54 protein-coding genes (1 of these 54 running past the window's edge) are annotated in these 57,671 nt (G+C 68.3%); 46 read left to right on the forward strand and 8 right to left on the reverse strand.

What is annotated here, in order from left to right; all coding sequences use genetic code 11:
* From VFP86_12145 to pyrR, 28 genes are all read left to right on the forward strand, one after another.
* The coding region (locus VFP86_12145; GenBank protein HET9000388.1) for a glycosyltransferase at positions 1 to 874 on the forward strand (874 nt) is incomplete at its 5' end.
* Positions 871 to 2,280 carry a UDP-N-acetylmuramate--L-alanine ligase gene (gene murC / locus VFP86_12150; protein ID HET9000389.1) on the forward strand — a complete coding sequence of 470 codons (1,410 nt, stop codon included), beginning with the start codon at positions 871 to 873 and terminating at the stop codon, positions 2,278 to 2,280. The genes VFP86_12145 and murC, both read left to right, overlap by 4 nt.
* Positions 2,273 to 3,202, forward strand: coding sequence for a UDP-N-acetylmuramate dehydrogenase (gene murB, locus VFP86_12155; protein HET9000390.1), 930 nt, complete (start codon positions 2,273 to 2,275; stop codon positions 3,200 to 3,202). The genes murC and murB overlap by 8 nt, the downstream gene beginning before the upstream one ends.
* Entirely contained in the window at positions 3,202 to 4,062 is an 861-nt protein-coding gene (locus tag VFP86_12160) for an FtsQ-type POTRA domain-containing protein (protein HET9000391.1), read from the forward strand. The genes murB and VFP86_12160 overlap by 1 nt, the downstream gene beginning before the upstream one ends.
* Before the next feature lie 22 nt (positions 4,063 to 4,084).
* Positions 4,085 to 5,326: a cell division protein FtsA gene (gene ftsA / locus VFP86_12165; GenBank protein HET9000392.1), complete on the forward strand. Its 1,242-nt coding sequence runs from the start codon at positions 4,085 to 4,087 to the stop codon at positions 5,324 to 5,326.
* Between the two features lie 167 nt (positions 5,327 to 5,493).
* On the forward strand, positions 5,494 to 6,573 hold the full coding sequence (gene ftsZ, locus VFP86_12170) for a cell division protein FtsZ (GenBank protein HET9000393.1): 1,080 nt from the start codon (positions 5,494 to 5,496) through the stop codon (positions 6,571 to 6,573).
* A 101-nt stretch (positions 6,574 to 6,674) separates the two neighbouring features.
* Positions 6,675 to 7,733 (forward strand): site-2 protease family protein, encoded by a 1,059-nt coding sequence (locus tag VFP86_12175; protein ID HET9000394.1) that lies wholly within the window; start codon positions 6,675 to 6,677, stop codon positions 7,731 to 7,733.
* Positions 7,730 to 8,488: an ABC transporter ATP-binding protein gene (locus VFP86_12180; protein ID HET9000395.1), complete on the forward strand. Its 759-nt coding sequence runs from the start codon at positions 7,730 to 7,732 to the stop codon at positions 8,486 to 8,488. Before VFP86_12175 ends, VFP86_12180 begins: the two co-directional genes overlap by 4 nt.
* Positions 8,485 to 9,747, forward strand: a complete 1,263-nt coding sequence (locus tag VFP86_12185; GenBank protein HET9000396.1) for an ABC transporter permease subunit — start codon at positions 8,485 to 8,487, stop codon at positions 9,745 to 9,747. Before VFP86_12180 ends, VFP86_12185 begins: the two co-directional genes overlap by 4 nt.
* Positions 9,748 to 9,882: 135 nt before the next feature.
* The gene (locus tag VFP86_12190) at positions 9,883 to 10,665 is read left to right on the forward strand and encodes a ZIP family metal transporter (GenBank protein ID HET9000397.1); all 783 of its coding nucleotides are present in this window, start codon (positions 9,883 to 9,885) and stop codon (positions 10,663 to 10,665) included.
* Between the two features lies 1 nt (position 10,666).
* The gene (locus VFP86_12195; GenBank protein ID HET9000398.1) at positions 10,667 to 11,719 is read left to right on the forward strand and encodes a hypothetical protein; all 1,053 of its coding nucleotides are present in this window, start codon (positions 10,667 to 10,669) and stop codon (positions 11,717 to 11,719) included.
* Between the two features lie 217 nt (positions 11,720 to 11,936).
* Entirely contained in the window at positions 11,937 to 12,461 is a 525-nt protein-coding gene (gene nrdR / locus VFP86_12200; GenBank protein HET9000399.1) for a transcriptional regulator NrdR, read from the forward strand.
* 51 nt (positions 12,462 to 12,512) lie between these two features.
* The gene (locus VFP86_12205) at positions 12,513 to 16,175 is read left to right on the forward strand and encodes an adenosylcobalamin-dependent ribonucleoside-diphosphate reductase (GenBank protein ID HET9000400.1); all 3,663 of its coding nucleotides are present in this window, start codon (positions 12,513 to 12,515) and stop codon (positions 16,173 to 16,175) included.
* A gap of 11 nt (positions 16,176 to 16,186) precedes the next feature.
* The gene (locus tag VFP86_12210) at positions 16,187 to 16,483 is read left to right on the forward strand and encodes a hypothetical protein (GenBank protein HET9000401.1); all 297 of its coding nucleotides are present in this window, start codon (positions 16,187 to 16,189) and stop codon (positions 16,481 to 16,483) included.
* Between the two features lie 71 nt (positions 16,484 to 16,554).
* Positions 16,555 to 17,493, forward strand: coding sequence for a phosphate/phosphite/phosphonate ABC transporter substrate-binding protein (locus tag VFP86_12215; protein ID HET9000402.1), 939 nt, complete (start codon positions 16,555 to 16,557; stop codon positions 17,491 to 17,493).
* A 63-nt stretch (positions 17,494 to 17,556) separates the two neighbouring features.
* Complete coding sequence (phnC, locus tag VFP86_12220) at positions 17,557 to 18,348, forward strand: phosphonate ABC transporter ATP-binding protein (GenBank protein ID HET9000403.1); 792 nt, start codon at positions 17,557 to 17,559, stop codon at positions 18,346 to 18,348.
* Positions 18,348 to 19,514 carry a phosphonate ABC transporter, permease protein PhnE gene (gene phnE / locus VFP86_12225; protein ID HET9000404.1) on the forward strand — a complete coding sequence of 389 codons (1,167 nt, stop codon included), beginning with the start codon at positions 18,348 to 18,350 and terminating at the stop codon, positions 19,512 to 19,514. The genes phnC and phnE overlap by 1 nt, the downstream gene beginning before the upstream one ends.
* The gene (pgeF, locus tag VFP86_12230; GenBank protein ID HET9000405.1) at positions 19,445 to 20,272 is read left to right on the forward strand and encodes a peptidoglycan editing factor PgeF; all 828 of its coding nucleotides are present in this window, start codon (positions 19,445 to 19,447) and stop codon (positions 20,270 to 20,272) included. Before phnE ends, pgeF begins: the two co-directional genes overlap by 70 nt.
* 67 nt (positions 20,273 to 20,339) lie before the next feature.
* Positions 20,340 to 21,026 carry a YggS family pyridoxal phosphate-dependent enzyme gene (locus VFP86_12235; protein HET9000406.1) on the forward strand — a complete coding sequence of 229 codons (687 nt, stop codon included), beginning with the start codon at positions 20,340 to 20,342 and terminating at the stop codon, positions 21,024 to 21,026.
* Positions 21,027 to 21,094: 68 nt separating this feature from the next.
* Positions 21,095 to 21,499 (forward strand): cell division protein SepF, encoded by a 405-nt coding sequence (locus VFP86_12240; protein HET9000407.1) that lies wholly within the window; start codon positions 21,095 to 21,097, stop codon positions 21,497 to 21,499.
* Positions 21,500 to 21,554: 55 nt separating this feature from the next.
* Positions 21,555 to 22,631, forward strand: coding sequence for an S-methyl-5-thioribose-1-phosphate isomerase (gene mtnA, locus VFP86_12245; protein HET9000408.1), 1,077 nt, complete (start codon positions 21,555 to 21,557; stop codon positions 22,629 to 22,631).
* A 97-nt stretch (positions 22,632 to 22,728) separates the two neighbouring features.
* Positions 22,729 to 25,926: an isoleucine--tRNA ligase gene (gene ileS, locus VFP86_12250; GenBank protein ID HET9000409.1), complete on the forward strand. Its 3,198-nt coding sequence runs from the start codon at positions 22,729 to 22,731 to the stop codon at positions 25,924 to 25,926.
* The gene (locus tag VFP86_12255) at positions 25,923 to 26,795 is read left to right on the forward strand and encodes an amino acid racemase (GenBank protein ID HET9000410.1); all 873 of its coding nucleotides are present in this window, start codon (positions 25,923 to 25,925) and stop codon (positions 26,793 to 26,795) included. The genes ileS and VFP86_12255 overlap by 4 nt, the downstream gene beginning before the upstream one ends.
* Positions 26,796 to 26,930: 135 nt before the next feature.
* Positions 26,931 to 27,305 (forward strand): TraR/DksA C4-type zinc finger protein, encoded by a 375-nt coding sequence (locus VFP86_12260; GenBank protein ID HET9000411.1) that lies wholly within the window; start codon positions 26,931 to 26,933, stop codon positions 27,303 to 27,305.
* Entirely contained in the window at positions 27,302 to 27,775 is a 474-nt protein-coding gene (lspA, locus tag VFP86_12265) for a signal peptidase II (GenBank protein HET9000412.1), read from the forward strand. Before VFP86_12260 ends, lspA begins: the two co-directional genes overlap by 4 nt.
* Positions 27,776 to 27,780: 5 nt before the next feature.
* The gene (locus VFP86_12270) at positions 27,781 to 28,590 is read left to right on the forward strand and encodes a prolipoprotein diacylglyceryl transferase (protein HET9000413.1); all 810 of its coding nucleotides are present in this window, start codon (positions 27,781 to 27,783) and stop codon (positions 28,588 to 28,590) included.
* Entirely contained in the window at positions 28,574 to 29,557 is a 984-nt protein-coding gene (locus VFP86_12275; protein ID HET9000414.1) for an RluA family pseudouridine synthase, read from the forward strand. The genes VFP86_12270 and VFP86_12275 overlap by 17 nt, the downstream gene beginning before the upstream one ends.
* Positions 29,558 to 29,584: 27 nt before the next feature.
* Positions 29,585 to 30,145: a bifunctional pyr operon transcriptional regulator/uracil phosphoribosyltransferase PyrR gene (gene pyrR / locus VFP86_12280; GenBank protein HET9000415.1), complete on the forward strand. Its 561-nt coding sequence runs from the start codon at positions 29,585 to 29,587 to the stop codon at positions 30,143 to 30,145.
* A gap of 2 nt (positions 30,146 to 30,147) precedes the next feature.
* Here the strand turns inward: pyrR and VFP86_12285 are convergent, their stop codons facing one another.
* On the reverse strand, positions 30,148 to 31,881 hold the full coding sequence (locus VFP86_12285) for an NFACT RNA binding domain-containing protein (GenBank protein ID HET9000416.1): 1,734 nt from the start codon (positions 31,879 to 31,881) through the stop codon (positions 30,148 to 30,150).
* Positions 31,882 to 32,045: 164 nt separating this feature from the next.
* Between VFP86_12285 and VFP86_12290 the strand changes: the two genes are divergently transcribed.
* Positions 32,046 to 32,531 (forward strand): hypothetical protein, encoded by a 486-nt coding sequence (locus VFP86_12290; protein HET9000417.1) that lies wholly within the window; start codon positions 32,046 to 32,048, stop codon positions 32,529 to 32,531.
* 232 nt (positions 32,532 to 32,763) lie between these two features.
* Here VFP86_12290 and VFP86_12295 read toward each other — a convergent pair whose 3' ends face one another.
* Positions 32,764 to 32,919 (reverse strand): hypothetical protein, encoded by a 156-nt coding sequence (locus VFP86_12295; GenBank protein ID HET9000418.1) that lies wholly within the window; start codon positions 32,917 to 32,919, stop codon positions 32,764 to 32,766.
* 492 nt (positions 32,920 to 33,411) lie between these two features.
* Here VFP86_12295 and VFP86_12300 point away from each other — a divergent pair, with 492 nt between their 5' ends.
* The 17 genes from VFP86_12300 (at position 33,412) to VFP86_12380 (ending at position 51,483) form a co-directional block, all read left to right on the forward strand.
* On the forward strand, positions 33,412 to 36,111 hold the full coding sequence (locus VFP86_12300) for a cation-translocating P-type ATPase (GenBank protein HET9000419.1): 2,700 nt from the start codon (positions 33,412 to 33,414) through the stop codon (positions 36,109 to 36,111).
* Positions 36,112 to 36,116: 5 nt separating this feature from the next.
* Positions 36,117 to 36,983 (forward strand): YicC/YloC family endoribonuclease, encoded by an 867-nt coding sequence (locus tag VFP86_12305; GenBank protein ID HET9000420.1) that lies wholly within the window; start codon positions 36,117 to 36,119, stop codon positions 36,981 to 36,983.
* A 14-nt stretch (positions 36,984 to 36,997) separates the two neighbouring features.
* Positions 36,998 to 37,297 carry a DUF370 domain-containing protein gene (locus VFP86_12310; protein ID HET9000421.1) on the forward strand — a complete coding sequence of 100 codons (300 nt, stop codon included), beginning with the start codon at positions 36,998 to 37,000 and terminating at the stop codon, positions 37,295 to 37,297.
* A complete protein-coding gene (locus VFP86_12315) occupies positions 37,294 to 37,836 on the forward strand; it encodes a cytidylate kinase family protein (protein HET9000422.1) in 543 nt (180 codons plus the stop codon). The genes VFP86_12310 and VFP86_12315 overlap by 4 nt, the downstream gene beginning before the upstream one ends.
* A gap of 4 nt (positions 37,837 to 37,840) precedes the next feature.
* A complete protein-coding gene (locus VFP86_12320; GenBank protein HET9000423.1) occupies positions 37,841 to 38,410 on the forward strand; it encodes a flavoprotein in 570 nt (189 codons plus the stop codon).
* Positions 38,407 to 40,512: a primosomal protein N' gene (gene priA, locus VFP86_12325; GenBank protein ID HET9000424.1), complete on the forward strand. Its 2,106-nt coding sequence runs from the start codon at positions 38,407 to 38,409 to the stop codon at positions 40,510 to 40,512. The genes VFP86_12320 and priA overlap by 4 nt, the downstream gene beginning before the upstream one ends.
* Before the next feature lie 4 nt (positions 40,513 to 40,516).
* Positions 40,517 to 41,017, forward strand: coding sequence for a peptide deformylase (gene def, locus VFP86_12330; protein ID HET9000425.1), 501 nt, complete (start codon positions 40,517 to 40,519; stop codon positions 41,015 to 41,017).
* Positions 41,014 to 41,946, forward strand: a complete 933-nt coding sequence (fmt, locus tag VFP86_12335) for a methionyl-tRNA formyltransferase (GenBank protein HET9000426.1) — start codon at positions 41,014 to 41,016, stop codon at positions 41,944 to 41,946. Before def ends, fmt begins: the two co-directional genes overlap by 4 nt.
* A gap of 216 nt (positions 41,947 to 42,162) precedes the next feature.
* Positions 42,163 to 43,122: a TIGR03621 family F420-dependent LLM class oxidoreductase gene (locus VFP86_12340; GenBank protein HET9000427.1), complete on the forward strand. Its 960-nt coding sequence runs from the start codon at positions 42,163 to 42,165 to the stop codon at positions 43,120 to 43,122.
* A gap of 96 nt (positions 43,123 to 43,218) precedes the next feature.
* Positions 43,219 to 43,902, forward strand: coding sequence for a zinc metallopeptidase (locus tag VFP86_12345; protein HET9000428.1), 684 nt, complete (start codon positions 43,219 to 43,221; stop codon positions 43,900 to 43,902).
* A 28-nt stretch (positions 43,903 to 43,930) separates the two neighbouring features.
* Complete coding sequence (gene rsmB / locus VFP86_12350; GenBank protein HET9000429.1) at positions 43,931 to 45,289, forward strand: 16S rRNA (cytosine(967)-C(5))-methyltransferase RsmB; 1,359 nt, start codon at positions 43,931 to 43,933, stop codon at positions 45,287 to 45,289.
* Positions 45,289 to 46,407, forward strand: coding sequence for a 23S rRNA (adenine(2503)-C(2))-methyltransferase RlmN (gene rlmN / locus VFP86_12355; GenBank protein HET9000430.1), 1,119 nt, complete (start codon positions 45,289 to 45,291; stop codon positions 46,405 to 46,407). Before rsmB ends, rlmN begins: the two co-directional genes overlap by 1 nt.
* Positions 46,404 to 46,754, forward strand: a complete 351-nt coding sequence (locus tag VFP86_12360) for an FHA domain-containing protein (protein ID HET9000431.1) — start codon at positions 46,404 to 46,406, stop codon at positions 46,752 to 46,754. The genes rlmN and VFP86_12360 overlap by 4 nt, the downstream gene beginning before the upstream one ends.
* A 16-nt stretch (positions 46,755 to 46,770) precedes the next feature.
* Positions 46,771 to 47,823, forward strand: a complete 1,053-nt coding sequence (locus VFP86_12365; protein HET9000432.1) for a PP2C family serine/threonine-protein phosphatase — start codon at positions 46,771 to 46,773, stop codon at positions 47,821 to 47,823.
* Positions 47,820 to 49,730 (forward strand): PASTA domain-containing protein, encoded by a 1,911-nt coding sequence (locus VFP86_12370; protein HET9000433.1) that lies wholly within the window; start codon positions 47,820 to 47,822, stop codon positions 49,728 to 49,730. The genes VFP86_12365 and VFP86_12370 overlap by 4 nt, the downstream gene beginning before the upstream one ends.
* Before the next feature lie 38 nt (positions 49,731 to 49,768).
* Positions 49,769 to 50,440: a ribulose-phosphate 3-epimerase gene (gene rpe / locus VFP86_12375; protein HET9000434.1), complete on the forward strand. Its 672-nt coding sequence runs from the start codon at positions 49,769 to 49,771 to the stop codon at positions 50,438 to 50,440.
* The gene (locus VFP86_12380; protein ID HET9000435.1) at positions 50,437 to 51,483 is read left to right on the forward strand and encodes a histone deacetylase; all 1,047 of its coding nucleotides are present in this window, start codon (positions 50,437 to 50,439) and stop codon (positions 51,481 to 51,483) included. The genes rpe and VFP86_12380 overlap by 4 nt, the downstream gene beginning before the upstream one ends.
* Before the next feature lie 12 nt (positions 51,484 to 51,495).
* Here the strand turns inward: VFP86_12380 and VFP86_12385 are convergent, their stop codons facing one another.
* The 6 genes in view from VFP86_12385 to VFP86_12410 are tightly spaced (at most 36 nt apart) and all read right to left on the reverse strand, a layout consistent with a single transcriptional unit that may run on beyond the window.
* Positions 51,496 to 52,389 (reverse strand): MBL fold metallo-hydrolase, encoded by an 894-nt coding sequence (locus tag VFP86_12385; protein HET9000436.1) that lies wholly within the window; start codon positions 52,387 to 52,389, stop codon positions 51,496 to 51,498.
* Positions 52,390 to 52,425: 36 nt separating this feature from the next.
* Positions 52,426 to 53,406, reverse strand: a complete 981-nt coding sequence (gene meaB, locus VFP86_12390; GenBank protein ID HET9000437.1) for a methylmalonyl Co-A mutase-associated GTPase MeaB — start codon at positions 53,404 to 53,406, stop codon at positions 52,426 to 52,428.
* Positions 53,397 to 54,836 carry a phenylacetate--CoA ligase family protein gene (locus tag VFP86_12395; protein HET9000438.1) on the reverse strand — a complete coding sequence of 480 codons (1,440 nt, stop codon included), beginning with the start codon at positions 54,834 to 54,836 and terminating at the stop codon, positions 53,397 to 53,399. Before VFP86_12395 ends, meaB begins: the two co-directional genes overlap by 10 nt.
* Positions 54,823 to 55,251: a cobalamin B12-binding domain-containing protein gene (locus VFP86_12400; GenBank protein ID HET9000439.1), complete on the reverse strand. Its 429-nt coding sequence runs from the start codon at positions 55,249 to 55,251 to the stop codon at positions 54,823 to 54,825. The genes VFP86_12395 and VFP86_12400 overlap by 14 nt, the downstream gene beginning before the upstream one ends.
* Positions 55,252 to 55,267: 16 nt before the next feature.
* Positions 55,268 to 56,926 (reverse strand): methylmalonyl-CoA mutase family protein, encoded by a 1,659-nt coding sequence (locus VFP86_12405; GenBank protein HET9000440.1) that lies wholly within the window; start codon positions 56,924 to 56,926, stop codon positions 55,268 to 55,270.
* Between the two features lie 36 nt (positions 56,927 to 56,962).
* On the reverse strand, positions 56,963 to 57,671 hold the 3' portion of the coding sequence (locus tag VFP86_12410) for an NAD(P)-dependent oxidoreductase (protein HET9000441.1). Its footprint extends 179 nt past the window's final position; only the last 709 of its 888 coding nucleotides appear in the window; the start codon falls outside the window, past its right edge — the gene reads right to left on this strand; its stop codon occupies positions 56,963 to 56,965.

Here is a 57,671-nt window from a genome sequence, read left to right on the forward strand (position 1 = left end):
CGGTGGAGTCGCCGCCGTGCCCTCCGTGATCGCCGCCGCCGTCACGAACGTGCCGGTCGTCGTCCTTGAGGGAAACGCCCTCCCCGGACGGACGAACCGCACGCTGGCGCGGTACAGCCGCGTCATCGCCGTCTCCTCCGAGGAGGCTGCGGGCCGGCTGCCGGCAGGTCGGACCGTGATGACCGGGCTGCCGATCCGCCGGGAGGCGTATACGGCGACACGGGAAGACGGCCTCGCCGCCTTTCGGCTCGACCGGGGCCGAAAGACGGTGGTCATCATCGGCGGCAGCCAAGGGGCCGCTCGGCTCAACGCCGCAGCGGAAGAGACCGTGCGCCGGCTCGCATCCCGGGGCGATCTGCAGGTGCTCCACCAGGTCGGCAGAGGCTGGAGTGGGGTAGAGCGGGCGCCGACGGGAGCGCCGCTGCAAGTGGCGCCGCTGCAAGTGGCGCCGCCGCCCGGACCATCACCTCTCGAGGGGGCGATCCGGTACCTCCGCGTCCCTTACATCCAACACATCGGCGCGGCGTATGCGTGCGCGGATCTCGTCGTCAGCCGGTGTGGGGCAAACGCGCTCGCTGAGATCACCGCGAACGGGCGTCCTTCGATCCTGGTGCCCTATCCTTTTGCGGCAGACGACCACCAGACGTGGAATGCGTCCGCGGTCGTCGCCGCGGGCGGCGCCGTGCTCATCCCCGACGCCCAGTTGACCGGGGAGCGTCTGGCGGGAGCCATCACCGATCTCTTCGACACGCCCGGCCGGCTCGAGGCGATGGCGGCCTCCGCCCGGAGCCACGGGCGTCCCGACGCCGCCGACCGGGTGATCGCGCTCGTCTCTCGCCTGGTGGAACCGCTCGCGGAAGGGGTCCGCGGATGATCCCGGCGGGATCTCGCGTGCACTTCGTGGGGATCGGGGGCGCGGGCATGAGCGCGATCGCCTCGGTGCTGCTGGCGCGCGGGTACGCGGTCTCCGGATCCGATCTCCGCGAGAGCGAGGTCACGCGGAGGCTGCGGGCGGCCGGCGCGCGCATCCAGATCGGCCACGCGCCCGAGAACATCGAGCCGGACCAGGTGGTGGTCATCAGCCGGGCCGTACCCGAGGGCAACGTCGAAGTGCAGATGGCCAGACAACGCGGCGTCCGGGTTTTGCACCGGGCCGAAATGCTGGGCGGCCTGATGGAGGGGAAGCGCAGCATCGCCGTGGTCGGCACTCACGGCAAGACCACCACGACGTCGATGATCGCCCGAATCTTCGAGCAGGCGGGGCGCGATCCGACGGTGCTCATCGGCGGCGAGGTGGATGACTTTGGCGGCAACGCGCGGGCCGGACGCGGAGAGGACCTGGTTGCGGAAGTCGACGAGAGCGACGGGTCGCTGCTCCGGGTCGCTCCGCAGATCGCGATCGTCACCAACATCGACGCCACCGATCACCTCGACTTCTACGGATCGATGGAGCAGGTGCTCGAGACGTTCCGGCGGTTCCTTTGGCGGCTTCCGGCGTCCGGGCTTGCGGTCATTTGCACCGACGCCGCTGCCGGGCGCACGCTGGCGAACGATCTGCGTGCCGCGCGGGGGGCGCGCGCGGTGACGTACGGCCTCGAGCCCGGAGCAGACTACACCGCACGGATCCTCGAAATGGCCGGTCCGCGGACGGTGTTCGATGTCCGAGGGGGGGATCGCACGCTCGGAAACCTGACCCTGCCCGTCCCCGGCGCATACAACGTGCAGAATGCGCTCGGCGCGCTCGCGGCAAGCCTAGAGCTCGGCGTGCCGTTTGGGTTGGCCGCCACGGCGCTCGGGACGTTTCGCGGCGTGCTGCGGCGATTCACGGTCCGCGGGGACGTCGGTGGAGTGCTCGTGGTCGACGACTACGCGCACAACCCGACGAAGGTCCACGCGTTGCTTCAGGCGGCCCGGCAATGCTGGCCTGACAGCCGCATCATCGCGGTGTTCCAGCCGCACCGGTACAGCCGCACGCAGACGGTGGGCCCGCAGTTCGCCGGCGCGTTCGATCCGGCGGACGAGGTCATCATCACCGAGCTCTACGCAGCCGATGAACCTCCGCTCCCCGGCGTCGATGCCGGGATCATCGTGCGTGCCGTCGGCGCGCGGCGGGCCGTGCACGCGATCGCGGATTCGGCGGAGGTGGCGGCCTGGCTGGAGGCACACGTGCGGCCGGGTGACCTCGTGCTGACGATCGGCGCCGGGGATGTGTGGAAGATTGGCGATGCCCTGGTCACGCGGCTGCGGGCGCGGGCGGCGGGAGTGACGGGGCGTGGGTAGCGTCGCGCAGGACGTCGTCGCGGCCCTCGAGCAGTTGTGCCCGGGGGGCGTGCGGCGCAACGAGCCCCTGGCCCGTCACGTGACCTTCCGCATCGGCGGCCCGGCCGATGTGCTCGTGCTGCCGCGCTCGCTCGATCATCTGATTGCCTGCACCGCGTGGATGTATCGGGAGGGCCTTCCGTTTGTCGTGTTGGGGCGGGGCAGCAATGTGCTGATCGCGGACCGCGGCGTGCGGGGTGTGGTCATCAAGACCGGCCGGGGCCAGGAACATGTCCGGTACGACGGGAGCGATGTCGCTGCCGAGTGCGGCGTCAGCCTTCCCCAACTGAGCCGGGCGACCGCCGCCCGGGGGCTCGCCGGGCTCGAGTTCGCTGCGGGGATCCCGGGATCCGTGGGGGGAGGAATCGTCATGAACGCGGGCGCCCACGGATGCGCCTTGTCCGAGGTGGTCCGCGAGGTGCGCGTGCTCACCCCAAGCGGAGAACGGACATGGTCCCGCGAGGAAATGGGCCTCCAGTACCGGCAGAGCCGGCTGCAGGCTGAACGCGGTGTGGTGCTGGAGGTCACCCTGAACCTCACGCCCGCCGATCCTCGGGTGTGCCTCGAGCGTCTGGATGCCTGGCTCCAGACGCGCAGCGACACGCAACCGTTGGGGCCGCCCAGCTCCGGATGCATCTTCCGCAACCCGGTGGGGGACCATGCGGGCCGTCTCATCGACGTCTCGGGCGGAAAGGGCATGCAGATCGGCGGGGCGACGGTGAGCGACCGGCATGCGAACTACATCCTCAACACCGGCGGGGCGACGGCGGACGAGGTGGTGAGGCTGATCGCGGAAGTCCGGGCCAGGGTTCGGGATCGGTCGGGGATCGACCTCGAGCCGGAGATCAAAATGATCGGGGATTTCGAATCGGGGGGGCTGTGATGTCTGTGGTGGTGCCCCTTCCCGTGGATCGTCCGGCCGACCGCAGGCCGCGGCGTGTCTCGCTCCGGCGGATCGTGCGGTTTCTCGCGGCCATCTCGATGCTGTGCGGAGCCGCCGCATTTCCCGCCTCCTCGGTCTTCGCCCTCCACACCGTGACCGTGACGGGCAATACGGCGGTTCCGGCGTCGACGGTCCTCCGGCTGGTCGACCTCCAGCCCGGGCTCAACGCCTTCCAGGTCGACGCCGGGGCGATTCGGGAACGACTGCTGACCGATGCCCGCATCGAGAGCGTCACCGTCGCCATGGAGGACTTCCCACGCGGGGTCCGGTTGGCCGTCCGCGAGCGGGCGCCGATCGCGGCGCTCGACGCCGGGGGAGAGTACGTCATGCTCAGCGCGGACGGGGTGGCGATCACCACCGCCGCGGATCGAGGTGCGCAACCGGTCCTGATTGTTGACCGCCTCGACCCGACCGACGTCTCGATCGGCCGGGTGGCGCAATCCCCCGAGGTGCGTCTCGGAGCCCGCGTCGCGGGGATGCTGCCGGACCCGCTCAGGGACCGGATCACCGCCGTGCGGGTGAATGGCGCAGGTGAGGTGGTGCTCGCGCTGCGGGACGGCATCTCGGTGCGGTTGGGCGGGATGAAGGGGATGGACGAACGCGTGGAGATGGTTCCCCAAGTGCTCGACGCGATTGCGACTCGAGGCCTCCAGGTGGAGTCGGTGGACCTGCGCTTCCCCGGGAGCATCGTGGTGCGGCCCATGCGGGCGTCCGGGGCGCCTGCTCAGCCGGGCGCGTGGCAGGAGAACCCCTCGAGACGTGGAATAAGGCCCGCGATGCACCGTCCATCCTTCCCTTAGTCGAAGCCGGAGGTGCACCTGCTTGGCCAAGCGGGGACCTTTGGTGGGGCTTGATATCGGCACCACCAAGGTCTGTGTTGTCGTCGCAGAACCCACCGAAGACGGAGAGGTCCACATCACAGGGATGGGGGCCTCTCTGTCTAGTGGTGTGCGTAAGGGCGCGGTGATCGATCTCGAGGCCACCACGCGCGCCATCGAGGAGTCCGTCGACAAGGCGGAGCGGATGGCCGGGGTGAGGATCGCCGGTGCGATCGTGGGCGTCTCGGGCGGACACCTCGCGTCCCAGAACAGCCGGGGCGTGGTCGCCGTTTCCCGAGCCGACCACGAGATCGGCGAACAGGATGTGTCCCGCGTCGTGGAGGCGGCGCGGTTGGCGGCGGTCCCGGCGAGCGACCGGGAGATCGTCCACCTGCTCCCCCGCGATTTCATTGTGGATGGACAGGACGGCGTCAAGAACCCCGTCGGGATGTACGGGACCCGCCTCGAGGTCGAAGCCCACATCGTCACGGGGGCCAGCACGGTCCTGGCGAATTTGTTAAAGTGCGTGCAGCGGGCCGGATTGGAGAGCGAAGCGCTGGTCCTAGAGCCCCTGGCCTCAGCCGAAGCCGTGCTCTCTCCCGCGGAGCGGGACCTGGGTGTCGCCCTGGTCGACATCGGCGGAGGAACGACCAGCCTCGGGATCTTTACAGGGGGAGGGCTGTGCTACACCGCGGTGCTTCCGTATGGAGGCAACCATGTGACAAACGATATCGCCGTCGGGCTTCGGACCTCGTTTGGTGACGCGGAGCGCCTCAAGATCCGCCACGGGTGCGCGATGCCGGCGATGATCACGGACGGCGACAGCATCGAGGTCGTCCACGTGGGAAGCCGCGAGCCCCGGCTCATGCCGAGACGCATGCTGAGCGAGATCATCGAGCCGCGGATCGCGGAGATGGCTGGGCTCGTGCGCGCCCAGCTCAGCCGCTCAGGGTTTGCCTACCGGATCCCGGCCGGGATCGTGGCCACGGGGGGCACCGCCGCGTTGCTCGGGCTCGCAGATCTTTTCGCGGAGCGGTTGGGGATGGCGGCTCGGGTAGGACTGCCGGAGATTCCGGGGAGCGTAGCCGACACGGTGAGCAGCCCGGCATACGCCACGGGTGTCGGATTGGTGCTGCACGATGCGCGCCGCCGGAGGGTGGGCCGGAGTGGGCGGAGTGTGAACGGCGACGGAACGATGTACGGTCGGGTGCGCCAGTGGTTGCGGGAATTCACCCTGGGGGCGTAAGTCCAGGGAGACGACGCAGCAGGCATGAGAGGAGTCGACGGAGGATGACGCCGGCACATCGGTCGAAACACCCTGTTCACCGGATGCTCACGTGGGGATCGGAGGCGGCCGAAACGCAAGGGGAGGAGAAGCAGGCTTCTCCTCCAGATCTGGTGGGAGGGGTGATGATGGCGGGAGCTGAGCGGGACCTCCGGGGATACGCGGCGATCAAGGTCGTCGGGGTTGGCGGGGGCGGGAGCAATGCGGTCAACCGGATGATCAGCGCGGGGCTCCGGGGTGTTGAGTTTATCGCCATCAACACGGACGCGCAGGCGTTGGCTCTGAGCAACGCCGACAAGAAGATCCACGTGGGGGGCAAACTGACCCGAGGACTTGGCGCGGGCGGCGATCCGGAGATCGGCCGTCAGGCGGCGGAGGAGTGCCGGGAGGAACTGACCGAGGCCCTCGAGGGCGCGGACATGATCTTCGTCACCGCGGGGATGGGCGGGGGGACGGGAACCGGCGGCGCGCATGTCGTGGCGCAGGTGGGCCGTGAGCTGGGGGCGTTGACGATCGGCGTCGTCACCCGACCCTTCAGCTTCGAGGGCCGCCGCCGGGCGGTTGTGGCCGACGAGGGGATCCGAAACCTTCGCCAGCGCGTCAACACGGTGATCACGATTCCGAACGACCGGTTGCTGCAAGTGGTCGACAAGAGCGCCACGGTGGTCGAGGCGTTCCGCGTGGCCGACGACATCCTCCGGCAGGGAGTCCAGGGGATCGCCGACCTGATCACCGTACCCGGGCTGATCAACCTCGACTTCGCCGACGTCCGCGCGGTCATGACCGAGGCGGGGTCGGCGCTGATCGGCATTGGCGTGGCGGACGGCGAAAACCGCGCCGTCAAGGCCGCCCAGGCCGCGATCGCCAGTCCGCTCCTGGAGACGTCGATGGACGGAGCCCGCGGGGTTCTCATGAACATCACGGGCGGGACCGACCTGGCACTGTTCGAGGTGAGCGAGGCGGCCCAAGTCGTACAGAAGGCCGCCGACGCAGACGCCAACATCATCTTCGGCGCGGTGATCGATGAGCGGCTGGACGGCGAGGTCCGCATCACGGTGATTGCCACCGGCTTCGAGGGCCGCCGTCGAGACCTCGAGGACACCGGGGAGGGGGAGGTCGCCGTCACGGTCGGGGAGGGCGGCGTCCCGAGCACCCCCCGCCTGGAGCGTGACGACCTGGACATCCCGGCCTTTCTTCGGAAGCGCTAGACTGGAAATCGCATCTCTCCGGCCCGGGCGCGGCGGCTGGCTACGTCGCGTCCGGGCCGCGGCTCTTTTCCCTGTCCATCCCCGGTGGTAGGCTAGAATCCATGGCAACGGTAGCTCCGGACCGCTTCACCGCGATTCAGGCTGCGGTGGAAGCGACGTTTCAGGTCAACGGGATCGAGGTCCAAGACGGCCGTCTGGTGTTCGATATCCTGCCGGGGGAGGACGGCAAGGAGCGATTCCTCCGCCTCCGCGAGCATCTCGATCCCATCGGCGTCCTCCCGATGCTCCGGCGGCGCCAGGGGCGAACCGTGATCCTGCTGGCGCCGAAGCCGCCCCAGACCCGTCTCCAGTGGGCTTTGCCCGTGGCGTTGTTCGTGGCGACGCTCGCGTCCACGTTCTTCGCCGGGTATCTCAACGGCACGGGGGACGGCGGGCCCGGGCGGCTCACCCCGTGGGCGAGCGGCGTCGCGTTTTCCCTCCCGCTGATGGCGATCCTCTTCTGCCACGAGATGGGCCACAAACTCGTCTCGATCTGGCGCGGGATCGACGCAGGGTTGCCCCTATTCATCCCCATGGCGCCCCCGTTCGGGACGATGGGGGCGGTGATCCTGATGCGCACGCCCGCCCCGAATCGTGACGCGCTCGTGGACCTGGGGGCCAGCGGTCCCATCGCGGGGTTTCTCGTCGCCATTCCCGTGCTCATTTACGGGATCGCGCACTCCACGGTGATCGCGAATCCTGCCGCCATCCACGGGTGCCAGTTTCCCTCCCCGAAGCTCGTGGATTTTCTGATCGCCCGGCTGCTTCATCCCGATCCGTCCGCCGACGTCCTGTTTCATCCCGCGGCGTTCGCCGGATGGTTCGGGCTGCTCGTGACCGCGATCAACCTGCTTCCAGGCAGCATGCTGGACGGCGGCCACGTCACCCGCGCGGTGTTTGGCGCCCGCGCGCACCTGGTGCTGTCCATCGCGGCGGCCGTGGTGGCGTTCGTCTTCAAGTACTGGTTGATGGGCGTGCTCATCCTCCTGCTGCTGCGCCGCGGGCACCCGGGGCCCCTCGACGACGTGTCGCCGGTGACCCTCAGCCGGAAGATCATCGCGGCGGCGCTCGTAGTGATCTTCGCGCTCAGCGTCGTGCCGCTCGGGTTCTCGTGTCAGTGACGGGACCCGGGACTTCGCGCGATTCGTCCGTCCTCGTCGAAGCGCAGGACCTCCAGAAGCGATTCCGCAACTTCCATGCCGTCAAGGGCGTCTCGTTCCAGTGCTACGCCGGCGAGGTATTTGGCTTGTTGGGACCCAACGGCGCGGGTAAGACCACGACGATCCGGATGCTCACGACGATTCTCCGGCCGACCTCCGGCACGGCGCGCATCGCCGGGCACGACGTCACGAGGGAGCCCGCGGCGGTGCGAAGCGTGATCGGCGTCCTGCCGGAGAACGCGGGGATCTACGGCCGCCTCACGGCGCGTGAGGCCGTCCGCTACGCGGGCCGCCTGTACGGCGTGCAGCCCGAGGTGCTGGAGGGACGGGTCGAGGCGATTCTCGAGGCGCTGGAGTTGACCCCCGACATGGACCGGGTCACGGACACCTTCAGCAAGGGGATGAAGCAAAAGGTGAACATCGCGCGCGCCCTCGTCCACGATCCTCCGGTCGTCTTCCTCGACGAGCCCACGTCGGGATTGGACGTCATCTCGGCGCGCTCCGTGCGAGACTTCGTCTCCCGGTTCAAGCAGGACGGGCGCTGCGTCATCATGTCCACGCATGTGATGGAGGAGGCAGAGCGGCTGTGCGATCGGGTCGCCATCATCGCCGCGGGCCAAGTGCAGGCGGAGGGGCGGCTCGACGACCTCAAGGCACGCACGGGAATGGGGTTGGAGGAGATCTTTGTCCAGCTCGTGGAGGATACCGTTCGATGATCGTTCGGGCGAGTGGATGGCTGCGGCAGCGCCTCGCGCCGGGGAGCATCCCCCCGAGCGCGGCGCAGCCGTTGGGACCGGACGTGCGGACGGTGTTCGCGAAGGAGCTCTTGGAGGCCTCGCGAGACCGGCGCACGCTGCTGGTCATGATCCTGCTGCCCGCGATCATCATGCCGCTGGCGACGCTCGGGATCCCGTATCTCGAACAGCGCCAGCAGCGCGCGATCGCGACCTCGACGCCGTCCGTCGCCATCGTGGGGCAGGCCTCCGGGCTGGTGCACCTCGCGTACACGACCAAGCTGATTCGCCCCGTCAAGACGAACGATCCGGTCAAGGCGCTGCGCGAGCGGCGGGTGCTCGCGGTGCTGAAGATCCCTCAGGGGATGGAAGCCACCATCGCGCGCGACGGCCAGGTGCACGTGGTGATCCAGTACGACGCCAGCGACTCCGAGAGCGTCGCAGCCCGGAACAAGGTCGTCGACCTGATCTCCCGCTACAGCCAGCAGGTGGTCGCGCGCAGGCTCCTGGCCCGCCATCTGAATCCGACCGACCTGCTCCCGGTGGTGCTGGACGAGCGCAACGTCGCCACCCAGCGGCAGCTCTCGGGGCTCCTGCTCGCGAGCCTCCTGCCGTTCTTCATCGCGATGTGGGCGGTCGTCGGCGGGATGTCGGTGGCAGTCGATCTGGCCGCCGGGGAGAAGGAGCGGGGCACGCTCGAGTCGCTGCTCGTGACGCCGCCGACCCGGGAGGCCATCGTCGTGGGGAAGTTCCTGGCCGTGCTCGCGGCGTCATTGGGCTCGGTGATCATCGTGATCACGACGATGATGCTGAGCCTGCGCTGGGGCTATCCGTATCTGGTCCACACGTCCACGAAGCTCGACGTCAGCCTGCCGCTCGGCACCGCCGTGGTGCTGCTCGGCATCGCGCTCTTGTTCTCCGGCCTGGTGAGCGCGATCCAGCTCGCGGTCAGCGTCTACGCCCGGTCCCCGCGAGAGGCGCAGCAGTACGTGACGCCGCTGTACTTCGCCATCGTCCTCCCCGGCCTGGCCGTGCAATACATCAGCGAGTGGCAGGCCACGTCGTGGGTGTACCTCATGCCGGTGCTGAATACGTTCTTCTCGTTCCGCGAGTTGCTGTTGGGCACGATCAACTGGTGGCACCTCGCGCTGACCGCGGTTTCGTGCATCTTCTACGCGACCCTTATTCTCGAGGTGGCGATTTGGTTGTTCGGGCGAGAGTCGGTGATTTTCCGCACCTGACCGTGCCGAGGGATTGAGTTGATAGAGCCTTGACGGTATTCTTGACTTAGCTACTCTAGAATCCGAGGGCGGTCGGGCGGCGGTCCAGGACCTGGGGGTGCCGCCTCCGTCGTGCTGGAGGGTCGAGACGGGTACATGACACAGTGGCAGACGGTCGCGCTCGGCGGCGTGGCGGGCCTGACGATCTATCTTGGGCTTCCCGTGGCGCGGCTTCGGCAGAGGAACCCCGGGCCCCAGAGCCTGCTCAACGCGCTCGCGCTCGGGGTGCTCCTGTTTCTGATCTGGGATATCCTGTCGAAGGCGTTGGAGCCGATCGAGGCGGCGATGAAGGACGGGATGAAAGCCGGACACTGGGGCCCATTTGGACTGCTTGCGGCGATGCTTGTCATCGGGCTCGTCGTGGGTCTGGTCGGTCTGGTCATGTTCGATGCCGGCGCCGTGCGCCGTTCTCAAGCAGCGCGGACCCCTGCGCAACTCGCTCTGATGATCGCCGTCGGTCTGGGGCTGCACAACTTTTCCGAGGGCCTGGCGATCGGACAGGGCGCCGCCGCCGGGGCGGTTGGCTTTGCCGTGATCCTCGTCGTCGGATTTGGCCTCCACAACATCACGGAAGGCTTTGCCGTGGCCGCCCCTCTCGCTGCGGCCGGAGAGACCCCTACGTGGGCGTTCTTGGGGATGGCCGGGCTCATCGCGGGCGGGCCGACGTTCCTCGGCACGCTCGTGGGATACCGCGTGACGGCGCTCCCGGCGTTTGTGCTCTTCCTGGCGCTGGCCGCAGGCGCCCTCTTCTACATTGTCGGTGAAATGTTCGTCGTCGGCCGCCGCTTCCGCGCACCGATCTGGGGGGCGTGGGGGATCGCGGTCGGGTTCCTCATCGCCTATGGGACGGATCTTATTCTAACCGCGGGGGGCGTCTAACGTGCCGCCAACCCGGTTCGACCGGCGGAGCCTGCTGCGGTGGGGCGGACTGGCCGCGGCCGGCGCGGTGGGGGCTGGGGTGGTCATCCGCACCGTGCGGCCGCATCGCGCTCCGCGGCCCACCGCCACGATGCCGGCGGCCCCGGCGCGACCGGCCCCCCCATCCCGGCGGTTGGTGGCTTTGATCGCCAACAGCCTCGGCAACACGCTGACCGTCGCAGACGCCCGCACGTTCGCGCCGATCGACACCATCGCAGTCGGGCAGGAGCCGCACAAGTTTCGGCTGACGCATGATGCAAAAGCCGTCTACTCGTGCAATACCAGCAGCAACGAGCTCATCGAGATCGATCTGGCCACGCTGCATCCCCGCCGGCGCATTCCGATGCTGGATCCCTACAACGTCATGTTTACCAAGGACGGCCGCCACCTCTACAAGGTCGCCTACCGGTACGACTTCGTCGAGATCCACGACGGCGAGACCTTCCGCCCGCTCAAGCGTCTCCGGACGGGCCGCCAGCCCAGCCACATGTGGTTTTCCCCCGACGGCCGGTGGTTTGTCAATTCGAATCAGTTTTCGGACAGCGTGAGCGTTATCGACACGGAGGCGCAGCGGGTTGCGCACACCCTGCGCGTCGATCCGCAGCCGGCTGGGGTTCAGATCTCGCAGGATGGGCAGTACCTCTTTGTGGCGAGCCACGTGGGGACCATCAGCGTCTTCGCCACCGACGAGTGGAAGCCCACCAAGAAAGTGCACAGCGGGAAGGGCGCCCACGAAATGGTCGCCTCGCGGGATGGCCGCACCATCTTCGTCACGAACCGGTATGAGAACACGGCCAGCGTGTTCGACGTCGCGACACAGCGGGTCGTAGAGAAGTTTCCCGTGCCCGGCGGGCCGGATATGCCGATGCTGAGTCCCGATGGATCGCGCCTGTGGATCTCCGGGCGATTTGACGACACCGCTTCTGTGGTCGACGCAAAGACGTTGGCGCTCCTGGCCACGTTCCCGACGGGCCGCTCGCCTCACGGGGTCTTCCTGGGGTTCTCGGAGGCATAAACCCGGCCGGGTTCCCCCGGCCGGTCCTTCTGCTCCGACGTCACGGTGCGCCGGTTCTTCCGGCGGCTAGAATCGGCGCCGCGCTTCCTACGAGCCCAATTACCGTGGTGCCATTTCAAGCCCTCCCCCGATTTGCGCATTTACACCGTTTGCACCACCATATCTTGTATGCTAGTATGCCTCTTGCGCCTATATATAGATAGAGGGTCGAACATCTGTGCGATGCCCTTACTGCGGCGGAGAGGATAGCAAGGTCCTTGACTCCCGAGCCAGCGACGAGGGGGAGGCGATCCGCCGCCGCCGGGAGTGTCTCAGCTGCAAGCGCCGCTTCACGACCTTTGAGCGGGCCGAGCGGATCGTCCTCCAGGTCGCGAAGCGGGACGGGCGCCGGGAACCGTTCGACCGGACGAAGGTGTTGACGGGCATGCTCCGCGCATGCGAAGAGCGGCCCGTCCCCAGGGAAGTCCTCGACCAGGCGGCGAGCGCGATCGAGCGTGAACTCGCCGAGCAGGGGACACTCGAAGTCGCGAGCCGCGAGATCGGTGACCGGGTGATCGAGCGGCTCCGGCATCTGGATGATGTGGCCTACGTTCGGTTCGCGTCCGTCTACCGCAGGGTTGGCGATGTAGACCGCTTGGTGGAAGAGATTCAACGGCTCAAGGCCCGAAAGCAACTCGAAGCCGAATTGCAGTCGCAGATCGAGCTCATCCCGCTCCTGCCCCAACGCCCGGGTCAGCGCTAATTGTCCATGCGTTCCGTTCCGCACTCCTAATTTGTTTCTGGAGGGTGCCTGATGTCGACGTCGTCTGAACCCACCGCCCGACCCCAGCAGTCTTCGGGCCCCGCGCCGCTGCCCGCGGAGACCCTCGAGTTCTTTGCCGGTGACGAGCTGCGGACACGGGTCTTCATCGATAAGTATGCGCTCCGGGATCGTGAGGGACGAATCCTCGAACAGACGCCGGTCGAGATGTGGGAGCGCATCGCGCGGGGGGTGGCGAGCGTCGAAGCCACGCCCGAGTTGCGAGAGCGCTTCGCCCGTGAGTTCTACTGGCTGATGGAGGACTTCCGGTTCATCCCCGGGGGCCGCATTATGCATGCGGTCGGCAATCCGAAGCGTGTGACGGCTCTGAACTGCTTTCCGGCGGGGACACGGGTGTTGACCCGCGAGGGATTCAAGCCGATCGAGGGGATCCTGCCGGGAGAAGAGGTCCTGACACACCGCAACCGCTTTCGTAAGGTCACACACACCATGAATAGAGAAACAGCCGAGGCATTGCGCACGGTACGGCTTTGGTATCTCGGCGACCAGCCGGTTGCGGCTACGAAAGAGCATCGGTTTCTGGCGTTTGACGGCTCCCGAGTGGACTGGGTGGAAGCCAAGAACCTGACCGCCGCCCACTACATCAAGGCCGGCCGGATCGATGAGACATTGCCGGTGCGCGAGCTCGACCTTGCCGACTATGTCAGTGCCGCAGCCATCGAAGATGAAGTGGGCAAACTGTACACCGTCACTGCCTACGTAGGCGGTCAGGGCGCACGAGGACACACAGAAAGTCGGAGGGTCGCCCGGAGGGTTCCTCTCGACGAACGGTTCGGCCTGTGGCTCGGGTTTTTCATGGCAGAAGGCGGTATGACCGACAACAGTGTGTATTTCACGTTCAGTAAGGACGAGGAGCCTTACGCGGAAGCCATTTACACCCTGTCCCAGCAATTGTTCGGGGTAGAAGCCGCCATCCAGCGACGCGACGGCCAGGAAGGTCACTGGATGCGTGTCTACGTACACAGCAAACTGATGGTCGAGTTCATGAGAAACTTCTTTGATGGAGCATTCCACGCCCATGACAAGCGCCTTCCGGCGTGGTTCCTGATGGCACCAAAGACAGTGCAGAAGGCGTTCATTGCCGGGTTGTTCTCGGGCGATGGCATGGTCCGTGATGGCTTCGCGAGGCTGTTTCTGGCGAACCCCGATCTGGTTCGGCAGGTCTTCGCTATTCTTCTCCGGCTCGGAGTGGTGGCCTCGATTCGTTGGGAAGGCATTCTCCGCTATACACGGCACCGCGGCATGTGGATCACCATTGGGACCCAACGATACGTCGAGGCCATTCAGCACTGGCTGGAGGGGAAGTGGGACTACGAGGCGACGCTCGAGGAGTCTCCCTCTAACTACTTTTACAAGGTGGTAGACGGCGATCTGTTTGTGAAGGTCAAGGAGTGTGGATGGACGCCCCAATCCGGAGGAACGGTCTACGACCTCAGCGTTGAAGATGACCACTCATTCGTGGCCGAGTTCGCCGTTTCTCACAATTGCTACGTCATTCCCATCAAGGACGACTCGATCGAAGCCATCTTCGAGTGGATGAAGGAAGCGGCGCGCACCTATTCGCTCGGCGGTGGCGTCGGCGGTGACATCAGCGTACTGCGCCCCGCGGGTGCGCCCGTAAACAACGCCGCGCGCACCAGCACCGGCTCGACTTCGTTCATGGAGCTGATGTCGCTGACCACGGGGACGATCGGGCAGAGCGGCCGCCGAGGCGCGCTCATGATCACGATCGCGGATCACCATCCCGATGTGCTCGACTTCACGAAGATCAAGCGGAACCTCAGCCGTGTCCGCTACGCGAACATCAGCGTGCGGATCACCGATTCGTTCATGCGGGCGGTCGAAGCGGATGCGATGTGGGACCTCTACTTCGAAAACGATCGCGTGAACGTCCGGCGCTCGATTCGCGCCAGGGAGATCTGGAGCGAGCTGATCCGCGGTGCACGCGACTTCGCCGAGCCCGGCGTCATCTTCTGGGACTCGATCAAACGGTGGAGCACATCTGAATACAACGGCATGCACGTCACAACGACCAATCCGTGCAGCGAGATCCCGCTTGAACCTTATGGAGCATGTTGCTTGGGCAATCTTAATCTGGCGACGTTTGTGAAGGATCCATTCGCCCCCCAGGCGCAGGTGGACTGGCCACAGTTGGACCAGGCACTCCGGCTGGCGACGCGCTTCCTCGACAACATACTCGACTACAACGCCGACAAACATCCGCTCCCCGAACAGCGTGAGGCCAGCCTCTACTCGCGGCGGATTGGGGTTGGGTTCACCGGCCTGGGGGACTTGTTGTGCAAGCTGCGCCTCAAGTACGACACGGAGGAGGCGGTCGCGTTCGTGGACCGGTTCTTCGACCGGGTCAAGAACATCGTCTACGACGAAAGCGCCTACCTCGCCCGCGAGAAGGGGGTGTTCCCGGGGTACGATCGGGACCAGCACCTCCAGGGGCGGTTCCTTCAGACGCTTGATGCGTCGGTGCTCGAGCAGATCCGCGAACATGGGCTGCGCAACGTAGCCTTGCTGACCGTGCCGCCGGTCGGGAGCGGGGCGGCGCTCGCGGGGACGACGAGCGGGATCGAGCCGATCTTCGACCTGGGGTACACGCGGCGCAGCGAGTCGCTCTCGCAAGAAACCTTCACGGTGTACCATCCGCTGGTCAGGGCGTACATGGAGCAGTTCGCGATCGCCAGCGAGGAGGCGCTTCCCGAGTACTTCGTCACCGCGCACGAGATTCAGCCGGAGATGCGGGTGCGGATGCAGGCCACGATCCAAAAGCACATCGATCACTCCATCTCCTCCACGGTGAACTGCCCGGCCGACGTGACGGAGGAAGATGTAGCCCGGATCTATTTCCACGCCTGGAAGCAGGGGTGTAAGGGCATCACCGTGTACCGCGCGGACTCGCGCGAGAACATCCTGACCGCCGGGACGCAGCGGTCCATGCAGGCGGCGGGGACGGCTGGAGGCGGCACGGCGGCGCGGCCGGCGGAGGTGGTCGCCCCCGCGGCGGCGGCCGCTTCGAGCGACCGGCATACCACGCGGGCGCGGCCTAAGGTGACGACCGGGCGCACCGAGCGGATCGAGACGCCTCGGGGCCGGATCTACGTCACGATCAACGAGGACGGCGCGGGGGTGTGCGAAGTCTTTGTCCAGTCGCTCGACGTGGAGGCCGACGCGATCGGCCGGATGGCCTCGCTGGCGCTCCGCACGGGGGCCGACCCACGCGATGTGATCGAGCAGTTGTGGCGGGTGCAGTCTCGGGAGGTCTCGATCGACCGATCTGCGGATGGGACGATTGTCCGGGTGACCACCGTGGCCCAGGGCGTAGCCCTGGCGGTGGGTCGCACCTTGTACGGTCCCGGATTTCGCCCCGATTCGTTCTTCCCGATGGCCGACCGCCTGCCCGCACCCAAGCTTACGAACGGGCACGCGTACGGCGCGGGGACGGGCGAGGTGAAGCGGGAGGCGGCCGCCGTGCTGGCGGCGGGGGCTGAGCCATCGACCATCTCGGTGGAGGATGTGCAGCAGCCGTTGTTGACCTTTGCCGGCGTCTGCCCCGACTGTGGCAGTTCGCTGATCCACGAGAACGGGTGCAGTTCGTGCCGCTCGTGCGGTTACTCGCGGTGCTGAGGAGCCCGGCGATGAAAAAGCCCATCCGCGAATCGTCCCCACCGACAACCGGTGAGCTGATCAACCGGCTCTCGCACGAGCGCCTTCTGCTGTACCGACGGGGCGCGGGCCGGCCGTTTCCCCGCGACGTCCGCGCCCGGCTGGTGGAGATCGTGCGCGAGCTGGATCGCTTGTGGGAGGTGCGGCGCCACGAACTGGCTTCGCTGCCGTTCCCGCTGCACGCGGCCCAAGCGGCCGAGGCCGCGCAGGCGACCCCGGCCGGGCCTTCTCCAAAGGCCCGACCCCGGAGCGATCGCGAGGTCGCGTAAGCGGGAGGAGAAACCTCCCGGCCGCCAGAAGTACCCGCCGGCCTCATACCCTGCTGCAAGGGAGGCATCGCGTGGCCATTCGGCGACTTGGCGCTCTGGGGCTCACCGCCGCCCTCATCGTCGCAATGCTGGCCGGTCTGCCGGTGACGCCGGCCCCCGCGGAGACGAAGCTGGTGATGGCCTTCGTCCCTTCCGGCGAAGCGCGGACCATCCTGGAATCCGGGAACAAGCTCGCCCATCTGCTCGAGGTGGCGACCGGGTACCGGTTCGAGTCGTTCGTCGCCACGAGCTACGCCGGGGTCATCGAGGCGATGGGGGCGGGACGAGCGGACATCGGCTGGCTGAACACATTCTCCTACGTCATCGCGCATCAGAAGTATGGCGCAGAGGTGCGGCTGGTCACGGTCCGGTTCGGCCTGCCCTATTACCGGGCGGAGATCATCGCTCAATCGAGCGCGGGGATCAACACGCTCGCCGACCTCAAGGGCAAGCGATTCGCGTTTGTGGATCCGGCCAGTACCTCCGGCTACCTCTTCCCCCTCGCCGGGCTGAAGAAAGCCGGATACGATCCGCAGAAGTTTTTTGGCCAGACGATCTTTGCCGGCTCGCACAACAACGTCGTGCTGGCCGTCTACCAAGGCCGGGTCGACGCGGGATCGGTGTTCGAAGATGCCCGCGGGAGCGTCCAGAAGACCCTTCCGGACGTCATGCAGAAGTTGAAGGTCGTCTGGAAATCCGATCCCATCCCGAACGACACCGTGACCTTTCGGCGCGAGCTCCCTGGCGACGTCAAGGACCGGGTCACGAAGGCGCTGCTGCGCTTCTCCCAGGACCCGGCCGGGCTCGACGCGCTGAAGAGTCTCTATGAGATCGAAGCGCTTGCGGACTATCCGCTCCTGGTGAGCAAGTACAAGATCACGGCTCCTACGCTCGACGCGTTTTACACCCCCGTCCGCGACGTCGCGCAGTACGCGGGCATCAACCTCGAAGACCTCATCAAGCCGCGCTAGGGTGCGCGTCGTCGCCGCCGGGCTGAGGCGGGTCCGGCGCTAGGGGACCGGCCGGCCGCGAACGTGACGACCAGGGCGGGCGCCGGCATCGAGCCGATCCTACGGATCGAGCACCTCACCAAGGTGTATGAGGGCGGCACGCGGGCGCTGTCCGACGTTACCTTCGATGTGGCTCGCGGCGAATTTCTCATCATCATCGGTCTCTCCGGCTCGGGGAAATCCACGCTCCTTCGCTGCATCAACCGGCTGATCGAGCCCACATCGGGGAAGGTGTTCTTCGGCGGCCGGGAGGTGACGGGCGCGTCGCAGCAGGAGCTGCGGGAGATCCGGCGCAAGATCGGCATGATCTTCCAGCAGTTCAACCTGGTCAAGCGGGCTCCGGTGGTGACCAATGTCCTGACGGGGCGCCTGGGGTATCTCCCGCCGATGTGGTCCCTCGGCAACTACTTTCCGGGATCGCTGGCTCGGGGCGCGATGGCCAATCTCGAGCGTGTGGGCATCCCCGAGAAAGCGTTCACGAGAGCGGATGCGCTGTCGGGAGGGCAGCAGCAGCGGGTCGGGATCGCGCGGGCCCTCATGCAGGAGCCCCAGCTGATCCTGGCAGACGAGCCCGTCGCGAGCCTCGATCCGGCGACGTCGCATTCGGTCCTGCGCTACGTCGAGGAGCTCAACAAGAAGGACGGGATCACCGTCCTGTGTTGCCTGCACTTCCTCAGCCTCGCCCGCCGCTACGGGACCCGCATTCTCGCCATGAAGGCGGGCCAGATCGTGTACGACGGTCTGCCGCACGAGATCGACGATGCCCGGTTCAAAGCCATTTACGGCGAAGACGCGGTTGAGGTGGAGATTCGCTGATGGCGGTCGAGGAGCTGAGCCGCCCCGAGCCTGTGGAGAGCCGGCGACCAACCGTCTGGTATCGTTCCCGGAGGTTCTACTTCGGCGCGCTCGCAGTCCTCGTGGTCTACGGCTATGGGTGGAGGGTCACCCAGATTCGGCTGGGGGAGCTGTACCGGGGCGCCCATCTCATCGCCCCGTTCGTGACGGCGCTGGCCTCCCCCGATGTGATGATCCGGGATCAGCACGTCCAGAAGGCCGCCTCGCCATTCTACTATGGCGGAGAAGCGCCGCCGCCGGCCGCCTCCGGGGGCGGCGCCCGCCTCACGCTGTCGCGGGTCACCGGCGCCATCGGCGATCGCGTCACGGTGACCGGCGAGGGGTTCGCGACCAACCGTCAGGGGATCCTGTGGTGGGAGAATCAGATCGGCCAGCGCCAGCAGCTCGGATCGTTCACGACCGATGCGCAGGGGCGATTCTCGCTCGCGTTCACGGCCCCGGAGGTGCAGGGGACCCATAATACGGTGAGCGCCGAGGTGGTGACCGGGACCGGGCCGCTCCGGCCCAGCCCCACGCTGCTCACCGTGCTCGACCGGATGGTCGAGACGATTTTTCTCGCCCTCATGGGGACGACCATGGGCGTGATCTTCGCGGTCCCGTTCTCCTTTCTGGGGGCGAAGAACCTGACGGTCAATCTGCCGGCGGGCGCGATCGTCTACGGGGCCACGCGCGCCTTCTTCAACATCGCGCGGTCGATCGAGGCGCTGGTGCTGGCGATCGTCTTCACCGTGTGGGTCGGCTTGGGGCCGTTCGCAGGAGTGCTGGCCCTCGGCGTGCACAGCATCGCCTCACTCGGGAAGCTGTACTCCGAGGCGATCGAGAGCATCGATGCCGGGCCGATCGAGGCGATCACCGCGACCGGGGCCAGCGCCCTCCAGGTCGTCCGGTATGCGGTCGTGCCGCAGATCGTCCCGCAGTTCATCGCGTTCACGATTTACCGCTGGGACATCAACGTCCGCTTCAGCACGGTGATCGGGTTCGTGGGCGGAGGCGGGATCGGGTTCGTGCTCCAGCAGTACATCAACCTTCTACAGTGGCGGCAGGCCGCGACCGCGCTGTGGATGATCGCCATCGTGGTGGCGGTCCTCGACTACGCGAGTGCGGTGGTGCGCGAACGGATCGTCTGAGCGACTCTCTCATTCCCGCGCACGCGCTCGACGCCACCGGGCTCGTCCGCGCCGCGTTCACGACCCGCCTCGGCGGCGTCAGCATCGGCCCGTACCACAGCCTGAACCTCTCCCGCAATGTGGGCGACGACCCCGAGGCGGTGTCCACCAACCGCGGCCGTCTCGCCGCGCTGCTGGGGATGGCGCCGCGTGCGCTTGTGGAAGCGGAGCAGGTGCACGGCAGCCGCGCCGCGGTGGTCGCCTCGGGTGGCGGCCCGATCCCGGGCATGGACGCGCTCGTCACCAACCGGGCCGGCCTCTGGCTTGCGATCTACGCCGCGGACTGCGTACCGGTGCTCCTCGTCGACGCAGAAACACCGGGAGTGGCCGCCGTGCACGCCGGGTGGCGGGGGACCGCCGCGGGTATCGTCCCCGAGACGATCGCGCGAATGCGTACCGCGTTTGGGACCGACCCCGAACGGTGCACCGCGACGCTGGGCCCGGCGATCGGCGGGTGCTGCTACGAAGTGGACCTCCCCGTTGCCCGCGCGATGGAACAGGCGCCCTGGTGGCCGGAAGCCGCCCGCGCAACGGGGACCGAGCGGTGGCACCTCGATCTCCGGACCGCGATCCGGCGTCAGTTGATCGACGCGGGGGTCCCCGCCGTGCGGATCGCCTCCGTCCCCTTGTGCACCTCGTGCAGGCCCGACCTCTTCTTTTCGTACCGGCGGGACGGCGTCACCGGCCGCATGGCCGCCTGCATCAGCCTGCTCGGCTAGGGCAAGGACCTCGTTCCCCCTCCGTCGAATAGTTCCCGCCCTTGGCGCTCGCCGTCGAGCAGGCAGGATGCAGATGGGGGATATCGGGGCCAACGTCGCACGGGTGCGCGCCAGGATCGCCGAGGCAGCCCTGCGCAGCGGGCGGCGGCCCGAGAGCGTGGTCCTGGTGGGGGTGACGAAGACCGTCGGCGTCGACCGCGTTCGCGACCTCGTGGCATGCGGCGTTCGCGAGTGCGGCGAGAACCGCGTGCAGGAGGCGAGAGAGAAAGTCCCGGAGCTGCCGGACGTCACCTGGCATCTCATCGGGAGCCTGCAACGGAACAAGGTCAAGGAGGCGCTGCGGCTGTTCCAGGTGATCCACTCCGTCGACTCGGTCGGTCTGGCCGAGGAGCTGAGCCGGCGGAGCGCGGAGCGGGAGGGAGCCGGACCGGTGGACGTGCTGATCCAGGTCAACATCTCGCTGGAGCCACAGAAGCACGGGGCGCCCCTCGACGGTGCCGAGCACCTGGTCGCGGGGGTGCTCCGGCTCCCAGGCGTCCGCGTGCGGGGATTCATGGGAATGGCGCCGCTCGTCTCCAACCCCGAGGAGGCTCGGCCGTACTTCCGCCGCCTCCGCGAGCTGCGCGACCGCGTCCGGGACGCGCTGCCGGATGCGGAGGCCGGTGACCTCTCGATGGGGATGACGGACGATTTCGAGGTCGCGATCGAAGAGGGGGCCACGATGGTCCGCGTGGGCCGAGCCCTGTTCGCCTAATACAAGAGACGCCGAACGCATCGTCGCACAATCGCCGCACAAGACGCAGCATCGACGGAGGGACTACGATGGGCCGGATCATGCAGCGGATGTGGAACTTTCTCGGATTCGAAGAGGATCAGCCGTCCGGAGCGATGTCCCGCGAGCCCGGCGGCGGCCGGGCGCCGGTGTTCAGCCTGCATACTCAGCGCACGATGGAGATCGTCGTACTCGAGCCGGGGGCGTACGACGAGGCGCAGAGCGCGGCCGACTACCTCAAGACCCACAGGCCGATCGTGGTCAACCTCCGGTCCGCGCAGAAGGACCTCGGCCGGCGCGTCGTCGACTTTCTGAGCGGCGTGACCTACGCGCTCGACGGGCACATGCAGCGGGTCGGGGACGAGATCTTCCTCTTCACGCCCCGCCAAGTGTTCATCACCGCGGAACAGGTGCGAGAAGAGAGCAAGTCCGGGTTGTTGTTCCCAATCGACTGACGCGTGGCGCACGCCGGCGCGGGACCGCTCCGGCGGAGCGCAAAGGAGCGCACGGATGGAGGTGGACGCTCCCCTCTGGTGGGAAGACGGGGCGCTCTGTCTGCTCGACCAGACGGGTCTGCCGCACGACGTGCGGACGATCCGCTGCACCTCCTGGGAGGAGGTCGCCGAGGCCATCCGCGCGCTGCGGGTCCGAGGCGCACCGGCGATCGGCATCGCCGCCGCGTACGGGTTGGTGCTGGCGGCGCAGGCGCAGGCTCGACATCCCTCGAGGGAGCCGCTCCAGGCGCTGCGGCATGCGGCGGAAGCCTTGCGGGCGACGCGGCCCACCGCGGTCAACCTCGCCTGGGCGCTCGATCGGATGCTGGCCGTCGCGGGCGGGTCGGGCGATCCGGCCGCACTTCCCCACCGGCTGCTTGCGGCCGCGGATGCGCTCGCCCGCGCCGACGTGGAGACGAACCGCCGGATCGGTGAGCACGGGGCCGCGTTGCTGTCCCGCGGCGATCGCGTCCTCACCTACTGCAACACGGGCATGCTGGCGACGGCCGGATACGGGACGGCGTTCGGCGTGCTCCGGCAGGCGCACGAGCAGGGCCGCGGCATCCACGTCATCGTGTGTGAGACCCGCCCGGTCCTTCAGGGCGCCCGGCTCACCGCCTGGGAATTGTTGCGCGCAGGCATCCCGGCCACCCTGATCACCGACAACGCCGCCGGCACCCTGATGCGCGCGTCCGGCGTGAACGTGGTGATCGTGGGGGCCGACCGGATCGCCGCCAACGGGGATGTGGCGAACAAGGTCGGCACCTATTCGCTCGCCGTCCTCGCGCGCGCGCACGAGATCCCGTTTTACGTCGCTGCTCCCCTCAGCACCGTCGATCTCGACACATCCTCGGGAGCCTCGATCCCGATCGAGGAGCGCCCCCCCGGAGAGATCGTGTCCGTGGGGGGGGTGCGCGTGGCGCCCGCCGGGATTCACGTACGCAACCCTGCGTTCGACGTCACCCCGTCCGACCTCATCACCGCGATCATCACCGAGGCCGGCGTGATCCGCCCGCCGTATGACGCGGGGCTCCGGAATGCGGTCGCCTCCTCCGGCGCCCGCGCCTCGCGCCCTTCGCAGCCATGCCGTTGACGGTGTAGGGAGGGTGTGCTAAAATCGCCGGGAACTAGACGAACAAGAAGGGCGCCGCCGCTGAGATGGGCGGGCTTTTTTGTTCCGGAGGGCCGGGATGCCGTTTCAGCCCGTGGATACCCGCGTGGATTTCCCCGCGCAAGAGCGGGCGCTGCTGGCGTGGTGGCGGGATCGCGGCATCCTCGCTCAATATCTCGCGCGCAACGCTTCCGCCTCGGCCCGCTGGTCCTTCCTGGACGGACCGATCACCGCCAACAACCCGATGGGCGTGCATCACGCCTGGGGCCGCACCTACAAGGATCTCTTCTGCCGCTACCACACGATGCTGGGCCACCGTCAGCGATACCAGAACGGGTTTGACGCCCAAGGGTTGTGGGTAGAGGTCGAGGTCGAGAAGGAGCTCGGATTCAAGAGCAAGCGGGACATCGAGCGCTACGGCGTAGCGGAGTTCGTCGAGCGCTGCAAGGCCCGGGTGCTCCACTACGCCGGGATCTTGACGCAGCAGTCCCTCCGGCTGGGCTACTGGATGGACTGGGATCACTCGTATTACACGATGTCGGACGAGAACAACTACAGCATCTGGATGTTCTTGAAACGATGCTGGGAGCGGGACCTGCTCTACAAGGGACACGACGTGATGCCCTGGTGCCCGCGATGCAGCACCGGCCTCTCCGAGCACGAGATCGTCACCGAGGGATATCAGGAGGTCACCCACACCAGCCTGACCATCCGGCTGCCGCTCCGGAACCGACCGGGCGCGCTGCTCGTGTGGACGACGACGCCCTGGACGCTGACGAGCAACGTCGCGGTCGCCGTGAACCCGGACCTCACCTACGTCCGCGTCGATCAGGGGCAGGACACGTACTATCTCGTCAAGGATCGCCTGGACATGCTGCGCGGCGGGTACCGGGTGCGGGAGGAACTGCCGGGTTCCGCCCTCGTCGGATGGATCTACGGCGGGCCCTACGACGACCTTCCGGCCCAGCAGGGGGTCGAGCACCGCGTGATTCCTTGGAAGGACGTCAGCGCGGCGGAAGGGACCGGGCTCGTCCACATCGCGCCCGGATGCGGCGCGGAGGACTTCGCGCTCAGCAAAGAGCACCACCTCCCCGTCCTCGCGCCGATCGACGAGTTTGGGGTGTTCGCGGAGCCGTACGGGTGGCTCGCGGGACGGCACGTCTACGAGGTGGCCAAGCCGATTCTGGAGGACCTCGAGCGGCGGGGATTGTTGTACAAGGCCGAAGAGTACACGCACCGATACCCGATGTGCTGGCGGTGCGGCAGCGAGCTCGTCTTCAGGCTCGTGGACGAATGGTTCATTCGCATGGACCCGTTGCGCGCCCCTCTTGTCGCGGTCACCGAGCGGATTCGCTGGATTCCCGAGTTCGGCCTCGAGCGGGAGCTCGACTGGCTCCGCAACATGCACGACTGGATGATCAGCAAGAAGCGGTACTGGGGGCTGGCCCTGCCGATCTGGGAATGCCGCGCGTGCGGCACCTTTGAGGTCATCGGGAGCGAGCGCGAGCTCCGTGCGCGCGCGATCGAAGGGTGGGCCCAGTTCGAAGGGCACACGCCGCACCGGCCCTGGGTGGACGCGATTAAGATCCGGTGCACACAGTGCGGCCGGCCTGCGTCCCGGATTCTCGACGTCGGAAACCCATGGCTCGACGCCGGGATCGTGCCGTACTCAACGATGGGCTACCGTTTGGATCCCGCGATGTGGCGGGAGTGGTTCCCGGCGGATTTCATCACCGAAGCGTTCCCCGGCCAGTACCGCAACTGGTTCTACTCGATGCTCGTGATGAGCACGGTGTTGGAGAACCGCGAGCCCTTCCTGGTATGCCTCGGCCACGCGACGGTTCGGGACGAGCAGGGCCGCGAGATGCACAAGTCCTCGGGGAACATGATCGAGTTCAACGAGGCGGCGGAGAAGATGGGCAGCGACGTCGTGCGGTGGCTCTACGCCGTCCAGAATCCCGCCCAGAACGTCAACTTCGGCTACGCCCCCGCGGACGACGTCCGCCGCCGGTTCGTCCTCCCGCTCTGGAACGTGTACGCGTTCTTCGTCACCTATGCCCATCTCGACGGCTTTACGCCGCGGCCTGCGCGCGATCAAAAGGTCCTGCCCTCCACACACGCCGGCCGGCCGGCGGTGCTGGACCGATGGGCGCAGGTACTCCTCCACAGGCTGATCCGCACCGTCCGGGAGCGTCTCGACGACTACGACGTCCCGGGGGCCGCGCGCGCGATCGAGCGTTTCGTGGACGATCTCTCGTTGTGGTATGTTCGCCGCGGGCGGCGCCGGTACTGGAAGTCCGAACTGGACGCCGACAAGCAGGCCGCCTATCAAACGCTCTACGAGGTGCTGGTGACGTTGTGCCGGGTGCTGGCCCCGTTCGTCCCGTTTCTCGCCGAGGCGCTGTATCAGAACCTCGTGCGATCGGTCGATCCGCGCGCCCCGGAAAGCGTGCACCTGTGCGAGATGCCGGTCGCGGACCCAGGCCTGGACGACCCCGCGCTCGTGGAGGATACGGAGCGGATCCGCGAACTGGTGTCGGTCGGCCGCTCCGCCCGCAACACCGCCAAGATCCGGGTCCGCCAACCGCTCGGGGCCGCCATCATCGTCGACGGGTCCGGGGCGCTCACACGCACCCCCGACCTGGCCGAGCACGTCCGCGACGAGTTGAACGTCAAGGCGCTGCGAGTCGTGGACTCCTACCGTGCCCTCGGGAGGTTGGAGGTCCGGCCCCGGTTCGATCTCCTCGGGCCCAAGTTCGGCGGGCGGATCACCGAGATCGTCGAGGCGCTGCGGGAGCGGGGAGAATCGTTGGTGGACGGAACCCCGGAGCGGGAGCCGTTCCACCTGATGCTCGAGAACGGGGACGAGGTGGTCTTGGAACGGGCGGAGGTGGAGGTGCGGGTGCAGTGGCGACCCGGGCTCGTCGGCGCGGGGGAGGCCGGCGCGTGGGTCGCGCTCGAAACGACGCTGACCGACGAGCTCATCCGCGAAGGGATGGCCCGGGAGCTTATCCACCAGATCCAGCAGCTGCGCAAGGAAGCCGGGTTCCAGATCGCGGACCGGATCACGCTCTACTATGAGGGAGACTCCGCCCTGGTGGACGTCCTCCACACGCACCGCGACTACGTGCTGCGCGAGGTGCTGGGGCAAGAGGCCCGGCCTGGGGTCCCCCCGGCCGCGGGCGCGGTGCATCGCAAGGCGCTCCGCATGGACGGTCGGGTGCTGACCGTGGCGATCGCCCAGACCAACCAAGCGGCGGGGCGGAGTACGCGATGACAACTCCGAGTACCGTGCGATCGCGGAAGCGCCGCGCGACGGCCCCGAGACGGCGGGCCGGTGCCCGCCGGGACGAAAAGGTGGTGGGCGTCTTGGGAGGCATGGGGCCTCTCGCCACCGCGGATTTTTACGCCAAACTGGTTCGGCTCACGCCCGCGCGCACCGATCAGGATCATCTGCGCGTGATCATCGACAGCAACCCCAAGATCCCGGATCGCACCGCGGGGCTCGAGGGCAAGGGTCCCGACCCGACCCCGCACCTCGTGGCGACGGCGCAGGCGCTCGAGCGTGCCGGAGCGGAGGTCATCGCCATGCCCTGCAACTCCGCGCACGCGTATCTCCCTGCGATCATGCACAGCGTGCGAATCCCCGTGCTGGATATCATGGAGGAGGTAGCCGCGGCGGCGGCCGCCCTCACCCCGCGACCACGCGCGATCGGCCTGCTCGCCACCCCGGGCACGGTCCGCGCGCGGCTGTATCATCGTGCGCTCGCCTCGCGCGGCATCGCGGTCGTCGAGCCGACCGCGGTCGAGGAGGAGGACGTACACACCGCCATCAACGCGGTGAAGGCCGGCGATCTCGGCCCGGCGGCGCGGGCGCGGCTGCATGGCGTGGCCAGAGCGTTGATCCGGCGCGGCGCCGCGGCGATCGTTCTCGGGTGCACCGAGCTGCCGCTGGTGATGAGCTCCAAGGACGTCTCGGTCGCACTCCTCGATGGGACGGAGATATTGGCTGCTGCCGCACTTCGCGAAGCGCTCCCCCCGGGTCGCCTGACCCAGGAATTTTCTCCACTACGCAGGCGTGCTGGCCCGCGGACGTCTTCGCGCAAACACCACGCGGGCGGATCCCTGCCCGCAAGGAGGTTGTAGATGCCAGCCAAGCGATCTCGAAAGACGGCGTCTTCGCGCGGCCGGTCGCGCGCCAGGGCGCGGAGCGCGGGGGTGGGCACGCCCTCCTCCAACGGAACGCGGCGCCGTGGTCGGACCGGGCCTTCCCGGAGCGCGGTGGGACGGATCGAGGAGTTCAACCGGCTGCTTCTTGTGGAGCGGAAGCGCCTGCGGGACGAGCTTTCGGAAATGGTAGAGCATCAGCTCAAAACGGAGGAAAAACCGGTGGCCGATGCGGCGAACGAGGACGACCTCGTCGACGTCGCGACCGAGACCTTTGAGCGGGAGAAGGAGCTCGCGCTGGAGAGCACCGTGCAGGGGATGCTCGAGATGGTGGAGGAGGCGCTCCAGAGGGTTCGCGACGGCACCTACGGGGTCTGCGACGGATGCGGCAAGCCGATCGACGGCAACCGCCTGCGGGCCATCCCGTATGCCCGGCTCTGCATCACGTGCAAGGAGCGGGAGGAGCGGCACCGCCCGGTTGCCCGGTGATCGCGCTCCCCTGGGCATTCTTCGCCGCGGGGCTCGGGGGACTCGCAGCGGGTCAAGTCGTGGGGTGGGTGGTGACGAGGGGTATCCCCCCCGGCGGTGAGCGGGTGATTGTGCCCGGCGTCTTGTCGCTCGTCGTGTTGCACAATCAGGGTATCGCCTTCGGGCTGCTTGGCCGGCTGTCGCCCGCGGTCACCGTGGCGCTTGCCTTGACCGTGCTCCTGGCCCTCTTCTACAATAAGGGCGCCTGGCCCGGGGGGCTCGCCGAGCAGTGGGGGTATGGATTGATGGTCGGCGGGGCGCTCGGGAACGTCGCGGACCGTCTTCGCTTCGGCTATGTGGTAGACTACCTCGACGTCCATGTCTGGCCCGTGTTCAACCTGGCAGACGCCGCCATCGTCGTGGGGGCCGGTGTGCTGGCCGCTGCCTCGCTCGCGCGCCGGCACCGGGGAGATTCGGAGGTGAGGCGTTGAAGCCGGTGCTGTTCCAAGTGCCGACTCCGTTTGGGACGTTTCCCGTGTCCTCGTTCGGCATCTTCCTCTTGCTGGCGTTCGTGGCGGCCATCATGGTGACCCGCGCGCGCACGAGCCGGCTGGGTTGGGATCCGGGGGAAGTGGTCGACCTCTCGCTCTACGCCATCATCGGGGGAATCGTCGGCGCCCGGATCGGCTACGTTCTGGTGAACTTGAAAGACTTCGTCGCCGTCCCCGGCCGGGTCCTGATGATTTGGGTCGACGCCGGGCTCACGTTCTATGGTGCGGTGGTCGGCGGGGCGCTCGTGGCGTGGGTCTACGGCCGGCAGCGCGGGTGGCGCCTCGGGCAGATCGCCGACGCCGCCGCGCCGGGCCTGGCTCTCGGCTACGCGATCGCGATGATCGGCGCACTTCTGTACGGTCTCAATTATGGGCGCCCGGCGAGCGTGCCGTGGGCTGTGACACTGTTTGGCGAACCCCGACATCCCACGCAGCTCTACTTGATGGTTGCGGCGCTGGCCGTGTTCGCTATCCTGCTGGCGGCCGACCGCGGTACCCAGGGGACCGGGCGCCTCTTCTGGTTGTGCATCCTGTTGCTGGCGGTCGCGCGCTTTGGGATCGAGTTTTTCATGGACAGCGCCCGCATCTTCGGCCGGCTGACCCTGGCGCAGGTGGTCAACCTCCTTGTCGCCGCGCTCGCTGCGGCGATGTGGCTGACCAGAGGCCGGGGTGTCCCCGCGGGCGATGCGGAGGCCCCTCCGCCTGCCGGCGCCGAGGTGATGGTCCCGCCGGACGCCGGTGGGTCCCGAAGCTGATTCGCAGGATGAGGTCCTGACCTTCGAGGCGGCGGCCGCGGATCGCGGCCGCCGCCTCGACATTGTCGTCGCCGAGCGGTGTCCGCGCTATTCGCGGTCCCGCGTCGCGCTGCTCGCCGGCCGCGGGCAGGTGCTGGTCGACGATGCGCCGCGGAAGCCTGCGTTCCGGCTCCGTTCGGGACATCGGGTTCAGGTGCTGGGGCCGCCGTCGGACCCGGTGTCCGTTGCTGCCGAGGCGATTCCCCTTCTGGTGGTACACGAAGATGCCGATGTCCTCGTCGTCAACAAGCCTGCCGGTCTGACCGTGCACCCCGCGCCCGGACATCCGAGCGGCACCCTGGTGAACGCCGTGCTGGCCCGGGTCCCCAATCTCTCGGGGATCGCCGGGCCGCTCCGCCCGGGGATCGTCCACCGCCTGGACAAGGATACGTCCGGCCTGATCGTGGTGGCGAAGACGGACGCCGCCTACCGGTCGCTCGCCGCGCAGGTTCGTGCCCACACCGCCACGCGCGTGTATCTCGCGCTCGTGCGTGGGACCGTTCGCAGAGATGCCGGAGCGATCGCGGCCCCGATCGGGCGGCATCCCACCTACCGGACGCGCATGGCGGTCGTGCCGCACGGCCGTCCCGCGGTGACGCACTTTGCCGTCCTCGAGCGGCTTCCGGGATCGACGTTGCTTGAGGTCCGGCTGGAGACCGGGCGGACACACCAGATCCGCGTCCACCTCCTCCACATCGGGCATCCGATTCTGGGGGATCCCATCTACGGCGGCGCCCGTGCGGTGGGAATGGAGCGACAGGCGCTTCACGCGGCCCGGTTGGAGTTTACCCACCCTCGGACCGGGGCGCGCGTCGCCTACACCGCCCCGGTGCCTGAGGATTTTGCCGGACTGCTTGCGCACCTGCGTGCGCTCGGACCCAACGGGGCGGCGGGCGGCAGGGCACGCTCGAAAAAGGGCGAAGTGTAGGGCGCGAGCGACGAAGGAGGCACCTCGGTGCAGTTGCGTGAGAAAGCCAAGGTGATGGATCGGGAGACCATTCGTCGCGCCTTGACGCGAATGGCGCACGAGATCGTCGAGCGCAATGGGGGCGGATCCGACTTGTGCCTCGTGGGCATCTGCCGTCGAGGCGTGCCGCTGGCCGAGCGCCTGGCCGGTCTGATCGCGGAGGCCGAAGGGGTCCGGATTCCTGTGGGGACGCTGGACGTCACCGATTACCGGGATGATCGGAGTGTATGCGGGAGCGAAGGGGCCGGGGGCGTGGCCGCATCGACGGAGACGCAACTGCCGTTCCCCGTGGCCGATCGCCGCATCATCCTGGTGGACGACGTGCTGTACACGGGGCGCACCGTGCGGGCGGCGCTGGATGCCCTCATCGACCGCGGCCGTCCCGCCTCAATCCAGCTGGCCGTCCTGGTCGACCGCGGGCATCGCGAACTGCCGATCCGGCCGGACTTCGTCGGCAAGAACCTCCCGACGTCGTCGCGCGAGATTGTGACCGTCCGCGTCGCCGAGGTCGATGGTGAAGACGAGGTCGTGATCGAGGAGCCGCTCTAGCGTCACCGCCCGGAGCGCATACGTTCGCCGGTCGGAATCGCAGGCGGGAGGGCGGGAGAGACGAGCAGGGTGCGCTCCCCCATATAGGTGACGGCACCGGGCGGAGCCCCCCGGAGCTTCCGCACGTGCTTGCGCTCGATGGCGTCGACCGCCACCTGTCCTGACTCCCGGCCCGCGCTGTAGTACGCCGCGGTCTGGGCTGCGGCCTGGATGTCCGCCTCGGAGGGCCGGCCGTCGCTTTTCAGGATGACGTGGGCGCCCGCGACCCCCCGCGCGTGCAGCCAGATGTCCTCCGGCCCGGCCTCGTGGAACGTGATCCGATCGTTCTCCCGCGCGCTGCGGCCGACGAGGATCACCGCCCCGTCGGCCGCACGAAACCGGCGAGGCCCGGCACGCGCGGCCGGCCGGCCGCGCGGCGCGCGTCCTGCCAGGCCGGCGGCGGCCAGATCCGATTGAATCTCCCAGAGGTCGTCCGAAGACGCGGCGCCGTCGATCTGGACAAGGGCATCCCGCAGCGCCCGCGTCTCCGCCTCGAGCTGAGCGATCCGGGCCGGGAGCGCCCGGCCCGTCGCCCGAGCTTTCGCGTACCGCCGGAAGTATTGCTGCGCGTTCTCGCTCGGCGTGAGCGCCGGATCGAGGGGGATCGTGACGTCGTCGCCGCCGCTGGTGTAATCGGGGACGCGAAGATGCTGATCGCGCGGCTTCACCTGGCGCGCGTGGGTCAAGATTAGGTCGCCCATCACCCGGTAGCGATCGCCGGCCCGGCTCTCCTCGAGGGTCCGATGACTCGCCTCGAGGGCGGCCTCCCGCCGGGCGAGCGCCGCCTTAACCGTCCCGGCCAGCGTGCTCCGCCGTTCCGCCAGCAGCGCCGTGGCCGGCTCTTGGTCGAAATATCGATCGATCGCTTCGCTCATCGTGGGAGATGGTTGTGCGATCGAGCCCTCGTGCACGCGCATGGGGAACGCGGCGAAGGCGACGACCCGTGACCCATCGACATAGAGCGTCGGCGAGAAGGCGCCATCGGCGACCATCGTGGTGATCGCCCGCAGTCCCTCACCGATGCGGCCGGCGGATTCGACGGCGTCCGCGGCCGGGGTGGCGGGATCGACCCCCGCCCGCATCGCGATTTCCTGTGCGAGCAGAGGGCTCACGCCGAGGAGCGCCTGCGAGAGCCGCCGTTCGAGCGGGAGGGGACTGCGGAGGATGTTGCGGAGGCCCTCGGCATCGAGCGTTTCCGGGGTGGGACGGTCGGCGGGCGGCGGGACATAGGCACGGCCAGGCAGCACCGGGCGCCGCGCGGACATCTGCGCCGTGACAACCTTGAGCGCGCCGAGGACCACGCGCTCGTCGGCGAGGATCAGGTTGCTGTGCCGGCCCATCAGTTCCGCGATGAGCCAGAGGCGGCCCTCGAGGGCGTCGAAGCCCAAGCGCAGCAGGCGGTTGAACGGCGGTTGCTCCACCGCATCCAGGCGCGCCTCCGTGAGCCGGCTGCGGAGGAGCATCCCGAACTGGCCCAACCGTTCGGCCGTCTGCGGCCGTGCGGCGAAATGCACCCGCGCCGTTCGGGGATGAATGCTGACGAGGAGGTGGTGCACGATCCCAGCGCGGAGGCTCACCACGACGGTATCCGGAGCCGGCTGGCGGACTCCGGCGAAGCGCGCCCGCCCGAGCGCGCGGATCTCCCGCGCGACCGCGGCGAGGGTGAGGCTATCGAAGAGCGCTTCCGCGCGCTGCATCACCATGGGTCCGCCAATTCGTCCTGTCTCTTCGGTCGAAGCTTCCCGTCTATTATGCAGGAACTCCGGGGCCTCTGTCTTGATCTACACGGACTGCCGCATGGCGATTGTGGGCACATGCTTTGTGTGGATACCAAGGTTTGGCCGATCGAGGGAGGACAGTCATGCGTAGACGAATGCACGCCCTGTGCTCTGCGTTGGTCCTGGTCTTCTTCCTGACATCCGGTGCCGGAGCCGGGCCCAAATGGTCAACCGACGATCACCACGGCAAGAGCTTTGCGCGCGAGCGGGGTGAGCTCTTCTGCCCGGCCGCTCCACTGGCTCCACTTGTGCGTGGGGGCATCATCATCCCCGCCGGACGATGCTACGTGCTCTCCGTGTTGAGAGATGATCGGGGAACATATCTCGCGTTCGTGCCTCCCGACGCACACATTCCCCCCGGACAACTGGTCCGCCTCAACACGCCGGCCGGCCCGAAACTGAAGGGCCGCATGTTTCTCGTGCCCATCCAGGCCGCAGCGGTGCTGGTGCCGGTCAACACGGTGACGCTCGTGGCAACGCGCATTGAAGATACCGGCCCGCGCCTGGCGATTACGCTGGTAGGGACGCCGGTCCCCAACCTGACCGTGATATTTAGCGTCCAGTTGTAGGGCGGTTCGGCGGCGGAACACGCCGGTTCATGAACAGTTTCGCGTAAGATGCGGAATCATTCGAATGGATGAGGATCGAACGATGCATTTCTGGGTACATCATTTATGAAGACGCGCCATAGTTGGCGAAGCGAGGTGGTATGATGCGGTATCTTCTCCTTGCCACGTTACTCGTGGCGAGCTTCCCAGCACTAGGCTCTGCATTACCTGCGGTGCAGTCTGGAGCGCTGTCCTATTCACTCAGCGGCCCTCCCACCACCAGCACCTCGACGTCCTTCAACGCGACGATCGGCGGAGTCCAAGGGACCATCAAGACGACCGCCTCGGCGCCCACGACCACGACCACGACAACCGGAACCACGACGACAACGACGACCACTCCGTCCACCGGCGGAATCTGGACGATGACCGTGGCCGGTCAAACGTTTGCGTCGGGGAAATACTCGTGCGGCGGCGGATCGTGCTCCTTCACCGGCTCGACCTTGGCCGGGAAGAACCTCTCGTTCTCCATGACGGGCACGAGCGGGACATTGTCCGGTCTCTTCGCCAACCACGGAGGGTGGGTGTCAACCGTTGCTGGGTGGGCCCACAACCTCAGCGCTGGAACCAAGGGAGGGGTTGTTTCCCAGGCCGCGGGTGGCAAGGGACACGACCCTTTGCATGACCCATCGCATGGCTCGGCGCAAAGCGCCTCAAACGTGAGCCAGGGTGGAGGCGGCACGAACGGGGGCGGCGCCGAACACGGGGGCGGCCAAGGTCACAACAAATAGCACATAAGACCTTCGCGGTAGGGGGGCAGGAGAGGTTCCTGCCCCCTCTTTTTTTATAGAGGGGTCTGTCCACGCGGTGGCCGTCCACTCCGCTTGATATGATGGCTGGCGTGGATTGGCACGCGATGGCCGTCGACGACGTCGCGCGCGCGGTCGACACCGACGTCGCGCACGGCCTGACCGCTGCCGAAGCGCGCGACCGGCTCGACCGCACGGGGCCGAACCGGCTCCCCGCGCCTTCCCCCCGGTCATGGGGGTCCCGGCTCGGTACGCAGGCGCGCGAGTTCTTTGTCGTCCTCTTGACGGTCGCCGCCCTCGTCTCATGGCTGCTGGGCCAACGGCTCGACGCCTCCGCGATTCTTCTCATCGTCATCCTGAACGTCGTCCTCGGCACGGTCCAGGAGGCCAGAGCCGAGCAGGCGCTCGCCGCATTGCGGAAACTCGCCGCCCCTCGGGCCGAAGTCCTGAGAGGCGGGATCCCGCTGACGATTGCGGCGGAGGCGCTCGTGCCCGGCGACGTCGTGATCTTGACCGCCGGAGCGCGCGTGCCGGCCGACCTCCGGCTCGTCACGGCGCATGCGCTCGCCGTTGATGAGTCGCTCCTGACTGGGGAATCCCTGCCGGTCGGCAAGGTCGAAACGCCGGTTCCGCCCGGGGCGCCGCTTGCCGAGCGTCACGATCTCGTGTTCCTCGGCACGGCGGTCGTCGGCGGCCGGGGACGAGGTATCGTGGTCGGCACAGCCGGAAGCACGGAGCTCGGCGCCCTCGCGAAATTCCTCGAGACGGCACCCCCGAAGGAGACCCCGCTGACCGCGCGCCTGGCATCGCTGGGCCAATCGGTGGGCGCGGTCGCGTTTGGCGTCTGCGTCCTGGTCTTCGCAGCCGGCGTAGCCCGGGGGCGACCCGTGTTCGAGATGTTCCTCGTGGCCACCAGCCTCGCCGTCGCGGCGGTTCCGGAGGGCCTCCCCGCCGCGGTCACGATAGCCCTCGCCCTCGGTGTGCAGCGAATGGCCAGGCAGCGGGCCATCGTTCGCCGCCTTCCCGCGGTCGAGACGCTCGGGAGTGTCACGGTGGTGTGCACGGACAAGACGGGGACCCTCACGCTCAACGAACTCGCGGTCCGCCGGATCGATGTGGCGGGGCGCGTGGTTGAGTTGAGCGGGGCGGGGTACGCCCCGACCGGGGAGTTTCTGGTGGGCGGCGCTCCCGTCCAGGCGGCCGCGGTCCCGGGGTTGCGGGCACTGCTCGAGGCAGCCGTTCTCAGTAGCGATGGAGGCGTGGTCCGGGAGGACGGGCGGTGGCGTCCGTACGGAGATCCACTGGAAGCGGCGTTCGTCGCCGCCGCGATGAAGGCCGGGCTCGCGCCGCAGACGATTCGGGAGGCCGCCCCGCGCGTGGGCGAAGTGCCGTTTACGCCCCAGCGCAAGCGTTCGCTCACCGTGCACCGGGTCGGGGATGGGCTGGTCGTGTACGTGAAAGGAGCCGTGGAGAGCGTGGTCCCGATGTGCACCGTCTGGGAGGGCCCCGCGGGTGCCGAGGTCCTCGACGGTCGAATCAGAGAGGCCGTCCTCTCCCGCGGCGCCGCGATGGCGGCAGAGGGGATGCGCGTCGTCGCCATCGCCCGGCGCGCGCAGGTGCGGATCGATGAGGGGGCGCTCGCGTCGCCCGCGGCCGTCGACACGATCGAGCGCGACGCGGTGCTCCTCGGTCTGATCGGGCTCGCCGATCCGGTCCGGCCCGAGGTCGCGATGGCGATCGCCGAGGCCCGCGGGGCCGGCGTTCGCCCCGTGATGATCACCGGAGATCATCCGCGGACCGCCATCGCCGTCGCGCGAGAGGTGGGCCTCGACGACGCCGGACGGGTCCTGAGCGGGGCCGACCTCGACGGCCTCTCAGATCGCGCGCTCGAGGACGTCGTGGAGTCATGCAGCGTGTTCGCGCGGACGACGCCCGAGCACAAGGTCCGGATTCTGCGCGCGCTCAAGGCTGGAGGGCAGCTGGTGGCGATGACGGGGGACGGGGCCAACGACGCCCCGGCCCTGGCGCAGGCGGACGTCGGCATTGCGATGGGGAGGGGGGGAACGGACGTGGCCCGCGAGGCCGCGGATGTGGTCCTGACCGATGACAACTTCGCCACGATCGTGGCGGCGATCCGTGAAGGGCGCACCATCTTTGAGAATATTCGAAAGTTTGTGTTGTTCGTGCTGGCGAGCAACATAGGGGAGGTGGCCGTCGTCCTGGGAGCCACGCTGGCCGCGCCGTCTGCGGTGCTCACGCCGATCCAGATCCTCTGGATCAACCTCGTCACCGACGGCCTCCCGTCCGCGGCGATCGCCGTCGACCCGCAGGCGCCCGATGTCATGGCGCGCCGCCCGCCCCCCGTCGCTGCGGCCCCCTTGGCATCCGGCGGGCTTGCATTTCTCGTCACCTTCGGCCTGGTGATCGCGGGGGCGTGCTTCGGCGCCTACCTGTGGGGCGCTGCGCATGGCGAGGCGCCCGCACAGCGCCGCACGATGATGTTCCTGACGCTGAGCCTCAGTCAGCTGTTGTTTGCGTTCGCCTGCCGCTCACCCCGCCGGTCGGGGCTGGGGCGCGAGTTCGTGCGAAATCCGTGGCTCCTCGGGGCGGTGTCGCTGTCCGTCGTCCTCCAGCTCCTAGTCGTGACCTTGCCCGGGGTGCGCGTGGTCTTTTCGGCCTCCCCTCTCGGAGGAGGAGATTGGGCGGCAGTCGCCGGACTTTCAAGTGTGCCCATTGTGACCTCCGAGGTCTACAAGTACCTCGGCCGGATCCGGGAGCGGCGATCGTGTTGAGGAGCATGACCGGATTTGGCGCCGGCGACTTGGCGACCCCGGCCGGCAGGTATGCCGTCGAGGCCCGGTCGCTCAACCACCGGTTCCTCGAAGTTGTGGTCCGCCTTCCCCGAGATCTGTCCCCCCTCGAAGACCGCATCCGCGCGCTCGTCCAGCGACGAGTCTTGCGCGGCCGGGTCGAGGTTGCTATCATAAGAGAAAACTACGGAAAACGGGCGCGAACGGTTAAGATCGACGTAGATTTGGCTAAAACGTTCACCAGCGCCCTGAACGACCTCAAACAGGCTCTGGAGCTCCCAGGCATCGCTGATTTGTCGATGCTGGTCGGACTCCCCGACCTGATCAAGGTTGAGGAGCAGAAAGAGGATCTCGAAGCGTGCTGGCCACCGATCTCCGAGGGGGTCGGGCAGGCGCTGGAACGCTTGGTGGCGATGCGCGAGACGGAAGGGGCTCAGCTGGCTCGGGATCTCGCGGAACGGCTCGATCGCCTATCCCAGCGGGCCGATGAGATTGAACGGCGGGCTCCCCTGGTCGTCAGAGACTACGCGGGCCGCCTCAAGCGGCGGATCGGGGAGCTCATGGGGACCGTCCCGGTGGACGAGGGGCGCGTGGCGACGGAGGTGGCGATGTTCGCCGATCGGTGCGACATTGCCGAGGAGGTCACCAGGTTCCGGAGCCACCTGGCGCAGATCCGGCAGACCCTCGCCGTCGACGGCGCGATCGGGCGGACGCTCGAGTTTATCGTGCAGGAGTTGGGCCGGGAAGCGAACACGATGGGGAGCAAAGCCAACGATCTGGAGATCGCCCGCGCGGTGATCGCGATCAAAGGGGAACTGGAGAGCCTGCGCGAGCAGATCCAGAACGTGGAGTAAGGAGCGCGCTGCCGATGGAGACGCGGCTCATCAACATCGGGTTCGGGAACATCGTCGCGGCGAATCGGATCATCGCCATCGTAAGCCCGGACTCCGCGCCGATCAAGCGTATCATCCAAGAGGCCCGCGACAAGGGCATCCTCATCGATGCGACGTACGGCCGTCGAACTCGGGCGGTGGTGATTACCGACAGCGGCCACGTCGTGCTCTCCGCCGTCCAGCCGGAGACCGTGGCCCACCGCTTCACCAGCAAGGAGATCGTGGAGGAAGACGAAGAGGAAGAGACCGCCGGAGCCGCGGTCGAGTCCCAATGATCGTGACCGTGAGCGGGGAGATCGGCGCCGGCAAGAGCACCGTGGCGAAACACCTCGCGCAGGCCCTCGGCCTCCGTTACCTGTCCGCGGGTGAGATCTTCCGTGAAGAGGCCAGGCGGCGGGGACTGAGCCTCGCTGAGCTCGGCCGGCTCGCCGAGCAGGATCAAACGATCGATCGCGCGCTGGACAAGATGCAGGTCGAGGCCGCCCGCGCCGGCGGCGTGCTCATCGACAGCCGCCTCAGCGGATGGGTGATCGACGGGGACCTGCGCGTGTGGCTGCGGGCGCCGCTTCTCGTGCGGGCGGCGCGGGTGGGGGCGCGGGACGGCACATCGCCGGAAGAAGCGCTGCACGACCTCGAGGCGCGCGAAGAGTGCGAGCGCCGCCGCTACCGCGATATCTACCAACTCGATCTCGCCGATCTCAGCCGCTATCATGTCATCGTGGACACCGGCACGTGGAGCGCGCAGGAGATCGTCGATGCGCTGCTGCCGCTGACCCGCCGGTTCCGCCCTGAGCGACTGGGCTGCCGTTCCTGAACCGGTGGCAGGGACTCTCGCGGGCCGCGTGGTGGTGGTTGGGGTCTGCGGCAGCATCGCCGCGTACAAGGTGGCGATCGTCGTCCGCCGCCTTCATCAGGAAGGCGCGGACGTGCACGTGCTGATGACGCCGGCGGCCACGCGGTTCGTGGGGGCGGCCACCTTCAGGGCGCTGTCGCACCGTGCGGTGATCACCGACATGTGGGATCCCAACGGCCCGTGGGACGAGCCGCATGTGGCGCTCGGCGAACGCGCCGATGTCTATCTGATCGCGCCCGCCACGGCGGACATGGTGGGGAAGCTGGCGGCCGGGCTCGCCGACGACCTCGTCTCCGCGACCGCGCTGGCGACGCGGGCTCCGGTGCTCGTCGTCCCCGCGATGAGCGATCGGATGGCGGAGGCGCCGGTCGTGCAGGACAACCTGGCGCGTCTCCGCGCGAGCGGCGTGCACGTGCTCGGGCCTGACCGCGGGCCGCTGGCCTCGGGAAAGGTCGGCCTCGGCCGGATGGTCGAGCCCGACGCGATCGTCGCCGAAGTGGTGGCTCTCGCGGGCGGGCGCCCCGCGTCACGGTGAATCAGGACGACGCGGCGTGCGCCGAGGTCCTGCTCGATCTCCCGGCGCGGAGCACCGACCGCTGCCTGACCTACCGGATTCCTGACCCGCTCCGGGACGCGATCCGGATCGGGTCACGCGTTCAGGTCCCGCTCGGGCCACGCACGACGCGCGGGTTCGTCATCGCGATGGCGCCCTCTGATCCCACGCCCGGTCGTCAGCTGCGCGAGATTCTCGCGGTCGCCGGTGTCCACCCACTCTTCTCGCCGGCGATGCTCGACCTCGCGCGCTGGATTGCCCAACAGACCGTCTCGTCGCTCCTCGAAGCCGTCCACTGTCTTGCGCCGCCGGAGATCTTCAGGCGTCGCTCCCTCCCCCCCGCCCGCCCTCGCGTCGCATCACTCGCGGAGCAGGGGGGCCTCGCCGCGCGGCTGGGTCCGCGGCAGGCCCGCATCCTCGCGGCGCTCCGCACCAGGGTGGAGGTGCCCATCGCGGAGTTGGTTCGGGAGGGGGGCCGGCCCGCGCTCCGGCGGCTCGTGGCTCAAGGGGCGGTCCTCGTCAAGGAGCCCGCGGCTGTCCCGCTCGGACCCCGGCCCGAGACCGCGGCCGTCCCCGTGCCTCCGACGCTGGTGTGGGGGGACTTCGAGGACCGGCGGGCATGGATCGTTGAGCGCGCCGTGGCGGCGGTGCACCGCGGCGGCCGGGTATTGATCATCGTGCCCGAGATCGCGCGTGTGCCGGTGTTCGTGCGCCTCCTCGGTTCGACATTCGGGGACGGCGTCGCCGCGCTGCACTCGGGCATGGCCGCGCGGGAGCGGCAGGCCGCATGGATGCGGTGCGTCTCTGGCGAGGTCCGTGTGGTGGTGGGGACACGCTCCGCGTTGTTCGCGCCCCTTCATGGTGTGCGGCTGATCATTGTGGATGATGAGGAGGATCCCGCGCACAAGGCCGACGCCGCACCACGGTACCATGCCAGGGACGTGGCGCTCCGGCGGGGCGCGCTCGCGGGCGCGCGCGTGGTGTTGGGGTCCCTGACCCCATCGATGGAGGCGTATGCCGAGGTGGCGTCCGGACGGATGAGGTGCGTGCGTCTCACCGCGAGGACCGCGCGTGCGCGGGTGACGCTCGTCGATCTCCGCATCGAGCGGGTGCGCGGCCGCTACGGCGTGCTCACTCCGCCGCTTCTCGCGGCCGTCCGCCGGCACCTCCGGGCGGGAGGGCGAGTCGCCCTCTTCCTCAACCGAACCGGCTACGCACGGGTATTGTTGTGTGACGAATGCGGATATACGGTGCGGTGTCCGGGTTGCGAGGTGACGACATCGTACGATAGGGAGAACCGCACGGTGTCCTGCCGGATCTGCGGGCGCGTGGCGCCGGCACCGGGAACGTGTCCGCGCTGCAGAGGGGTCGGGTTGCGGGGGATCGGGCCCGGCACGGAACGGGTCGAGGAGGTTGTCCGCCGGCTCTTTCCTGCGCTCGCGATCGCGCGACTCGATCGCGAGACGGCCCCGCAGTTCGATCGGATCGCCAAAGAGTTCGCCTCCGGCCGGATCCGCTTGGTCGTGGGCACCCAGATCTTGCTGCGGGCGCGCGAGATACGCCCCAGCATCGTCGGGGTGTGCGATGCCGATCTCCCCCTTCACCTCCCGGATTTTCGCGCCGCCGAGCGGACGCTCCAGCAGCTCCGCGCGATCGTCTCCCTCGCCGCGGGCCCTCCCGGCCCGGACGCGATTATCCAGACCCGAATCCCCAGTCATCCGGCGATTCGCGCCCTCGCAACCGGCGACGATGAGGCCGCCTACCGCGAAGAACTGAAGACGAGGCGGGAACTCGGATACCCTCCCGCAACGACCCTGGCCCGCGTCGTCGCCGCAAGCGCCGTCCGCGAGGCCGCCGCGAAGATGGCCGAGGGGATCGCGGAATCGTCGCGCGCGCGGGGGGTGGAGGTGCTGGGCCCTGCGCCGGCGCGCGATCAGGGACGCGGGGTGTTTCGATATCAATGTGTCCTGCGTGCGCGCGATGCGGAGGTGGTCCGGGCCGCGGCACGCGCGGCGCTCGGGGACGCCCCCACGCGAAAGGGGAGCCGGCTCACCATCGAGATGGACCCCCAGGAATTTCCCTAGGCCGATGGAGATCATCACGGTCGACAGTCCCAGAGCGAGTGTCCTCCGCCGCCGGGCGCAGCCGGTCCGGGTGGTCACCCGCGAGGTGCAAGCGTTGATCGACCAGATGTTTCAAACCATGCGCGACGCACACGGCCTCGGCCTCGCCGCCCCCCAGGTTGGGATGAGCCGCCGGCTGTTTGTCGCGCGCCTCGAAGATCGTCAGATCGTGCTCGTCGATCCGGAAGTCCTGCACCAGGAGGGCGAAGAGATCGCTACGGAGGCGTGCTTGAGCATCCCCGGGCTGTTGGGGGATGTGCCACGGGCCCAACGGGTGACCGTCCGCGGGCGCAACCGCCGCAACCGGTTTGTCACGATCGAAGCGACCGGTCTGTTGGCCCGGATCCTCCTCCACGAGATCGACCATCTGGATGGCATTCTCTTTACCGACCGAGTCCGCGATCCGAAGACGTTGCGTCGCGTGGAGGAAACTTCCGAAGTCGCCCCGGAGACCGCCACGGGATGAAGCTGGCCTTTCTGGGCACCCCGGAGTTTGCGGTCCCTTCACTCGAGGCGGCCCTCGCGGTCGGGGACGTCGTCGGGGTCGTCACCCGCCCCGACAAGCCCCAGGGTCGAGGGTTGCGGGTGGCCCCGCCGCCCGTTGCCGTCGTGGCAACCCAGTACGCGCTCGATGTCCTCCAGCCCTCGACGCTGCGGGATCCCGAGTTCCTGGCGCGCCTGCGGGGCCTCGAGCCTGACCTCATCGTGGTCGTCGCCTTTGGCCGGATCCTGCCGCCCGAGGTGCTCGCCGTGGCGCCGATGGGCGGCATCAACCTGCACCCGTCGTTCTTGCCCCGGTACCGCGGCGCCGCCCCGATTCCTCGGGCGATCGCCGCCGGGGACACGGAGACCGGGGTGACCGTCCTCCACATGAGCGACGACCTCGATGCCGGGGACATCATCCTCCAGCGTCGGGTGCCGATTCACGCCGACGACACCTCCGCGACCCTCGAACCCCGGTTGGCCCGCGAAGGCGCGGCATTGCTCGTCGAGGCGCTGGCGTTGCTGGAGTCCGGCCGGGCTCCGCGCCAGCCTCAGGATCCCTCGCGCGTGACGTTTGCACCGAAACTCACCCAAGAAGAGGCGTTGATCCGCTGGAACAATTCAGCCGGCTCGATCGTCAACGTGGTGCGGGCGCTCGACCCCTGGCCCGTGGCGTACACGCTTCGCGACGGTGTCCCGCTCAAGATCTGGCGCGCGGTGGCCCGGCCCATCGGCGGCCCAGGAGCCCCCGGCATGGTGCTCGAGGCGGAGGGGGATCAGTTGGTCGTGTTCGCCGGTGAGGGGGCCGTGGAGTTGCTGGAGGTGCAGCCCGCCTCGGGGCGCCGCATGTCCGCCGCCGATTATCTCAGAGGCCACCCGCTCCGTCCCGGAACCGTGCTGGGAGCCCCTTAGTTATTACCGAGAGCGAATAAATGAACATACCATCGCGACACACCTCCAGGGAATCCTTCACCAATTTGAACGCATGAATCGGATAGACCACCCATTCTGAGCATAGTACCCTTGCCGGAAGGGACGAGACCCTGCACAGGTGGGTGAGGTACCTTGGCTGCTACGCACAGGCTCAAACGGACTCGCCCGAACGAGGATCAGAGCGTAGGCGTCTCCGTGGGTCGTCCACGACCCTTCCGTTTCGGAGTCCTCGCGGAAAGCGTCCTCTCGCGCAAGGCTGTGCTTGACACAGCGCGCCGCGCAGAAGATGAGGGGTTCAGCACCTTCCTCATCCGTGATCACTTCATTGCAGAACCCTTTGGCCACCAGTATGCTCCGTTGACGATGCTCGCGACCGTCGCGGGTGTGACGAAGACGCTACGGATCGGGAGCCTCGTCTTTGGGTGTGCCTATCGACACCCGGTGCTCCTTGCGAAGGAGATAGCCACCCTGGATGTCCTATCGGAGGGGCGCGTTGAGCTTGGCCTCGGGACCGGGTTCTCGCGCGTGGAGTACGAGCGGGCCGGGATGGCCTTCGATCCACCAAACGCGCGCCTGGAACGTCTGGAAGAAGTCCTGCAGGTGCTGAAAGGCCTCTTCGCTGATGGACCGCTGACATTCGATGGCAAGCATTACTCGGTTGCCGGTCTCGACGGGTTTCCGAAACCGGTCCAGCGACCGCACCCACCAATTCTCATTGGCGGCGCCGGCGCTCGGCTGCTTTCCGTCGCTGCTCAGGAGGCCGACATCATCGGGTTGCAAACCGTCGAAACAAAGCATGGTGTGGTTTCGCGAGAGCCGACGGCGCGAGTGGCCGACACCGTCATGCAGAAGATCGAACTGGTTCGGCAAACGGCGGGCCACCGATTTGGCGAAATTGAACTGAGCACCGTGGCGTCGGTGATCGTGACAGATCATCGCGAGGAAGCGGCCGAACGGTTCGCGCGCGACCAGGGCTGGAGCGCGATTCCCACCGAGGAGGTGCTTGAAATGCCATCGGTGTTCATCGGTACTGTCGGGCAGGTCATCGTGGATATGCAGATGCGACGGGAGCGGTTCGGATTCTCCTACTATGTGATCTTGGATCGGGTCATGGACGAAGTTGCGCCGATTGTCAGCCGGTTGGCCGGAACATGATCGGCGAGGCCCTCATCCTTGGCCCGTCCGCAAACCTTGCACATCCCCGCCGAGACTTCCCGGCTGTGCTACAATTTAATCCTGGGAGGTGAAGGCATGTTCTGGTTTTGGGACCCCACCATGATCATCGTCATTCCGGCCCTCCTCCTGGCGCTGTATGCGCAGCTCCGTGTGCAGTCGACGTACGCACAATATAGTCAGGTGCCGATCGGCAACCGGCTCACCGGCGCGCAGGTGGCGCAGGAGATCCTCCGCCGCAACGGTCTCTCCGGCGTCGAGATCGAGCGGACCGAAGGCGTACTCTCCGACCACTACGATCCCCGCGACCGGACCCTGAGCCTCTCGTCGGATGTGTACGACGGCATCTCCGTCGCCGCCGCGGGCGTGGCCGCGCACGAGACCGGTCACGCCATCCAGCACGCCCGAGGGTACGCGCCGCTGGCGTTGCGGTCGGCGATGGTGCCCACGGTCCAGTTTGGCTCCTGGCTGGCGTGGCCGATTTTCATCCTGGGCTTTCTGTTCCACTCCGGCACGATGATTCAGCTCGGCATCCTCGTCTTTACCGCCTTCGTCGCGTTCACGGTCGTCACGCTCCCGGTCGAGTTCGATGCCAGCGCCCGGGCGATGCGGGCCCTTCGGGAAGAGGGGCTGGTCACCGCCGACGAGCTTCAAGGGGTGCGTGCGGTGCTCACCGCCGCCGCGTTGACCTACGTCGCCGCGGCCGCGATGGCGATTCTCCAGTTGCTCCGCATGCTGTTGCTGGCGCGGCGTGAGGAGTGATCTCGCCCGACCGCATGCGACGCGGCGGATGGGCGGGCCGGGACCCGCGCCGGCGATCCCGCGTTCCGCTCGGGAGGCGGCCCTAGAGGTCCTGCACCGGGTCGACGCCCATCAAGCGTTCAGCGGGGTCCTGTTGCGGCGCGTCCTTGAGCGCGCGGGGCTGTCCGCGGCGGACGAAGCGCTGGCGGCGGAACTGACTCTGGGGACGCTGCGCCACCGCGCCGAAGTCGATTGGGCGCTCTCCCATGCCTCGCACACGCCCCTCGATGATCTGCCCTCCCGTATCCGAGCCGTGCTCCGGATGGGGGCGTACACATTGATGTTCCTGGACCGGATCCCGGCGGCCGCGGCATGCTCCCAAGCCGTCGAGCTGGCCAAGCGCGCCGGCCATCGGGGGACGGCTCGGCTTGTCAACGCCGTGCTTCGCCGGGTCGCTGCGGCCCCGGAAGCGATCCCGGAGGACGTGTCGACTCCCGAGGGGATCGCCCTCCGGCACTCCCATCCCCTCTGGCTCGTGCGCCGTTGGGTGGACCGGTTCGGCGTGGACGAGGCCCGCGCGCTGTGCCGGACGAACAACGTGGCACCGCCGGCATCGGTCCGCCTGAACACCCTCCGCGGCACGCCGGCGTCGGTCGCCGCTGCGATCGACGCGTTGGGGGTAGCGACCGCGCCTTCTACGCTCGCGCCCGAGGGGGCGCGAATCGTCCAGGCGTCCTCCCACGCGCGGCGCGCCGCGTATGCGGAGGGGTGGGTCTCTCCCCAGGACGAGGGATCGATGCTGGTGAGCCGGCTCGTGGCGCCGCGCCCGGGCGAGACGGTTGTGGACACGTGCGCAGGGTCGGGCGGCAAGGCGATGCATCTGGCCGCGTTGATGGAGAACCAGGGCCGCGTGATCGCCGCGGACATTGTCCCGGCGAAGCTCGCCGCCACCGCGCGTCACGCACAGCGGCTCGGCGTGACGATCGTCGAGGCGCGCCTCCTCGCCGCCGGGTCCCTGACCGACGTGCTGCCGGCGGGGGCCGATCGCGTCCTCGTGGATGCGCCGTGCTCCGGCCTGGGCGTACTCCGGCGCCGCCCGGAGATCAGGTGGCGGATTCAGCCCGAGCAGTTGTCCGTCCTCGCCGCCCGGCAGCGCGCCATCGTGGAGGATGCGTCCGCCGCGGTCCGCCCTGGGGGTCTCCTGGTGTTCTCGGTCTGCACGCTCGAGCCGGAGGAAGGTCCCGCCGTGGTCGCCGGGTTTCTCGACGCCCACCCCGAGTTCGATCCCGAGCCCATCGACGGGGCCGTCTTCGCTCCGGTGTCTCGCGCGCCGGGCCGCGCGTTTCTCTACCCGCATCTGCACGGCACCGACGGGTTCTTCGTCGCGGTGTGCCGGCGGAGACTATGATGGCGGCCCCCCCACAGGCCCTGCCCGACCTGCGGGGCAGACTGCTGCCCGAACTCGAAGCGCTCGCGCAACAGCTGGGCGCGCCGCGGTACCGCGGCCGACAGATCGCCCGATGGTTGTACGTGCATGGAGCGGACGCTGTGGAGGAGATGACGGATCTCCCGCACGCCTTACGCGAGCGCCTCTCGACGACGGCGCGGATCCACCGGCTCACGGTCCGCCGGACGCAGAACGCCCAAGATGGATCGGCCACGAAGCACCTCGTGGCGCTGGAGGACGGCCAGAGCGTCGAGTGCGTCCGCATGCGGTTCGATGACGGGCGGCGCAGCGCGTGCATCAGCACGCAGGCCGGATGCGCGATGGGGTGCGCGTTCTGCGCCACCGGATTGGGCGGGTTCGCGCGCAACCTCTCCGCCGGCGAGATCCTGGGGCAGTTCCTGCTGATCAAGGCGCACGGGCGGACGCGGATCTCACATGTGGTGTTCATGGGGATGGGCGAACCGCTGGCCAACTACGATGCCACGGTGAGGGCGGTGAGGATCCTGGCGGCCCCCTACGGGATGGGGATCGGGATGCGCCACATCACGGTGTCCACCGTCGGCCTCGCCCCGCAGATTCGGCGGCTCGCCGGGGAGCATCTGCAGATGACGTTGGCCGTGTCGTTGCACGCCCCGACCGACGAGCTGCGGGACCGGCTCGTCCCGATCAACCGCCGGTATCCGCTCGCGGAGCTGATGGCGGCGTGCCGCGACTACCATGCCGCGACCCGCCGCCGGGTGACGTTCGAGTACGTGCTGATCGACGGCCTGAACGACCACCCCGCGGAGGCGCGCGCCCTGGTACGCGTGACCGGTAATCTCCAGTGTCACATCAACGTGATTCCGCTCAATCCCGTGGCCGGCGTCCCGTTTGCCCGGCCGCCACTGGCCCGGGTGCGGGCGTTCGAAGCGGTGCTGCGGGACGCCGGCGTGCCCGTCACGGTGCGGATCGAGCGCGGCGGAGAGATCCAGGCGGCGTGCGGGCAGCTCCGGCTCGCCGATGGAGTGGGGCGCCCATCGCCGTGGACACCGGCCCCCGCTGCGCCGGTGGGCGCGCCCGTGCGCGGAGGACCGCGGTGAATGTGGGCGCCCGCGACACCCGCGTCTACCGGCCCCGAGAGGTGGGACCGCGGTTGCGCGTCCTCGGCGGTCCGCCGGGCGCGGCCGGCCGCGAGTTCGCGCTCGAGGGTCCGGTGGTGACCGTCGGGCGCCGAGCCGATCAAGACATCGTGCTGATCGATCCCAGCGTCAGCCGGTCGCACGCGCGGATCGAACTTGGGCCCGCAGGGGTGGCCATTCTCGACTTGGGGAGCACGAACGGGACGGTCGTCAACGGCCAGCGGCTGCGCGGATCGCGCGCGACGCTCCGGGGAGGCGAGCGCATCGAGATCGGCACCGTCGTGCTCGAGTTCCTCGCGCCGTCATGAGCGTGGAGCGACGCCGATGCCGGATCTAGTCGCCCATGCCGCGGGCCGCAGCGACAGGGGGCGCGTGCGCGAGGTGAACGAGGATCGCGTGCTCGTGCTCGATGACGTGGGCCATGGTGCGGCGCTCTACGCGGTTGCCGACGGGCTGGGGGGCCATGCGGGGGGAGATGTCGCGAGCACGCTCGCGGTCGAGACCCTCGAGACGCAGGTTCGCGTCCTCCTGGGGCAGCGCATCCCGCCGGAGGCGGCGCTCGTGGAAGCGTTACGGCGGACGAACGCCGCGATCTACGCCGGCGCCCAAGGCTCCGACCGGCCGGGTATGGCGACGACGTGTACGGCTGTGCTGCTGCGGGGGAGCGAGGCGATCGTGGCCCACGTCGGCGACAGTCGCGCGTACCTGCTGCGCGGGCCCCAGACGAGGCAGCTCACGATCGACCACTCCCTGGCCGGTGAGCTGGCGCGCCATGGCGAACTGGCGGACGGCGATGTACGGAACCACGCGCAGCGACACGTCCTCACGCGGGCGCTCGGGACCGCGCGCGAGGTCGAGATCGACTCGGCGTCCGAACCGCTGAGGCCCGGCGATGTCCTCGTGTTGACCACGGATGGCCTACACAACGCGGTGCCGGCGGATGAGATCGGACGCGTCGTGCGGTCGGCGCGGGAGCTGGACGAAGCCTGCGCGGTGTTGGTGGGGTTGGCGAATGCGCGGGGCGGTGTCGACAACGCCTCGGCGGTGGTCGTCCGCGTGTCGGCCGGCTGGCCGGGGCGCGCGCTCCGCGCCATGGCCCCGCTGGTGTTGGCCGCGTTCGTGGCCGGAGGGCTCGCGGCGTATCGCCTCGAGCACGCCTATTTCCTCGGGATCCGGGGGGATCGCGTCGCGGTGATGCGGGGGGTCCCCGGACGGGTCCTGGGGGTGTCGCTCTCGGGCGTGATGAAAATCACGCAGGTGCCGGTGACCCGGGTGCCCCCTGCGTACCGCGGCCCGCTGTCCCGGGGGATCCCGACACCAAGCCCGGAAGCGGCGGAGACCATCCTGCGCGGCCTCCTCTCGTCCGGAGCCCGATGATCGGCCGGGTGCTCGACGGCAAGTACGAGGTCGTGGGTCCCCTGGGCGAAGGCGGGATGGCGATGGTCTATCGCGGGCGGCGGCTCGCGGACGATCGTCAGGTGGCGATCAAGGTGTTGCGCGAGCAGTACGCTCATGACACCGCGTTCGTCGCCCGGTTCGAGCGCGAAGCCCAGGCGGTCGCCAGATTGTCCCATCCCCACATGGTCCAGGTATTCGATTATGGTCGGGACGCGGACGTCCACTTCATCGTGATGGAGTTTGTCGAGGGCGAGGATCTCAAGACCCTGCTGCGCCGGGCCGACGGGGTGCTGCCCGAGGAACGCGCCAAAGAGATCGGCGCCCAGGTCTGCGAAGCTCTTGCCTATGCCCACGCCCAAGGCATCGTGCATCGAGATATCAAACCACAGAACATCCTGCTCACTCGAAGCGGACAGGTGAAGGTCACCGATTTTGGCATCGCGCGGGCCTTGGCATCTGCTGCGATCACGGAAACCGGAACCGTCCTGGGGTCGGTCCAGTACCTTTCCCCGGAACAGGCCCGCGGGCTCGGCGTGGGGCAGAGCTCCGACCTGTACTCGCTCGGCGTCGTGCTGTTCGAGGTCGTGGCGGGACATCTGCCCTTCGACGGCGACAGCCCGATCACGATCGCGCTGAAGCACATCCACGAGCCTCCGCCGATCCCTCATCGGGACGGCCAGGCGGTGAGCCTCGAGATGGAACACATCATTCTCAAGGCGTTGGCCAAGGATCCCCTCGACCGGTACCAATCGGCCGAGCAGATGCGCGGGGATCTCACCGGGGAGACCACCCACTGGCGAGAAGCGCCGCCCCCCGGTGTCGACGACACCGCAGTCGTCCGCGGTGTCGTCGACACCGGTCGACGTGGGCGCGAGCAGGGGACACCCTGGATCCTCGGGCCGGTGATCGCGGTGGTGGTGGGGTTCCTCGTGCTCGGGTTCGCAGGTATGTTCGGCTGGCAGGCGCTCAGCGCATACATGAACGTGCCCGAGGTGCCGGTGCCCGACTTTGTCGGGAAAAGCCTCGCCGACGCACAGAGCCGTGCCAGACACGATCACTTGAACGTGCAGGTGGTCCAGCAGAACTACAGCCGGACCGTGCCGTCGGGATTCGTCCTGGGACAGGACCAGCCCGCCGGCAAGAGCGTCAAGGTCGACCGCGTCATCGGGCTGACCACGAGCCTGGGACCCGAGATGGTGAGGGTTCCGGACGTTCGCCGCCGGACGCTCCTGGATGCGCGATTCATGATCGAACAGGCCCGGCTTGTCGTGGGAGAGGTCCGTGAGGCGTATGACTCCGGCGTGGGGCCTGGGGTGATCCTCAGCCAGGATCCGGCCCCGGGAGCCTCCCTCGAGCGCGGCACCGCGGTCTACCTCCGCGTGAGCAAGGGGCCGGAGAGCCTCATCTTGCCTGACTTGGTCGGGCGGCCGCTCGACGATGCACGCCGGATGCTCGACGAACTCGGCGTGACCCTCCGGCGGGTCACCCAAGTGTCCAGGGCCGGCGTCCCCCCGGGGCAGGTCGTGGAGATGTCGCCTCCGGCGGGGACCCAGATCCGTCACGGCGATGCGGTGACTGTCTCGATCGAGGCCCCTCTCGGAGGCGGGGGCACGCCTCCGCCCCAGCCGATCGTGACGGGAACGCCGCCCGCTCCGGTCACGCCCTCGGATCCCAACAGGAAGCGGGCGCGCATCACCCTCGTCGTGCCCTCGGGTGCCTCGAAGCAGACCGTGAAGATCGTGGTGATCGATTCGCGGGGGGTGCACACCTTGTACGAGAAGGCGCACGCGCCCGGGGAGACCGTCAACGCCCAAGTCACCGGTTCGGGATACACCATCGTCCAGGTCTACCTCGACAACCGGTTGATCCAGGAGGTCCGGCCCTGAGCCGCCGGGGGACGGGCCCATCGGGATCGAACGCGGAGATCCAGATCGCGCCGTCCATCCTCGCCGCCGACTTCGGCAGGCTCGCGGAGGAGGTGACAGCGGCCGAGCGGGCGGGGGCTGAACGCATCCACATCGACGTGATGGACGGCCGGTTCGTCACGGAGATCACGATCGGCCCGCTCGTGACGCGCGCGATTCGACGGTCGACGTCCCTCCCTCTGGATGTCCACCTGATGATCGTCGAGCCGGAGCGCCACCTCGAGGCATTCGCCGCCGCCGGCGCGACGTCGGTCGCGGTCCACGTGGAGGCATGCCCGCATCTCTACCATGTGATCCAGCAGATCCGATCGCTCCGGCTCGGACCATCGGTGGCCATCAACCCCGCCACACCGCCGGAGGCGATCGAGTGGGTCCTCCCTTTTGTCGAGGGCGTGCTCGTAATGACCGTCGAGCCGGGCGCCGGCGGGCAGCCGTTCATTCCCGAGATGGTGGCGAAGATCGAGGCGTTGGCCGCGTTGCGGAGGGCGCGCGGCCTCCGGTTCGCGATCGCGGCGGACGGGGGGATCGGGCCTGCCACCGCCTCCGCGGTGGCCGCAGCCGGCGCGTCCGTCCTGGTCGCCGGTACCGCTGTGTTCGGGGCGTCCGTTGGGATCGGTCCGGCGATCGCCCGGCTCCGGGACTCGGTTCGATCGCCCGGGCGACGGCGGTGAGCGATCCGCTCGCGCACCTGATCACGCATCCGGAGTATCGCCTGCACCTGACGGCGCCCGGGCATCCCGAGCGCCCCGAGCGCCTTACCGCGATCGAGGCGCTGCTCCGCCGGACGCCGCTGTGGGATGCGGTCGGTCACGCGGAGCCGGCCCCAGTGGACGAGGAACTGCTCGAGCGCGTGCACACGCGATCGTACATCGCCCGGGTGCGTGAGACGGCCGCGTCGGGCGGCGGATACCTCGATCCCGATACGCCGGTCGCGCCGCCCTCCTACGCCGTGGCCCGCCGCGCCGCCGGGGGTGCCGCCCTCGCGGTCGACATCGTGGCGGACAAGGAGGGCGCCGTGACGTTCGCGCTGCTCCGTCCGCCGGGGCACCACGCCGGCGCCGCGGAGGGGAGGGGCTTCTGCCTCTTCAACAACGCCGCGCTCGCCGCGCGGCACGCCCTCGATACGCGCGGCGCGCGCCGCGTCTTCATCCTCGATTGGGACGTGCATCACGGCAACGGCACCCAGGAGATCTTCTACCGGGATCCCGCGGTCGTCTTCTGCTCGCTTCACCAAGAAGCGTGGTATCCGGGGACCGGGGCGCTCGAAGAAGCCGGGGAGGGGCCCGGCGAGGGCACGACGATCAACATTCCCTTGCCTGCCGGAGTGGGGGACGGCGGATATCTGCACGTGTTTGAGGAGGTCGTGCTTCCGCTCCTGCGCGCGGTCGCGCCGTCGCTCGTGGTGATCTCCGCCGGATTCGATGCGCACCACGCCGATCCGCTCGGCGGGATGATGCTGACGGCCCAGGGATTCGGCCGGCTGGCACGGCTCACGCGTGAGGCGGCGGGGAACACGCCGGTCGCCGCCGTGCTCGAGGGGGGGTACGACCTCAAGGCCCTGGCCTACTCGGTGGCCGCGACGCTCGAGGGGCTCACCGGAATCGAAACGCGCGCCGAGGAACCCTCCGTCGAGGTGCGGGAAGCGCCGTTCGCCGTTGCGGCCGCCCGCGCGCGCGCCGTCCGGCGGATCGCCGGCGAGTACTGGACGCTGTGATGCACGCCGGGCTCACCCGGCTCGCCGGTGCCGCTCGTGATAGTCCGCGATACCCTGCGCTGAGACTTCCAGATGCTCGGCCAGGACCTCCTGGATGGCGGGGGTCCAGGCCAAGCCCTGCGCCGCCACGTCATGCCGAACGTGCTCGGTCAGGCGTGCGTGGACCTGCGCGACATCGATCCCACCCAGCGCGACGAACGCTTCCACCTGCTCTTGGAGACGCAGGGCGAGCGCAGCGCAATCGTGCGGATAGCGGCCGAAGTGTGACAGGAGCACGATCTCCGGCGCAAGCTGGAGCATCAGGCGAGCCGACCGCCGCATCGCCTCGGGGTCGAACTGATTCGGCGCGGCATCCGGCAGCACGTAGTCGTCCGCGACGTCCACGAAGCGCCCGCCGAGTTCGTCTCCGGAGAAAAGACACCCAATCCCACCGTCGAGGATCATGTGCTGGTGCCGCGCATGGCCGGGTGCGTCGAAGAACCGCAACCGGTGCCCGCCGCCCAGGTCCAACTCGCCCCCGCCCTCGGGCACCAGCAGGCGCGTCTCCGGCACCGGCTCCGGCAGCCCAAAGTACGCCTCCAAGTTGTCGCCGAACACCGCGCGCGCACCTGCGACCAGTCGGCTGGGATCGACGAGGTGACGGGCGCCGTGGCGATGCACGACCACCTGCGCGGCCGGGAGATGGCGCAGCAGCGCGCCGGCGCCGCCGGCGTGGTCGAGGTGAATGTGCGTGACGATGACGTAGGCGAGATCGCGGGGCGCGACCCCGAGGTCCGCGAACGCCTGGAGCCAGACGTCGACGCTGCGGGCGGGCCCGGTCTCCACCACTGCGGGGCGCGGCGCGGCGATGAAGTATCCGGAGGTATGTCGCGGGAGGCCCCGGTCCCACAGGTCAACCGCGGACACGCCTGGGGCCACCGTTACGGGTGCCGCAGCCATGCGCTACGGGTGATTCAGCAGCCGGCCGAGGATCGCGTTCGCGGCCGAGTGGGGATCGACCGCACGGGTCTTGGCCCCCTCGAGGATCTCGCCGAGTCCCGTGTGTTCATCGAGTTTGGACCGCAGATGCACGGCCAAAGCCTGCTCGACAAGGTCCAGGACCTCGCGCTCAGCACGCCTGGCCCGGCGTGCCTCCAGCTCACCGGAGGCGCGGAGGTGGTCCAGGTGCCTGCGGGCGGCCTGCCAGAGTTCGTCAATCCCATGACCATCGCTCGCCGCCGTCTGCAGAATCGGCACCTCCCACGGCGACGACGCGGGGGCCAGCCGGTGCATCTCGCGCAGCTGGATCACGGTCTCCTTGGCGCCCGGGCGATCGGACTTGTTGACCACCAGCAGGTCGGCGATCTCCAGAATGCCGGCCTTGAGCATTTGAATCGAGTCGCCCAGGCCGGGTGCGGTCACGACCACGACGGTATCGGCCACGCGCATGATGTCGAGCTCGCTTTGCCCGACCCCGACGGTCTCGAGGAGCACGATGTCAAAGTCAAACGCATCGAGGAGGTAGGCGACATCGCGCGTAGCTGCCGCCAGGCCGCCCAGGTGATCGCGCGCCGCCATGCTCCGAATGAACACGCCGGGGTCCCCGCTGTGTCGAAGCATGCGAACTCGGTCGCCCAGGATCGCCCCCCGGCTGAAGGGGCTGGATGGGTCCACCGCCACGACGGCCGCCGTGCCGCCTTCGGCCCGGGCCATCACGATCAGGTGGTCCACCAGTGTGCTTTTGCCCACCCCGGGCGGTCCGGTGATGCCGAGCCGGTGCGCCCGGCCGGTCCGCGGCCAGATGCGCTGAACAATCGCCGCGGCGGCCGCGGGGTCATTCTCGATCTTGGTCACGAGCCGGCTCAACAGGCGGCGATTGCTGAAATCGATCGCGGGAACCCCCGACTCGTCGGCCGCACGAGTCACCCGCGGATCTAGCGGCACAGCCTCGCGTCCTGTACGCTTTCCTCGTAGAGCGGACGATTGTCCAGGACCCGCCTGGCCTTGAACTCGGTCCGGGGCAGGGTCCCGGGCGGTTCCAGCCTGACGATCGGCCGGATGCCGATCACCGACCGGAGGCGCGCGGCCACGCGCTCACGCAGGGCGTCGATGACGCCGGGGGCCCCCTCCGCCGCTCGGGCGCAGTCGTGACTGTACTCGACCCGCACGACGAGTTCGTCCATCGCCCGGTCCCGGCTGATGACCATCTGGAACTCCCCTCCCAAGCCTTCGACCGAACGCAGCACGTCCTCAATCGCACTGGGGTAGATATTGGCGCCGCGCACGATGCACATGTCGTCGACGCGCCCATAGATGCCACGGGGCAGGCGCGGATACGTTCGCCCGCACTCGCAGGGATCGTTCACCCAGCGAGTGAGGTCCCCCGACACCAGCCGGATCATGGGTTGGGACGTCCGCTCGAGATGCGTATAGACGGGCGTGCCTTCCCGTCCGTACGGGACGGGCTCGAAGCTGCGCGGGTCGCACACTTCACAGTACACGATATCCTGCCACAGATGCATGCCGCTACGGAACTCGCATTCCGCATTGGTCATCCAGGGCGTCATCTCGGCCATGCTGCCGCTGTCGAGGCAGGCCGCGCCATATGTGTCCTGGATCTTCTGCTTGGTCGCCGGGATGCCCGCCCCCGGCTCGCCGGAGAAGAACATGATCCGGAACCCGAAGTCCCGTGGATCGACATGCTCTCCTGCCGCGACCTCTGCAAGGTGGAGCGCATACGACGGTGTCCCATAGAAGGCGCTTGGTCGCGTGTCGAGGAGCCAGCGCACCGCCATGAGCGTCTGGCCTGAGAGGCCGGCCCCGAACGGGAAGCACGTCGCGCGGAGCCGCTCGCCGCCGGCGAGGGCTCCCCAGCTCCCGATGTAGAGGCTGAAAAACGAGGCGATAAAGATGGTGTGTTCGGGCCTGAGGCCCATGCCCCACATGATCCGGGCATGCGTGTCGGCGATGCGCCGCCAGTCGTCTCTCCCGATCAGGAACACGGTCGGCTTGCCCGTAGTGCCCGACGTGCCGTGGACGCGGGCGACGTCTGAACGCTCCACACACAGATAGCGGCCGAACGGCGGGTGCTCCGCCTGTTCGCGGCGGAGCTCGGCCTTGGTCACGACGGGGAAGCGATGCAGGTCCTCCAGCCGGAGGAGCCGGTCCGGATGGACGCCGGCAGCGGCCCACTTCTCATGGTAGAATGCCGACCGCTCCCACGCCCAGCGGACCACCGCCCGCAGCCGATGCAGAATGAGGGCGTCGCGCTCCGCGGGCGCCATGGTCTCCCGCCGCGGACACCAGTGCCGCTGCCGCGCGTCAGGAAGATAGCGTTCATCGTAGACAGGCGGCCAGCCGTCAGCCGGGTCCAAGGGAGGCTCCCGGGCGCGGCCGGCGCAACTCGCGGCGGATCCAGTCCACGATCTCGTCCGTCGCCGTGTCCTGGTCAAAGACCGCTGCTGCTCCCAGGTCGCGGAGCTTTTGGCGATCCGGGATCGGGATCACCCCTCCGACCAGCACCTTGATGTCCTGGGCGTCGTTGGCCCTGAGGTTCTCGAGGAGCGGTGGGACGAGTGTCATGTGGGCGCCGGAGAGAATGCTCACCCCGATCAGATCCACATCCTCCTGCACGGCCGCCTCGACCACTTCTTCCGGAGTGCGGTGGAGGCCGGTGTAGATGACCTCGAAGCCCGCGTCGCGGAGGGCCCGCGCCACGACCTTCACACCCCGGTCGTGCCCGTCGAGTCCTACCTTGGCCATGAGGATCCGCACGCGTGCTTCGGTCATGATGACGTCCCGGCCCTCAGAAGACCGGCTGCTCCACGTACCTCCCAAACACCCCGCGGAGGGCGGTGACGATCTCCCCCGCCGTGACGTAGGCTTTGACCGCGTCGATGGTGGGCGGGATGAGGTTCTGATCGGAGCGCGCGGCAGCGGTCAGCGCCGCCAGGCATCGTTCAACCTGTTTGGCATCCCGCTCCCGCCGGATCCGCGCGAGCCGCTGCTTCTGGCGCTCCTCTACGTCTGGGGCCACCTCGTGCAGCACGAACGGAATCGATGTAGCCTCGCGGTCCACATGCGTGTTGACGCCCACCACCGCGAGATCCCCGCGTTCCTTGCGCCGCTGGTACCGGTAGGCCGACTCGGCCAGCTCGGCCTGAAAGAAATTCTGTTGGGCCGCTGCGACTGCCCCCCCGAGTTCGTCGATCCGCTTGATGTAGGCCCAGATCCTTTCCTCGATCTCGTTGGTGAGCGCCTCGACGCAGTAGCTTCCGGCCAGCGGGTCGATGGTGTTGGCCGCTCCCGTTTCCTCGAGCAGAATCTGCTGCGTGCGCAGCGCCACCTGCATGGCGAGTTCTGAAGGGATGGCGAGGGCCTCATCCATGCCGTTGGTGTGCAGGCTCTGGGCGCCGCCCAAGACCGCCGAGAGCGCCTGGAGCGTTGTGCGCGCAATGTTATTCAGCGGCTCTTTCGCCGTCAGGCTGCTGCCGGCCGTCTGGCAGTGGAAGCGAAGCCGCATCGACTCCGGTTTTCGCGCTCCGAAGCGCTCGCGCACGATCCTGGCCCAGACCCGCCGGGCCGCCCGGAACTTCGCGACCTCTTCGAAAAAGTCGCGCTCCGCGATGAAGTAGAAAGCCAGGCGGGGCGCAAACTCATCGACGGCCAGGCCCTTCCCGCACACGTCCTGGAGGTAGGCGATGCCATTGGCCAGCGTAAAGGCGGCTTCCTGGATGGCGGTGGCCCCGGCCTCGCGAATGTGATACCCGCTGATGTTGATCGGGTTGTAGTGGGGCAGGTGCTGCACGCTGTAGATGATCAAGTCCCGCACGATGCGCATGCCGGCCGGGATAGGGTACAGCCATTCCTTTTGCGCGATGTACTCTTTCAAGATGTCGGCCTGCACCGTGCCCGAGAGCTTGTCCCGGGACACGCCGCGCCGTTCGGCGACCGCGACGTACATCGCGAAGAGAATCCAGGCCGTGGGATTGATGGTCATGGACACGCTGGTCGCGCCGATATCGATCCCCTCGAGGATCTCATCGAGGTCGTCGACGGTGTCGACCGCGACGCCTTCCCGGCCTACCTCCCCGCGCGCGCGAGGATCGTCGGAGTCATAGCCCATCAGGGTTGGCATATCGAAGTCGATAGAAATGCCGGTCTGGCCCTGCGCGATGAGATACTTGAGCCGGGCGTTGGTGTCGCGGGCGGTTCCGAACCCGGCGATCTGTCGCATCGTCCACGGTCGGGATCGGTACATCGTCGGGTAAGGTCCGCGGGTGAACGGGTAGCGGCCGGGGAACCCGAGGTCCGCGACGTAATCGAGGCCGGCGATATCGTCAGGGCCGTAGATCCGCTCGACCGGGAGCCCCGAGAGGGTTTCGAAGCGCTCGCGGCGCTCCGGCAGCCGCGTGAGCGAGGGGCCCAGATCAGTGGCAGCCCAGTCGTCCTTGGGGGTGGGCACCAAGCACCTCCTAGGCGATCTGCCCGCGCGTGGCGATCAGCCGCCGCCGGCTCCGCCCAAGCCCGCCACGACGCGCGCCAGCACGGAGTAGTCCTTTTCCCCGAGCCCCTGGTTCATGGCGACTTGGTAGAGCTGCGCGGCCAGCGCGCCCCCGGCGAGCGGCATCCCGGCCGATCGTCCGGTCTCCATCACGATGCCCATGTCCTTGTGGTACAGGCGGGTCCGAAACCCCGGCTCAAAATTTTGGTCGAGCATCCGCTGCCCGTGCAGCTCCAAGACGCGGCTCTGCGCGAATCCCCCCAGGAGGGCGGCCCGGACTTTGGCGGGATCGACCCCGGCCTTGCGCGCGAGCGTCAACGCCTCGGCGACGCCGAGGAGGGTGAGCGAGAGCACGAGCTGGTTGCAGGCCTTCGTGACCTGCCCCGCTCCGATGTCGCCCAGGTGCACGATCGCCTTGCCCATCTTCTGGAACACCGGCAGCACCCGTTCGAACACCTCTGGCTTCCCGCCTACCATGATGGAGAGCGTCGCGTCGACCGCCCCTTTTTCGCCCCCGGAGACGGGGGCGTCGAGCATCTCCACCCCGCGTTCCCGAAGTTGGTGCGCGATCTCGCGGGTCGCTACCGGCGAGATGGTGCTCATGTCGACCACGACGCTGCCGCGCCTCACGCCGTGAAGTACGCCCTCGGGTCCGAGGATCACGTCCAAGACGTCCGGAGTGTCCGCGACCATCGTGATCGTGATG

This window comes from bacterium (assembly GCA_035703895.1).
Taxonomy (GTDB): Bacteria; Sysuimicrobiota; Sysuimicrobiia; order Sysuimicrobiales; family Segetimicrobiaceae; genus Segetimicrobium.

What these genes read in the sequence shown, in the direction of transcription:
- murC (HET9000389.1), top strand. Translation starts at nt 871, where the DNA reads ATGATCCCGGCGGGATCTCGCGTGCACTTCGTGGGGATCGGGGGCGCG.
- VFP86_12160 (HET9000391.1), top strand. Translation starts at nt 3,202, where the DNA reads ATGTCTGTGGTGGTGCCCCTTCCCGTGGATCGTCCGGCCGACCGCAGG.
- ftsZ (HET9000393.1), top strand. Translation starts at nt 5,494, where the DNA reads ATGGCGGGAGCTGAGCGGGACCTCCGGGGATACGCGGCGATCAAGGTC.
- VFP86_12175 (HET9000394.1), top strand. Translation starts at nt 6,675, where the DNA reads ATGGCAACGGTAGCTCCGGACCGCTTCACCGCGATTCAGGCTGCGGTG.
- VFP86_12185 (HET9000396.1), top strand. Translation starts at nt 8,485, where the DNA reads ATGATCGTTCGGGCGAGTGGATGGCTGCGGCAGCGCCTCGCGCCGGGG.
- VFP86_12190 (HET9000397.1), top strand. Translation starts at nt 9,883, where the DNA reads ATGACACAGTGGCAGACGGTCGCGCTCGGCGGCGTGGCGGGCCTGACG.
- VFP86_12205 (HET9000400.1), top strand. Translation starts at nt 12,513, where the DNA reads ATGTCGACGTCGTCTGAACCCACCGCCCGACCCCAGCAGTCTTCGGGC.
- VFP86_12210 (HET9000401.1), top strand. Translation starts at nt 16,187, where the DNA reads ATGAAAAAGCCCATCCGCGAATCGTCCCCACCGACAACCGGTGAGCTG.
- phnE (HET9000404.1), top strand. Translation starts at nt 18,348, where the DNA reads ATGGCGGTCGAGGAGCTGAGCCGCCCCGAGCCTGTGGAGAGCCGGCGA.
- VFP86_12235 (HET9000406.1), top strand. Translation starts at nt 20,340, where the DNA reads ATGCAGATGGGGGATATCGGGGCCAACGTCGCACGGGTGCGCGCCAGG.
- VFP86_12240 (HET9000407.1), top strand. Translation starts at nt 21,095, where the DNA reads ATGGGCCGGATCATGCAGCGGATGTGGAACTTTCTCGGATTCGAAGAG.
- mtnA (HET9000408.1), top strand. Translation starts at nt 21,555, where the DNA reads ATGGAGGTGGACGCTCCCCTCTGGTGGGAAGACGGGGCGCTCTGTCTG.
- ileS (HET9000409.1), top strand. Translation starts at nt 22,729, where the DNA reads ATGCCGTTTCAGCCCGTGGATACCCGCGTGGATTTCCCCGCGCAAGAG.
- VFP86_12255 (HET9000410.1), top strand. Translation starts at nt 25,923, where the DNA reads ATGACAACTCCGAGTACCGTGCGATCGCGGAAGCGCCGCGCGACGGCC.
- VFP86_12285 (HET9000416.1), bottom strand. Translation starts at nt 31,881, where the DNA reads ATGCAGCGCGCGGAAGCGCTCTTCGATAGCCTCACCCTCGCCGCGGTC.
- VFP86_12290 (HET9000417.1), top strand. Translation starts at nt 32,046, where the DNA reads ATGCGTAGACGAATGCACGCCCTGTGCTCTGCGTTGGTCCTGGTCTTC.
- VFP86_12305 (HET9000420.1), top strand. Translation starts at nt 36,117, where the DNA reads ATGACCGGATTTGGCGCCGGCGACTTGGCGACCCCGGCCGGCAGGTAT.
- VFP86_12310 (HET9000421.1), top strand. Translation starts at nt 36,998, where the DNA reads ATGGAGACGCGGCTCATCAACATCGGGTTCGGGAACATCGTCGCGGCG.
- VFP86_12315 (HET9000422.1), top strand. Translation starts at nt 37,294, where the DNA reads ATGATCGTGACCGTGAGCGGGGAGATCGGCGCCGGCAAGAGCACCGTG.
- def (HET9000425.1), top strand. Translation starts at nt 40,517, where the DNA reads ATGGAGATCATCACGGTCGACAGTCCCAGAGCGAGTGTCCTCCGCCGC.
- fmt (HET9000426.1), top strand. Translation starts at nt 41,014, where the DNA reads ATGAAGCTGGCCTTTCTGGGCACCCCGGAGTTTGCGGTCCCTTCACTC.
- VFP86_12345 (HET9000428.1), top strand. Translation starts at nt 43,219, where the DNA reads ATGTTCTGGTTTTGGGACCCCACCATGATCATCGTCATTCCGGCCCTC.
- rsmB (HET9000429.1), top strand. Translation starts at nt 43,931, where the DNA reads ATGGGCGGGCCGGGACCCGCGCCGGCGATCCCGCGTTCCGCTCGGGAG.
- rlmN (HET9000430.1), top strand. Translation starts at nt 45,289, where the DNA reads ATGGCGGCCCCCCCACAGGCCCTGCCCGACCTGCGGGGCAGACTGCTG.
- VFP86_12365 (HET9000432.1), top strand. Translation starts at nt 46,771, where the DNA reads ATGCCGGATCTAGTCGCCCATGCCGCGGGCCGCAGCGACAGGGGGCGC.
- VFP86_12370 (HET9000433.1), top strand. Translation starts at nt 47,820, where the DNA reads ATGATCGGCCGGGTGCTCGACGGCAAGTACGAGGTCGTGGGTCCCCTG.
- VFP86_12400 (HET9000439.1), bottom strand. Translation starts at nt 55,251, where the DNA reads ATGACCGAAGCACGCGTGCGGATCCTCATGGCCAAGGTAGGACTCGAC.